Annotated in this window: 35 protein-coding genes (1 of these 35 running past the window's edge); 25 read left to right on the top strand and 10 right to left on the bottom strand. The window is 54.4% G+C overall.

The window, feature by feature from the left end:
* The first annotated feature begins 5 nt into the window (after positions 1 to 5).
* From AC2TF6_RS01880 to AC2TF6_RS01930, 11 genes are all read left to right on the top strand, one after another.
* Positions 6 to 1,373 carry a sodium-dependent transporter gene (locus AC2TF6_RS01880; protein ID WP_491309743.1) on the top strand — a complete coding sequence of 456 codons (1,368 nt, stop codon included), beginning with the start codon at positions 6 to 8 and terminating at the stop codon, positions 1,371 to 1,373.
* A 90-nt stretch (positions 1,374 to 1,463) separates the two neighbouring features.
* Positions 1,464 to 1,724: a hypothetical protein gene (locus AC2TF6_RS01885; protein ID WP_369998145.1), complete on the top strand. Its 261-nt coding sequence runs from the start codon at positions 1,464 to 1,466 to the stop codon at positions 1,722 to 1,724.
* A 219-nt stretch (positions 1,725 to 1,943) separates the two neighbouring features.
* Positions 1,944 to 2,774, top strand: a complete 831-nt coding sequence (locus AC2TF6_RS01890) for an aldo/keto reductase (protein ID WP_491309744.1) — start codon at positions 1,944 to 1,946, stop codon at positions 2,772 to 2,774.
* 210 nt (positions 2,775 to 2,984) lie between these two features.
* Positions 2,985 to 3,875 carry an ABC transporter substrate-binding protein gene (locus tag AC2TF6_RS01895; protein ID WP_491309745.1) on the top strand — a complete coding sequence of 297 codons (891 nt, stop codon included), beginning with the start codon at positions 2,985 to 2,987 and terminating at the stop codon, positions 3,873 to 3,875.
* A 21-nt stretch (positions 3,876 to 3,896) separates the two neighbouring features.
* Positions 3,897 to 4,403 carry a DUF7689 domain-containing protein gene (locus AC2TF6_RS01900; RefSeq protein WP_218230509.1) on the top strand — a complete coding sequence of 169 codons (507 nt, stop codon included), beginning with the start codon at positions 3,897 to 3,899 and terminating at the stop codon, positions 4,401 to 4,403.
* Positions 4,404 to 4,414: 11 nt separating this feature from the next.
* Positions 4,415 to 5,140 (top strand): hypothetical protein, encoded by a 726-nt coding sequence (locus AC2TF6_RS01905; RefSeq protein WP_491309746.1) that lies wholly within the window; start codon positions 4,415 to 4,417, stop codon positions 5,138 to 5,140.
* A 197-nt stretch (positions 5,141 to 5,337) separates the two neighbouring features.
* Positions 5,338 to 6,708 (top strand): cytochrome ubiquinol oxidase subunit I, encoded by a 1,371-nt coding sequence (locus AC2TF6_RS01910; protein ID WP_009676018.1) that lies wholly within the window; start codon positions 5,338 to 5,340, stop codon positions 6,706 to 6,708.
* Positions 6,705 to 7,730: a cytochrome d ubiquinol oxidase subunit II gene (locus AC2TF6_RS01915; RefSeq protein WP_491309747.1), complete on the top strand. Its 1,026-nt coding sequence runs from the start codon at positions 6,705 to 6,707 to the stop codon at positions 7,728 to 7,730. Before AC2TF6_RS01910 ends, AC2TF6_RS01915 begins: the two co-directional genes overlap by 4 nt.
* Positions 7,731 to 8,208: 478 nt before the next feature.
* Positions 8,209 to 9,960, top strand: coding sequence for an ABC transporter ATP-binding protein (locus tag AC2TF6_RS01920; protein WP_491309748.1), 1,752 nt, complete (start codon positions 8,209 to 8,211; stop codon positions 9,958 to 9,960).
* Positions 9,961 to 9,966: 6 nt separating this feature from the next.
* Complete coding sequence (locus AC2TF6_RS01925) at positions 9,967 to 12,054, top strand: ABC transporter ATP-binding protein (protein WP_491309749.1); 2,088 nt, start codon at positions 9,967 to 9,969, stop codon at positions 12,052 to 12,054.
* A gap of 422 nt (positions 12,055 to 12,476) precedes the next feature.
* Positions 12,477 to 12,782, top strand: coding sequence for a hypothetical protein (locus AC2TF6_RS01930; protein ID WP_009675810.1), 306 nt, complete (start codon positions 12,477 to 12,479; stop codon positions 12,780 to 12,782).
* Positions 12,783 to 12,916: 134 nt separating this feature from the next.
* Here the strand turns inward: AC2TF6_RS01930 and AC2TF6_RS01935 are convergent, their stop codons facing one another.
* Complete coding sequence (locus AC2TF6_RS01935; protein WP_491309750.1) at positions 12,917 to 13,552, bottom strand: FMN-dependent NADH-azoreductase; 636 nt, start codon at positions 13,550 to 13,552, stop codon at positions 12,917 to 12,919.
* A gap of 509 nt (positions 13,553 to 14,061) precedes the next feature.
* Between AC2TF6_RS01935 and AC2TF6_RS01940 the strand changes: the two genes are divergently transcribed.
* The 7 genes from AC2TF6_RS01940 (at position 14,062) to AC2TF6_RS01970 (ending at position 26,396) form a co-directional block, all read left to right on the top strand.
* On the top strand, positions 14,062 to 16,383 hold the full coding sequence (locus AC2TF6_RS01940; RefSeq protein ID WP_491309751.1) for a YcdB/YcdC domain-containing protein: 2,322 nt from the start codon (positions 14,062 to 14,064) through the stop codon (positions 16,381 to 16,383).
* 203 nt (positions 16,384 to 16,586) lie between these two features.
* Positions 16,587 to 19,946: an efflux RND transporter permease subunit gene (locus AC2TF6_RS01945; RefSeq protein ID WP_491309752.1), complete on the top strand. Its 3,360-nt coding sequence runs from the start codon at positions 16,587 to 16,589 to the stop codon at positions 19,944 to 19,946.
* Between the two features lie 181 nt (positions 19,947 to 20,127).
* The gene (gene ilvA, locus AC2TF6_RS01950) at positions 20,128 to 21,384 is read left to right on the top strand and encodes a threonine ammonia-lyase IlvA (protein WP_491309753.1); all 1,257 of its coding nucleotides are present in this window, start codon (positions 20,128 to 20,130) and stop codon (positions 21,382 to 21,384) included.
* A 250-nt stretch (positions 21,385 to 21,634) separates the two neighbouring features.
* Positions 21,635 to 22,675, top strand: coding sequence for a BMP family lipoprotein (locus tag AC2TF6_RS01955; RefSeq protein ID WP_009675828.1), 1,041 nt, complete (start codon positions 21,635 to 21,637; stop codon positions 22,673 to 22,675).
* A 150-nt stretch (positions 22,676 to 22,825) separates the two neighbouring features.
* Positions 22,826 to 24,364 (top strand): ABC transporter ATP-binding protein, encoded by a 1,539-nt coding sequence (locus tag AC2TF6_RS01960; protein WP_491309754.1) that lies wholly within the window; start codon positions 22,826 to 22,828, stop codon positions 24,362 to 24,364.
* A complete protein-coding gene (locus AC2TF6_RS01965) occupies positions 24,357 to 25,436 on the top strand; it encodes an ABC transporter permease (protein WP_491309755.1) in 1,080 nt (359 codons plus the stop codon). Before AC2TF6_RS01960 ends, AC2TF6_RS01965 begins: the two co-directional genes overlap by 8 nt.
* Entirely contained in the window at positions 25,437 to 26,396 is a 960-nt protein-coding gene (locus AC2TF6_RS01970) for an ABC transporter permease (protein ID WP_009675785.1), read from the top strand.
* Between the two features lie 137 nt (positions 26,397 to 26,533).
* Here the strand turns inward: AC2TF6_RS01970 and AC2TF6_RS01975 are convergent, their stop codons facing one another.
* From AC2TF6_RS01975 to AC2TF6_RS02000, 6 genes are all read right to left on the bottom strand, one after another.
* Positions 26,534 to 27,139 carry a hypothetical protein gene (locus AC2TF6_RS01975; RefSeq protein ID WP_491309756.1) on the bottom strand — a complete coding sequence of 202 codons (606 nt, stop codon included), beginning with the start codon at positions 27,137 to 27,139 and terminating at the stop codon, positions 26,534 to 26,536.
* Positions 27,140 to 28,042, bottom strand: a complete 903-nt coding sequence (locus AC2TF6_RS01980; protein WP_491309757.1) for a hypothetical protein — start codon at positions 28,040 to 28,042, stop codon at positions 27,140 to 27,142.
* Positions 28,043 to 28,093: 51 nt separating this feature from the next.
* Complete coding sequence (locus AC2TF6_RS01985; RefSeq protein WP_491309758.1) at positions 28,094 to 28,528, bottom strand: hypothetical protein; 435 nt, start codon at positions 28,526 to 28,528, stop codon at positions 28,094 to 28,096.
* The gene (locus AC2TF6_RS01990) at positions 28,525 to 29,937 is read right to left on the bottom strand and encodes a radical SAM protein (RefSeq protein ID WP_491309759.1); all 1,413 of its coding nucleotides are present in this window, start codon (positions 29,935 to 29,937) and stop codon (positions 28,525 to 28,527) included. The genes AC2TF6_RS01985 and AC2TF6_RS01990 overlap by 4 nt, the downstream gene beginning before the upstream one ends.
* 5 nt (positions 29,938 to 29,942) lie before the next feature.
* On the bottom strand, positions 29,943 to 30,719 hold the full coding sequence (locus AC2TF6_RS01995; protein ID WP_491309760.1) for a prolipoprotein diacylglyceryl transferase: 777 nt from the start codon (positions 30,717 to 30,719) through the stop codon (positions 29,943 to 29,945).
* 131 nt (positions 30,720 to 30,850) lie between these two features.
* The gene (locus AC2TF6_RS02000; RefSeq protein WP_491309761.1) at positions 30,851 to 31,711 is read right to left on the bottom strand and encodes a helix-turn-helix transcriptional regulator; all 861 of its coding nucleotides are present in this window, start codon (positions 31,709 to 31,711) and stop codon (positions 30,851 to 30,853) included.
* Positions 31,712 to 32,009: 298 nt separating this feature from the next.
* On the opposite strand from AC2TF6_RS02000, the gene AC2TF6_RS02005 reads away from it, so the two are divergent.
* Genes AC2TF6_RS02005 through AC2TF6_RS02015 form a run of 3 tightly spaced genes read left to right on the top strand, consistent with a single transcriptional unit; the run spans position 32,010 to position 35,875 of the window.
* Positions 32,010 to 33,185 carry a galactokinase gene (locus AC2TF6_RS02005; protein WP_491309762.1) on the top strand — a complete coding sequence of 392 codons (1,176 nt, stop codon included), beginning with the start codon at positions 32,010 to 32,012 and terminating at the stop codon, positions 33,183 to 33,185.
* A gap of 37 nt (positions 33,186 to 33,222) precedes the next feature.
* Complete coding sequence (gene galE, locus AC2TF6_RS02010) at positions 33,223 to 34,215, top strand: UDP-glucose 4-epimerase GalE (protein WP_009675919.1); 993 nt, start codon at positions 33,223 to 33,225, stop codon at positions 34,213 to 34,215.
* 46 nt (positions 34,216 to 34,261) lie between these two features.
* Complete coding sequence (locus AC2TF6_RS02015) at positions 34,262 to 35,875, top strand: UDP-glucose--hexose-1-phosphate uridylyltransferase (RefSeq protein ID WP_491309763.1); 1,614 nt, start codon at positions 34,262 to 34,264, stop codon at positions 35,873 to 35,875.
* A 133-nt stretch (positions 35,876 to 36,008) separates the two neighbouring features.
* Here AC2TF6_RS02015 and AC2TF6_RS02020 read toward each other — a convergent pair whose 3' ends face one another.
* The 3 genes from AC2TF6_RS02020 to AC2TF6_RS02030 form a co-directional block, all read right to left on the bottom strand.
* On the bottom strand, positions 36,009 to 37,187 hold the full coding sequence (locus tag AC2TF6_RS02020) for an MFS transporter (RefSeq protein WP_491309764.1): 1,179 nt from the start codon (positions 37,185 to 37,187) through the stop codon (positions 36,009 to 36,011).
* Between the two features lie 55 nt (positions 37,188 to 37,242).
* Positions 37,243 to 37,704 carry a MerR family transcriptional regulator gene (locus AC2TF6_RS02025; protein ID WP_369998209.1) on the bottom strand — a complete coding sequence of 154 codons (462 nt, stop codon included), beginning with the start codon at positions 37,702 to 37,704 and terminating at the stop codon, positions 37,243 to 37,245.
* 312 nt (positions 37,705 to 38,016) lie between these two features.
* Entirely contained in the window at positions 38,017 to 38,811 is a 795-nt protein-coding gene (locus tag AC2TF6_RS02030) for a class I SAM-dependent methyltransferase (RefSeq protein WP_491309765.1), read from the bottom strand.
* 114 nt (positions 38,812 to 38,925) lie between these two features.
* Between AC2TF6_RS02030 and AC2TF6_RS02035 the strand changes: the two genes are divergently transcribed.
* The 4 genes from AC2TF6_RS02035 to AC2TF6_RS02050 all read left to right on the top strand — a co-directional run.
* Positions 38,926 to 39,783 (top strand): carbon-nitrogen hydrolase family protein, encoded by an 858-nt coding sequence (locus AC2TF6_RS02035; protein ID WP_218230489.1) that lies wholly within the window; start codon positions 38,926 to 38,928, stop codon positions 39,781 to 39,783.
* 77 nt (positions 39,784 to 39,860) lie between these two features.
* On the top strand, positions 39,861 to 40,553 hold the full coding sequence (locus AC2TF6_RS02040; protein WP_491309766.1) for a GNAT family N-acetyltransferase: 693 nt from the start codon (positions 39,861 to 39,863) through the stop codon (positions 40,551 to 40,553).
* Positions 40,554 to 40,622: 69 nt separating this feature from the next.
* A complete protein-coding gene (locus AC2TF6_RS02045) occupies positions 40,623 to 41,294 on the top strand; it encodes a GNAT family N-acetyltransferase (protein ID WP_491309767.1) in 672 nt (223 codons plus the stop codon).
* 18 nt (positions 41,295 to 41,312) lie between these two features.
* Positions 41,313 to 42,237 carry the 5' portion of a GNAT family N-acetyltransferase gene (locus AC2TF6_RS02050; protein WP_491309768.1) on the top strand. 35 nt of this gene lie beyond the right edge of the window, so only the first 925 of its 960 coding nucleotides appear in the window; it begins with the start codon at positions 41,313 to 41,315; its stop codon lies beyond the right edge, outside the window.

The raw sequence follows: 42,237 nt of genomic DNA on the forward strand, positions 1-42,237 counted from the left end.
ACAGCATGAGCAAACAAGATTTAAACGGGGGAAATTCAGGCCCGGCAGCCGGTGAAAAGGGCGGGGAACGCTTCTCTTCCCTCGGCTTCATTATGTCGGCGATCGGGAGTGCGATCGGTCTCGGCAACCTTTGGAAATTTCCTTATATAACGGGGACATACGGCGGAGCGGCTTTTGTGCTGCTATTCATTATCTGTCTCATCATCGTCGGCATGCCGGTCTTGCTGGCCGAAATGGCCATAGGACGCGCGGGACGCGGGAACGCCTCCACCTCTTTTCTTAATTTGTCGGGTTCCAAACGCTGGAGCTTCTTCGGTTTTCTCGGGGTGTTCGGTTCCTTTATGATCACGTCTTTTTATTCCGTCATCGCGGGCTGGACGCTGCATTATGCGCTTAGCTCCTTTACGGGGGCTTTATACAAAGGAACGGATTACGCCGTTCAGTTTCAAACCTTTACCTCCGGGTACAGCCCGATAGCCTGGCAGTTCCTCATTCTGGCACTATCCGGCTGGGTAATTGCGAGAGGAGTATCCGGCGGTATCGAAAAATTCAACAAGGTGCTTATTCCCGCGCTTGCGGTCGTGCTGCTCATTCTGATGGCGCGTGCCTTGACGCTTCCGGGAGCCGGAGCGGGCATCGAATTTTTCCTGAAGCCGGATTTCAGCAAGCTGACGGGCGAGTCCGCGCTCGTTGCCCTGGGACAAGCTTTCTTCTCGATGTCGGTCGGGATGGGCGTCATGATTACGTACGGCTCCTATGTGCAGAAAGAGCAGTCTCTGGGAAAAGCGACCGTTGCGGTTACGGGCGGCAATCTGCTGTACGCCCTTATCGCGGGCCTCATCGTGTTCCCGACTACGTTCTCGTTCGGCCTGGAACCGGCTCAAGGGCCCGGACTTGTCTTCGTCGTGCTGCCTGCGGCTTTCTCTTCGATGCCTTTGGGCGCGGCCTTCGGCGGCCTGTTCTTCATCCTGCTGGCCATCGCCGCTTTCACGTCGATCCTGTCGCTGCTTGAAGTGCCGGTCGCCTTTGCGATGGACCGCTGGAAATGGTCGCGGCTTAAGGCGACGTCCTGGACGACCGCGGTTTGTTTTATCGTCGGGGTGCCTTCGGCCTTGTCGGTCGGGGGTGTTCTGAGCGATTTCAAAATCGGCGGCAAGACGGTGTTCGATTCCTTGGATTTCGTCACCTCCAACATTCTGCTTCCTATCGGTGGCCTGGTCGTTACGCTCTTTATCGCGTATGCCTCGAAACGCGCCATGGAAGAAGCCGGGCTCAAAGGTTCACTGCTGCGGGTATGGGTGTTCCTGCTCCGCATCGTGATTCCGCCGCTGATCGTTCTTATCTTCCTGTACTCGGTCGGAATCATTTCTTAGTCCGTAAAAAGCCCGTTAGCATAAACACCGCAGGGTTGCCTCATCCTATAGGAGTCTGAAATTCCTATCGAGATGAAGGAGGCTTCAATCATGACCGAACGCGATTCCAGTTTGCAGTCGCAAAACCCGATTTCCCAAGCGCAAAATTCGCTGGAAAAGGTCCACAACGCCGTCTCCCAAGCGCTATCTCATCCGACAGCCCAGCTTGAAGAGCAGGCGAATCAGGCTATCCGGCATGCCGAACGCGCCGTGGAGGACGCTTCGCTGAGCTTTAACCAGCCCGCATTCGAGGAAGTCGAAAACGGCCTGCGGCAGGAGATCGAAGACCTGCACAACGGCACGCGTTCCTGAGGTTTTCCTGCCCGGCAGGTTCAGGCGGCTCCTTTCCCTTCAGTCCAAACTGAGGGGAAAGGGGCTTTTTTTTGTGCCGTGACCGGGACTGTTAAACCTTTGCGGCCGCTCTTTCCATGCAAGATTTTAGTTCGTCCGTTCTTTTGTGCTATGATAAATAGGAAGCAAGCAGACGTTATATACCTTGTAAACCTATAAGAAAGCTGGAGGTTTGTGAAAATGCCGAAACAGTTAAGCGATGCAACCGTTCTGAATAACGATGTCCGGATGCCTTGGTTCGGGCTTGGGGTGTGGAAAGCCGCCGAAGGCGGAGATGTCGAGCGTGCTGTACGTACAGCCATCGAGCTGGGTTACCGCAGTATCGACACCGCGGCGGTTTACGGGAACGAAGCGGGCGTGGGCCAGGCGATCAAGGACAGCGGCGCCAAGCGCGAAGATCTTTTTATCACCACGAAGGTGTGGAACGCTAATCAGGGCTACGAAACGACCTTGCAAGCTTTCGAAGAAAGCCGAGGCAAGCTCGGCTTGGACTACATAGATTTGTACCTCATTCACTGGCCGGTTAAGGGCAAGTACAAGGAAACGTGGAAAGCGCTGGAGAAGCTGTACCGTGACGGAAACGTGCGCGCTATCGGCGTAAGCAACTTCCATGTTCATCATCTGGAGGATCTCCTGAAGGATAGCGAGATCGTTCCTGCCGTGAACCAGGTGGAATTCCACCCGCGCTTGACGCAGCAGCCCCTCCGGGATTTCTGCCGCAAGAACGGCATTCAACTGGAAGCCTGGAGCCCGCTTATGCAGGGCCAACTGTTGGATAACCCCGTGCTGACCGAGATCGGCGAGAAGTACGGCAAAAGCCCGGCACAGACCATTCTGCGCTGGGATGTGCAAAGCGGAATCGTCACCATTCCGAAGTCCATTACACCGGAGCGTATCGCGCAAAACGCCGATATTTTCGACTTCGAGCTTACCTCTGAGGAGATCGAGCGTATCGACGCTCTGAATCTGGATCAGCGAGTAGGTTCGGACCCGGACAATTTTAACTTTTAAAATGGCAATAACATTAAGCTGTCTTGGCTATCCGGCCGGGGCGGCTTTTTTCTATAAGAAAAAATGTTTACATAAAAGGAAAATTATTGAATTTATTTTTCGCTTGCGGTATTCTTTTCTTGTGCTATTAAAGCGGAGATTAATGCAGAAAGGAGAAAGGCCATTAAACATGAACACTGTTTAAGTATGCTTGTAATCGGATTGGCTCTGATGCTGTTTTCCGGTTGTTCATTTTCATCCCCATTACCGGGCACAACAACGTCCAAGACCTCGTATCCATTAAAACTTACGGATAGCTGTGGGCGTGATGTTTTTATTGGGCAAGAACCTCAAACGGTGACTGTACTTAATGCTTGGGAAAACGACTTTATGGAGACCATCGGGGCAGGTCATAAGAGTAAACCTTTTATGGGAGGGGCCGGACCTTCGATCGAGGCCATGTTAAACGAAATAAAGGCTGAAAAAACGGATATGGTTTTGGTCGATTGGAGGGTGGAAACCGAAGCGGAAACCTCCTGCTCCATCGCAGGTAAATTGATCCGTAACGGAGTTACGGTATACGCTGCCGATAAAACGACAATTCCTAAACTTATACGCGAAATGAAGCAAGTTGGCAAGCTGTTAAACCAAAGTCAAACAGCGGACAACGCTTCGGAGCGGCTCACCCAGGCGTTACAAAAAGCAAAGGAGACTTTAAACGCCAGCGGACCTAAAACGGTATATTGGGAGATCCAAGTTAATGAAGGAGACGATGGGGCTCCGGAGTATTCAACAATCGTTCCTCAAAGTCTGGAACAGAGTTTACTGACAGAAACAGGTGGGAGTAATATCGCGGCGAATGAGAAACCGTTTATACCTGGTCAAGTCCGGATCGATGATGATTTTATTCGATCGGCCGATCCTCAGTATATTCTCATATCCGGTTATGCAGCACTTAATAACAGGAACTATACGCCAGTTCCTGCAAGAGATCACTGGGGTAATATAAAGGCCGTCAGAGAAAAACATATTATATCGCTGCAGCCTTCATTCGGTTCCCCTAGTACGCTCCACAAAGATATCCTTACACTAGTAGACTTTTTATACCAGGAAACAAACTAGTCATTTTAATGGAGGGATCGCATGAAGCCAAATAACGAACAAAAGCTAAAAATTTATATTGCGGCAATATTTTCAGCTGCATTTGTTTTTTTCTCGGTAACGGCCTTTGCTGAACAAGGTGGGTATGCTCAGCCCGTGGAATTTTATCAATCCTATATTAGAAGCAATGTCAATTATGAGGTTAATAGGAATACCCATACAAGAAACTACAATTGTCTAGCCTATGTTCTTGGAGTTAGGGACTATACGATCTGGCCTTGGGGACAAAATAATCCAACATCTGGTGAGATGACAAATGTGTTGAATCAATTCGGATACAGTGCTTTAAATAATGGATCACCTACCAACCCTCCTAAATTAGTTACTTACGGGACACTAAATAATGTTGGACATATAGGGAAAGTAGTAGTAGGAAGCAACAACATAACAGACTCTAAATGGGGGATATACGAGCTGGTCAAGACATATTCACTAAGTCCCTATACTAGTTCTCCGGGATACGGACCCGCAGTCCAATATTACTATTAGGAGGCACATGTGTGAAAAAAACAATCACAGTCAGTGCGCTTGCGGGACTACTCTTGGGTTTGGGTTATATCCATCTATTCAGTCCCCCAACATCAGCATCATTGTCGACTAAAACCTATATAAATTTATCCGATATGGGGAAAGAAATAGACCGTTTAACAAAAGAAGACCCTACGTTAGGTCTTAGTTCGAACCCTTATGTATTTATTAAAAACAATAAAGAATATGAGCGAATCGTTAAAATGGGTTACCCGGCATTACCTGTTATTGAAGAGCGGATTATGGAAGGGAACAGTTTTGGACTGGATAAATATATTTTGGCGGCGGCAGCTGAAGAAATTGCCAGAGTTGATTTGAAGAAAAGTGAATTTAAATGGTCGGATCCGGAAGAATTTACACGTTCTTGGAAACTTCATTTGAAAGCTGTTCCCGGTAAGGTAGAGAAAATCGTGAATTCCAAAGAGTCTGTGGAATGGAAAAATGAAAAATTAACGGAGCTTGGTGCTCCTGCAATACCTTTTGTTCTGGAGAAAGTGGAAAAAGGAGCAAAAGAACTGGAGATATCGCTGCAAAAAATAGTCAATTCAAGCGATCTTCCATCTGTCTCCCTTTCAGATTTTAATGCGCCACAATGGAAAACCGACCATAAAGAAGATGCCAGACTTTTAAAAACAATGGTTGATAAAGCGGCAGAGCAAGATGTTTCTACACAATTCCGAATGAACAAAAATAAATAGTGTCCCTATTAAAGGAACTGTCTAAAGGTGGATTTCATCACCTTTCGGACAGTTCCTTTCCGTTATAACGGCTCCAACCAAAAGGCTAAGTCAGGAACTGTTGTACTCCGAGGTGCCCCCAACGCATACTTTCTTCCTTTTTGACCCATATTACAGGAAGCAATTGGGCCGGGTGGCTACAAAAGGAGTGTGGATCTATGGATACCGTCGTGATGGCGCGGGCCTTGTTCGGCACGTCAATGGCGTTTCATATTATTTTTGCGACGCTCGGGGTCGGGCTTCCGATGATGATCGTGTTTGCGGAAATTATGTATCATGTCAAAAAAGACCGCGACTACGTGGTGCTCGCCAGAAGGTGGACGAAAGCTTCGGGCATTCTGCTCGGTGTAGCCATCCCGTCGGGAACGATTGTCGGCGTGATGCTCTCTCTGCTCTGGCCGGGCTTCATGCGGATCGTCGGACAGGTGATCGCCCTGCCGTTTCAGATCGAAATGTGGGCCTTTTTCTTCGAGGCGCTCTTTATGTCGATCTACTTGTACGCGGCCGACCGGCTGCCTCCGATCGCCCGGATCATCAGCGTCATCTTCGTCGCGATCGGGGCGAGCGCCTCGGCGGTGATGATCACGGACGCACACGCGTTTATGAACACGCCGCGGGGATTCTCCATCAACGCGAACGGAGACTTCGTCGACATCCGCCCGTGGGAGGCCGTGTTCAACCCGAGCCTCTGGTCGACGGCGCTGCACGTCCTGTCCACCGCCTATATGACAGGCGCTTTCGCCGTCGCGTCCGTGGCGGCTTACAAGCTGCTGAAGGCGCGCAAAGCTCCGCGTGAAGCGGATTACCACCGCAAGGGCCTGTTTCTCGCGCTCATCTTCGGGGGCATCATGACCGCCTTCACGGCCGTCAACGGACATGCGACGGCCCAGATGCTGCATCATCACATCCCCGAAAAGCTCGCCGCCGCCGAAGGGCTGTTCGAGACGCAGTCTCACGCCCCGCTTGCCATTTTCGGCAAAGTCGATGAAGCGACGCAGTCCATCAAGGGAGCGATCGAGCTGCCGGGCTTCCTCAGCTTGCTTGCAGGCAACCGTTTCGACACCGTGGTCCGGGGCCTCAACGAATTCCCGCGGGAGAACTGGCCGCCGCTTTACATTCACACCCTCTTTAACCTGATGGTGTTCATCGGCATGTTCCTCCTCGCCTTGGCCTTCCTGGGCCTGCTCATCCGCATCTGGTTCAAAAAGCCCTACCCGCGCTGGCTGCTGACCGTCCTTGTCGCTTCGGGGCCTCTCTCCATGCTGGGGATCGAGATCGGCTGGATCTTCAGCTGCACGGGCCGGCAGCCCTGGACGGTTTACCACGTGCAGCGGACCAGCGAAGCCGCTCTGCAGTCCCAGGGCATCGGGACTCTGTTCGTCATGTTCGTGTCCGTCTACGTGTTTCTGCTTGTCGTGACGTCGATCGTCATGCACGTCTACTTCAAGCGGCATCCCGTCTCGGAAGCGCTTGGACTCGCCGCCGCTAACGGAGACCAGACCCGGGCTGCCGAGGGGGCGAGTACATGAGCGACGTAACCTTGGCAGTCAGCGTACTTTGGGTATTCCTGTTCACGTACTCGATTCTCGGCTCCATCGACTTCGGCGCCGGTTTCTGGTCGATGTACTTTAGCGGGCAGCATCATACGAAGGCGGGGGCCCTAGCGAACCGGTATTTGTCGCCGACCTGGGAAGTGACGAACGTGTTTCTCGTCCTGTTCGTCGTGGCTCTTGCGGGTTTCTTCCCGAAGGCGACCCATATGCTCGGCGCGGCCCTGCTCGTGCCGGTCTCGCTCGTTCTCCTGCTGCTGCTCGTCCGCAGCACGTTTATGGTCTACGCATACTCCGTGGCGAAGCATGGCCGCCTGCTGCGGGTCGTTTCCGGGATTACCGGACTCCTTATCCCGGGGCTTCTGGTCAGCGTGCTGCCGATCACGCTGGGGGGCTTCGTCACCGTTGAAGACGGAGTGCCGGTCCTTCACCTCGGTGAACTGTTCACCAGTTTGACGGAGTACGCGCATCTCGGCTTCGGGCTGTCGACCGAGCTGTTCATGTCCGCGCTCTTCCTGGCGGACTACTCCCGCGAAGCGGGGGACGAGGAGACGTACCGCGATTACCGCAGGCTCGCGATTATTTGGGGGCCCATCAACCTGCTGATGGCCCTGCTCACCGTCAGCACCTTTTCCGAGCATGCGCCGTGGATGGTGGAGGGTTTCAAGCGGTACGCCTTCTGGTTCGGTCTTTCCGTAGCGGCCTTCATCGCCGCCTATATTTTGCTGCTAAAAGGAAGGCCGGACGGCCGCAGCGGCTACCCGCGGGCTTCGATTATTACGGTCATCGTCCAGTACGGACTGGCGAGCTATGCGTATTTTTCCGCGCACATGCCTTACATGGTTTATCCTCACTTGACGTTCGACGAAGGGATTACGAATCCGACGATGTTCCGTTCGCTTTTCATCGGGTATATCGTGAGTTCGGCGATTCTGGTTCCCGTGTTTTATTTGTTTTGGAGGCTGTTTCTCAAAGATAAGCGCTATCTGCAAAAGGAATAAGCGGAGAAAAAAGGGCCGTTCGGGCGGCACTGCTCCATTTTGGTTATAACTATTTTTTCCGGCTTGTTCGGGTTGACATTCCTTTCCAACGGGTGATACAATCACACCAAGTTGACGCGAAAGCGCAGAAAAATGACCGGAGAAGAAAGGGTGGTATCGATGTTTAGAATGTTGCCTGTCCATGGACTACGTCCGTATGCAGTGAACAAGGGAACAGCTGAATATTCGGTACCCCCGTTAAACCGCACATCGGGATAGCGGCGTTCAGACGCCCGCATTTCCGTAATCATGGCTGCCCGCAGCCGGTTTAATGGGCGCAGGCTTTGCCGCGCTTTTGAGGACGTACCGTTTGTTAGTTGAACGGTGCGTCCTTTTTTCATGGTCCCGCAAGGAGACCGCTCTCATTTTTCTACAGAGACACGAGTACGGAAACAAAGAAAAAGAAGCTTTTCGTGTACAAAGAAAGAAGGTGACCTGTTTGTTCAGTATTTTACAGAAGCTCGGCTGGTTTTTTAAAAAGCACTGGATCCGCTACACGGTAGCGATTACGCTGCTGATCGTCGCCGGTATCGCGGAAATTATTCCGCCGAAGATTCTCGGTTACGCGGTCGACGAGATCCATATGGGCTCGATTACGGCGGACCGGCTGATTGCCATGATCACATGGACGCTGGGGATTACGGTTCTTATTTATTTGATGACCTATGTTTGGATGTACCAGCTGTTCGGAGGCGCTTTTCTGGTGGAACGCGTGCTGCGTTCCAGATTTATGCGGCATCTGCTCAAGATGACTCCGACTTTTTTCGAAAAGTACCGGACGGGCGATCTGATGGCCCGCGCCACGAATGATCTTCGGTCCGTTTCCGCTACGGCGGGCTTCGGTATTTTGACGCTGGTGGACTCCAGCGCGTTTATGCTCGTGATTCTTTTTACGATGGGCATCACGATCTCCTGGAAGCTTACGTTTGCGGCCCTGCTGCCGCTTCCGTTCATCGCGCTGGCCATGAAGTTTTACGGCAAAACGATTCATGAGCGGTACACGACCGCCCAGGATGCGTTCGGCCAGATGAACGATCAGGTGCTGGAAGCGACGGCGGGCGTCCGGGTTCTGCGGGCATATGTTCAGGAAGCCAACGAACAGGAGCGCTTCCGCGAGCTGACGGAGGATGTGTACAACAAGAACATTGCGGTTGCGAAAATCGACGCCCTGTTCGATCCGACGATCAAGCTGCTTGTCGGGGCGAGTTACCTGATCGGTCTGGGCTACGGCGCGTATCTCGTGTTTCAGACCGAGCTTACGCTGGGACAGCTCCTGTCCTTCAACATCTATCTCGGGATGCTGATCTGGCCGATGTTCGCGATCGGCGAGCTGATCAACATCATGCAGCGGGGCAACGCTTCTCTGGACCGGGTCAACGAAACGCTGGGGTACCGGCCCGATGTGCAAGACGTCCCGCAGCCGGCTGCGGATGCGAAGCCGGGTACCATCGGCTTCCGGGAAGCCGCGTTCAAATATCCCTCCTCGGGTACTCCCAATCTGGAGGACATCGGCTTCACGCTGCGTCAGGGGGAGACCCTCGGCGTGGTCGGCCGGACCGGCAGCGGGAAATCCACGCTGCTGAAGCAGCTGCTGCGGCAGTATCCGGCCGGCAGCGGCTCAATCACCATCGACGGCGTGCCTATCCAGCAGATTCCGCTGGAGCAGCTGCAGTCGTGGATCGGCTATGTGCCGCAGGAGCAGATTCTGTTCTCCAAGACCGTAAGGGAGAACATCAAGTTCGGCAAGTCCGACGCAAGCGAGGACGATGTGCTGCAGGCGATCGAACGGGCCGCCTTCACGCAGGACATCGGTACGCTGGCGAACGGGCTCGACACCCTTGTCGGCGAGAAGGGCGTAGCTTTGTCCGGGGGACAGAAGCAGCGTGTCTCGCTGGCGAGGGCCTTGATCGCCGACCCGGAAATTCTGCTGCTCGATGATGCGATGTCGGCCGTGGATGCGCGGACCGAAGCGAGAATCATCGAGAACATCCGGCGGGAGCGTGCCGGCAAAACGACGCTCATCTCCACGCATCGGCTGTCCGCCATCGAGCACGCGGACCGGATTCTCGTCCTCGACGAGGGCCGGATTGTCGAAGCGGGAACCCATGAAGAGCTGCTGGCGCTGGGCGGCTGGTACAAAGAACAGTACGAGCGCCAGCAGGTCGAATCCAATTTGACGGAAGCGGGGTGATCGGCCTTGCACACAGGCAAACGTTTGGTGCAGTACGCACTTCATCATAAAAAATTGTTTATTCTTGCACTTCTTATGCTTACGGTCGCGGTAGCGGCAGAGCTGTCGGGTCCTTTTATCGCCAAGCGGATGATCGATACGCATATTCTCGGAATCGAGCAGCCCTGGTACAAAGTCCCGCAGGAAACCGGCAACGCCGGGAATACCGTGGAAAACGGGGACACGGTGTCCTACGCGGGCGACGTTTACAAACGCGGGGACCGTTTCGCGGAAGGCGAAGCGCGCGGTGACGAGGCCAGGCTGCTTCAGGTCGGCACGCGGTTCGTCTTCGTTAACGGGCCGATCGCCTTTGACGGCCAGCGGTCCTGGCAGGACGGCAAGCTGACGGTTACGAGAGGCGGAGAGAGCGCCGCATACGAAGCGAAGTCGCTGACCAAAGGCGAGCTCTATGTGTTCTATCGGCCGGAGTTGGCCCAATTAATCCAGCTCGCCCTGCTTTATCTCGGACTGCTGGCCATAGCGGCTGTCTTCACTTTCGGAGAGCGGTATATGCTTCAGGTTTCCGCAAACCGCGTTATTCAGAAGCTGCGGCTGGATGTGTACAGGCAAATTCAGCGGCTGCCCATCCATTATTTCGACAATCTTCCGGCCGGAAAGGTCGTATCCAGGGTGACCAATGACACCGAGGCCGTCCGCGACTTGTTCGTGACGGTTCTGGCGAACTTTTTCACCGGCTTCGTGTATATCACGGGGATCTTTATCGCCCTCTTCCTTCTGGATCCGAAACTGGGCGCGATCTGTCTTCTGATCGTTCCGCTGCTGGTCGTCTGGGTCATCGTTTACCGCAAGTACGCTTCGCGGTACAACAAAATTATCCGTTCGCGCTTGAGCGACATTAACGGGATGATCAATGAAGCCATCCAGGGGATGACCATCATCCGTGCGTTTCGCCGTCAGAAAGAAACGATGGAGGAGTTCGAAACGCTCAACGAGGATTACCTCAAGCACCAGCAGAAGCTGCAAAGCTTGAACGCCCTCACCTCCCATAACCTGGTCGGAGTGCTGCGGAACATATCTTTCGCGCTGCTGCTCTGGCATTTCGGAGGCGCCGCAATGGGAACGGGAGCCGAATCCGTGATCTCCTTCGGGGTGCTGTACGCCTTCATCGACTACTTGAACCGGCTCTTCCAGCCGATCACCGGGATGGTGAATCAGCTTGCGACGCTCGATCAATCCATCATTTCGGCGGGACGCGTGTTCGAGCTGATGGATGAACCGGGCGAAGACGTTACCGAAGGCCGGCTGCCCCGCTACAAAGGCGATGTCAGCTTCGAGCAGGTGTCCTTCGCTTACAAGGAAGATTACGTGCTCAAGAACATCTCCTTCGATGCGAAGCAGGGGCAGACTGTGGCGCTCGTGGGCCATACCGGTTCAGGCAAAAGCTCCATTATGAACCTGCTGTTCCGGTTCTATGATCCGCAGAAAGGGACGATCCGGGTGGACGGCCGGGATATCACGGCCATGCCCAAGCAGCTTCTGCGTCAGCATATGGGCATCGTGCTGCAGGATCCGTTCCTCTTCACGGGCACGATTGCCAGTAACGTCAGCCTGGGGGACGGCACGATCTCCCGGGAGAAGGTGGATGCGGCGCTGCGAGATGTCGGCGGCGAGCGCATATTCGCCAACCTGCCGGGAGGCTTCGACGAGCCCGTGCTCGAAAAAGGAAGCACGCTCTCCGCGGGCCAGCGGCAGCTGATCTCGTTTGCGCGTGCGCTTGCTTTCGATCCGGCGATTCTGATCCTGGACGAAGCGACCGCGAACATCGATACGGAGACGGAGGCCGTGATTCAGGCCGCGCTCGATGTCGTCAAGAAAGGCCGGACCACTTTCATCATCGCGCACCGGCTGTCTACGATCCGCAGCGCGGATCTGATTCTGGTCCTGCATCGCGGCGAGATTGTGGAGCGGGGGAATCACGAAGAGCTGCTGGAGCTGGGCGGCCGGTACTCCCAGATGTACCGTCTGCAGCAGGGAGGCTCCGCTGCGGGCGCTGCGCCGGGCGGCGTCACAACCGGTATCGCGGCTTCTACGTAAAAGCCGCTAAGCTTCGGAGGGAACCCGGTCTGCTATTGCTGCCCGCCCTGGTTCACGAGGATGAACGTGCCGCGGCACTGTTCGAGACTCCGCGGGGCTTACCATGACCTTTGGGAGACGGTTTCCCTTCGTCTTTTTATATTTTCTATTGAGCCCGGAGAAGTCCGGGTCTTTTTTTATTAAATTTTTAAGGTATAATTAGGAAGGAAGAAGGCGGACGCATGAAACGCGAAGACGCCTCGGTACGTAAAATAAGCTTAAGGGCATAAAAATCCGGTGAAACGATCTGCATGATTCGCGGACTGCTCCCGCGTCTATGTAAGGTTGTCCGGATCGAGAGTTACACCCTGCTATGTGTAAAATTATATAGGACGGGGCGTTTTCATCTACACGCCGCCGCCCTGCGAAAAGAGGGATTTATCGTGAGTTCGGAAACGAAACGCGTTTTGAATGTGATTCAGCTTATTGTGGAAATCGGAATTATCATCGGCTACGTAGTCGGCCTTATCCCGTTCGGATTTCTATGGTCCGGCGGCTGGGTAGTGCCTCTCGTATTCGTGAGTGCCGTCATCGGCCTGATCAACAGCAACCGGACGCTGCTTCCGGCTGTCGTCAACATTGTGCTGGCCTTCCTCAGCTACATCCCGCTCGTCGGCTATGTCACGAGAATCGTCGGTCTGCTGGTGTCCGCGTACAACATTTCCCTGATCAGACGCGACCAGTACTAAGCTCAGCTCCCTGTCGGGACGCTGAGGCGCTTATGCACGAAAGAAAACCCGTAAATCTTAGGATTTACGGGTTTTTTCTGTCTGCGGACAAGGGAGGGGGCTTCATCCCTCCTATTTTTTAAAATCGTTTCGGATTAGAACGTCCGCGCTTTTTCCTGTGCGTTTTTAATGGCGTCTTGCTTAATCTGCTCGGCGCGGTCGGGGAACTGGGCCATCCCTTCCACATAAAGCGTTTCAAAAGACGGTATCCCGAAGAAGGACATGATCGTTTTCAGATACGGGCTTCCGAAGTCCGATCCGGCTGCAGGGCCTTTCGAATAAATGCCGCCGCATGCGTAGACGTGCAGCGCTTTTTTGCCGGTAAGCAGGCCGACCGGGCCGTTTTCCGTGTACTTGAACGTTTTACCCGCCGTGCAGATCGTATCGATATAGGCTTTCATAACGGGAGGGAACGAGAAGTTCCACATTGGAGTGACGAAAACATATTTGTCGCCCGCCACAAACTGATCCGTCAGTTCGCCGAAACGGGTCACTTTTTTCTTTTCTTCTTCCGAGAGCTGATCAAACGAACTGCCGGAGCGCAGCTTGCCCCAGCCGCTAAAGACGTCCGTGTCAATTTGCGGAATGTACGCTTTGTACAGGTCCAGTGTCACGATAGGGTCTCCGGGGTGATTTTCGCGGTAGGCATCGAGAAACGCTTTGCCGACGGCCATGCTGTAAGAAGCCCGGTCGTCATGCGGATGTGCCGTAATATAGAGAAGCGTAGACATGAAGGAACCCTCCTGAGAATGTGCGGTCAGATTTGTGGTTTATTGAGGTGTCCGGTTCCGGAAGGCTCCGGCTGACAACCATACGGGGATAATATCTGCCGCCATCGGAAGGGGTATGCCTGCCAAATTCGCACAACCTCTTTATTCAGAGATACAACCCGGAAGCGCCGGGGTAAAAAAAATTTTGGCACGGGAAACCTGAAGAAAAGGTGAAAAGCTTGGAAGTTCGCATCGGCTATGTAGCGCAGGCGTTGGCTATTTATCACAACACACCGAGCTCCACGTTTACGTATAAACGGTTCAAAGAAGGGCCTTGCGCTTGGACGGCGGCGTTCTATCGATGTGACAAGGGAGGAAAAGGCCCGTAAACCGCAGAGAAATGACAAAAAAGTAACAGGTTACAAAATGGGGAATTCTTCCGCAACCTTTGCCCGGATTTGTCCGTCTCAGATGGTGAGAACTGGAATCCAGTATGTTCCATTCCACCTATTCGAAGGAGGCAGGTCCGTTTGAAAATTATTCTGAAAGCTGGTACGGCAGTGGTCACTTCCGCACTGCTGTTTGGCACGGTTACGCCGGTAATGGCGAGCAAAGCGGTTACGGGGGCGTCCGCATCTGTTGCGAATCCGGTTACGGATCAAGGGAAAGAGCAGATCGACATTTCCCAGGAAGAGGTAAAAATCACCAAGGAGCAGGCCGTCGAGCTGGCTAAAAAATACGTTGCCCTGCCGGAAGGCTTCTCTCTCCAAGGGGCTAATTTAAGCGTATCCCGGGGATTCGGCGGCAAGCCTGCAAAAACCTGGAACTTGAATTTCAGCCACAAAGAAAAGAAAGACTACTATTCCTATTTGTCTTATACTCTGGATGCGGATTCCGGCGCTCTTCTCGGGTACAATTTCAGCAGCAAGAACCCGGACAGCAAGCCCGTTTATCCGCCTAAAACCAGCCTGGATCAAGCTAAAACGATCGCATCCGATTACATAGCGAAATTAAATCCAGATCTGCAAAAACAAGTGAAATACAACGACCTGCGCGAATCTTCACGCAAAACTCCGCTGAATGTCTACGAAGACTACCGGTTTTCTTTCGAAAGAGTGGTGGACGGTGTTCCGTTCCCTCAAAATAACATCTCGGTGGCCGTAGACAGCGAGGGACATCTTACCGATTACCGCGTGTACTGGGATAAAGATGCGACTTTCGATAAAAAAGAAGGAGTCATCACCTCGGAGCAGGCTGACAAAGCATTCCGCACGCAAGCGGAACCGGTGCTTCAATACCTCCTTCCTTACCAGTCGAAGGAGCTCAAACCGGCGCTTTCCTACAGCATGGCGGCGCTTCAGATTGACGCCAAAACAGGCAAGCCGCTGTATGAGAGCAAAGCACCCGTCGCCGTCAAGACACTGACCGAGCAGCCTCAAAGCGGCACAGGAACGGCAGTGACGACGAAGGATGCCGCGCTTAAACGGGCCCAGCAGCTGGTTAAAATCCCGGCGGATGCCAAGCTCGAAGAGGCGAACTACAGCGAATACGAGAACGAATCTACAAAACAGACGGAAGCTAACTGGAATTTCCAGTGGGCGCTCCCGGGTAAAGACGGAGCGAAGGATAACAGAGGTTACGTGTCTCTGGCTATCGACGCCAAAACCGGTGAACTGACGAACTTCTCCAATTATGACTATAGTTCCAGCCGTACGGTCAAGCCGGAGGAAGTTAAAGTTTCCTTTGAAGAAGCCAAAGGGAAGGCGGTTGATTTCGTAAAGAAAACGAACCCTTCCTATACGCATCAGCTTGTGCTGGAAACGACGGAAGCTCCCAAAACGGACAGCAAGATAGTCGGGGTCGACCAGGATAACGCGTATACCTTCCTGTTCTCTCGGTTCATTGACGGGGTCCGGGTAGAGAACGACAATATTCATGTAGGCGTGGATAAACGTACGGGCGATGTTCAGAACAGCTACGTGAATGTAAGCAAGCTGACGTACCCGGCTAAGAAGCCGGCCGTGCTGGATAAAGATAAGGCGAAAGAACTGCTGCTTTCCCAATACCAGCTTCGCCTGGTTTACCAGAGCGTCGGCATCGAAGGCCAAATTCCTCCGGGAATTCCTATTGAGCGCTACAATATTCTTGTCGCTTCCGGCAAATATCCGGCAGACAGCCAAAATCAAAAAAACCAGCTTGTTTACACGCTGGAGAACAAATACGAAAACATCGCTTATTTTCTCGATGCGGAGAGCGGCAAATGGCGCAATCGGAACAACGGCGAAGTGATCTCCCTGGAGCCGGTCAAAGTCGACGATATCGCGGGCCACTGGGCGCAAAACGAGCTGCAGTTGATGCTCGATTACCAGGCCCTCGAAGTGAAAGACGGCAAAGTTAAGCCGGATCAGTCCATTAAGCGCGGGGAGCTTATCAAGATGCTCGTCATCGCAGACAGCGGAGGCGGGTATTATCCGGCTGGAGCGATGGACAGCCGCAAGAACTCGTTCAAAGACGTGGAGAAAAGCAATGCGTATTTCTCTTACGTGGAAACGGCTCTGGACCGCAAATGGATCGACCGGACGTCCGACGAGTTCAATCCGGAGCAGCCGATTACCCGCGAGGAAATGGCTTCGCTGATCGTCCGTGCGCTGAACTACAAGAAGCTGACGGAGTTCGATAACGTCTTTAACCGTAATTTTACGGATGCTTCCGAACTTAAAAACATCGGAAACGCAGCTATTGTGACCGGAATGGGCATCATGAGTGCGGACGGGGGCAAGTTCAGTCCGAAACTTGAGGTGACGCGCGCCCAGGCGGCAACAGCCTTCTACCGGTATTTGCAGAAGCGTTAACCTCCGTTGTACACAACTCCATAAAAAAATTAAGAGACTGCCGGGTTCGGCAGTCTTTTTTTTGGGAAAAAAGGAGAATAGGCAGGAGACCTCCGTAACGGACCGGAATTGAATCGGGCACCATTTGCTCAGGGAGATTCCCTTATTTGAGGAGTCACTGTTTTTACCGCACACATTCAGACGAACAGACAGGAGTGAAAATAGTGAGAGGGATTATCCGGTATTCTCTGAACAATAAGCTGGTTATCTGGCTGCTTACGATTCTTGTGACGGCCGCGGGTATTTACGCCGGTCTCAGCATGAAGCAGGAGACGCTTCCGAATCTGGAAGTGCCTGTCCTTACCGTCACAACGGTATATCCCGGCGCCGCACCGGAAGAAGTGGCCGACCGGATCACGGGCCCTCTCGAGCAGAAGGTCCGGAGCCTGGCCGGTGTAGACGTTGTAAGCTCGACCTCCATGGAAAACGTATCTTCCATAGTGATGGAATATTCGTACAAGAAGGACATGGACAAGGCCGCTTCCGAAGTGAAAGAAGCAGTCGCCGATTTTGTGCTTCCCAGCGGGGCGCAGGAAACGAAAGTATCCAAAATCAACATAAACGCATTTCCCGTCGTATCGCTGAGCGTAGCGGGGGACAAACAGTCGCTCGACGAGCTGACCCGGCAGATCGAGAGCGATCTGCTCCCTGCGCTCGAAGGGGTTCCGGGCGCGGCAAGCGTGGAGATCTCGGGCCAGCACCAGCAGGAAGTCCGCCTGACCTTTGACCGGGACAAGCTGAAAACCTACGGGCTGAGCGAGGATACGGTCAAAGGGATCATTCAGGGGGCGGCTGTCCAAGTCCCCCTGGGCCTCTACGAAGTCGGGCGGACCGAGAAAACCCTCGTCGTCGACGGCAACGTGAAGAGCCTGGACGACCTGCGGAACCTGGAGATTCCGCTCGTTCCCGGCGGAGCCGGTTCGGCGGGCGCAGCAGGCCCGGGAGGCTCCGGCTCAGGAGCGGCAGCCAGGGGCGCCGCAGGGGGAGCACCCGGTGCCCCCGGCGGAGCGGCGTCGGGCGCAGCGCCCGGTGCGGGTTCGGCAGCGACCCCGGGCAGTGCCGCAGGCGCCGGCAGGGCGGGTGGCGCAGTGCCGGCGCCTGCGGGGGCAGCCGGTCTGCCGACCGTGAAGCTTGCCGAGCTGGCGGCAATCGAGCTGGCCGACCGGGCCGACTCGATCTCCCGTACGAACGGCAAGGAGTCCATCGGCATCCAGGTCGTGAAGGCGCCGGACGCGAACACGGTGGACGTCGTGAACGCCGTCAAGGCGAAGGCCGACGAGTTCCGGCAGGCGAACAGCGGCGTGGAGACCGTGATCATGCTCGACCAGGGCAAGCCGATCGAGGATTCGGTCAACACGATGCTGAGCAAGGCCGTATTCGGCGCTTTGTTCGCCGTACTGATCATCATGCTGTTCCTGCGCAACTGGCGGACGACGCTGATTTCCATCGTCTCGATTCCGCTGTCGCTGCTCATCGGCATTCTGCTGCTGCAGCAGATGGACATCACGCTGAACATCATGACGCTGGGAGCGATGACAGTCGCCATCGGCCGCGTGGTGGACGACTCGATTGTCGTCATCGAGAACATCTACCGGCGGATGTCCAGTCCGTCCGAGCCTCTGCGGGGCAAAGCCCTTATCCGCGAAGCGACGCGGGAGATGTTTATGCCCATCCTCTCGTCGACCATCGTGACGATTGCGGTCTTTCTCCCGCTCGGCTTCGTGAGCGGTCCCGTCGGGCAGCTGTTCCTGCCCTTCGCCCTGACGATGGTATTCGCGCTGCTTGCCTCGCTGCTCGTCGCGATCACCATCGTGCCGATGCTCGGGCATTCCATGTTCCGCCGCAGGCTGGAGCGCATGGGCCCGGCTCCGGCTCCCGCCTATGCGGAAGGAGGCTCACCCGCTGCCCTTCCGTTTGGCACGGACCCGGCCGGATCGGTCCGGGTACCCGCCCGCGGCAAAGGCCAAAACCGGCGCGGCCATGACGAAACCGGCCGTCTGGGGCGTTTTTACAGGCGGGTCCTGGACAGGACGTTGAATCATAAACTTATCGCTTTCGGCACGGCTATTCTCCTTCTGGCGGGCAGCCTTCTGCTGGCTACAAGGGTCGGCGTCAGTTTTCTTCCGGAGGAAGAGCAGAAATACGCGATGGTGACGTACACCCCTTCTCCGGGCGAGACGCTGGACGATGTAAAGCGGAAGGCGCTGGAAGCGGAGAAATATGTACTTGGACGCAGCGGGGTCCGAAATCTGCAGTACTCCGTGGGCGGCCAGAATCCGATGTCGCCCGGGCCGTCCAAGTCCGCGCTTTTTTATGTGGAATACAATCCCGGATTTGCCGATTTCACGGCTGAGAAGAAGAGGCTGGTTCAAGGGTTGACGGACACCGTTCAAGGAAGCTGGAAGCCGATGGATATGGGCGGCGGCATAGGGGGCAGCAAGCTGAGTCTCTACGTATACGGAGAGAAGCTCGACGAGATCCGAACCGCTGCGGATAAGATTCAGGCTCTGATGAAGAATCGGCCGGAATTCGATAAGGTAGCCTCCAGCCTGTCTGAATCGTACGGCCAGTATACGATTGTCGCGGACCCGGCCAAGCTCAGCAAGCTCGGTTTGACGGCCGGTCAGATCGCCATGGCTTTCAGCCGGGATCGCGAGCGTCCCGTTCTGACCAAAGTTGGCGTCGAGGGCAAAGAGGTCGAGGTTTACGTACAAGCCGACAAAAAAACGTACGCGGATCTTTCCGCGATCGAAAACAGCACCATCACGTCCCCGCTTGGTATGGAGGTCCCTCTTAAGGACGTGGCCAAGGTAGAGGAGGGCCAGTCGCCCAATGCGGTTACCCACCGGGACACGAAGCTGTACGCCGAGGTATCGGCAGATATTACGTCCAAGGATGTGGGTGCGGCCTCCACAGGACTGAAGAGCGAGATCGACAAGCTCGGCCTCCCTTCGTCCGTACGGGTCGATTTCGGAGGTGTAACGGAACAGATCAATGAGACCTTCTCTCAGCTCGGTCTCGCCATGATCGCGGCCGTCGCGATTGTATATCTGGTGCTCGTAATGTTCTTCGGAGGAGCGCTGACTCCGTTTGCGATCCTGTTTTCGCTGCCTTTCACGATCATCGGCGCCATTGTGGCCCTTCTTGTGACAGGGGAGACCTTGAGCGTGTCGGCCATGATGGGGGCGCTCATGCTGATCGGCATTGTCGTCACGAATGCCATCGTCCTGCTGGACAGGGTGATTCATAACGAAAAAGCCGGCATGAGAACGCGCGAGGCGCTCCTCGAAGCGGCCGCCACCCGTCTGCGGCCTATTCTGATGACGGCTCTCGCTACCGTCGGCGCGCTTCTGCCGCTGGCTTTCGGATTCGAAAGCGGCGGTCTGATCTCCAAGGGACTCGCCGTTACCGTGATCGGCGGGCTGATCTCTTCGACGCTGCTGACGCTCATCATCGTACCCGTCGTGTACGAATTTCTGGCGAAATTCCGGCGCAGACGCCCGGCTTCCGAACTGGAGGACTAACGCTCAGGCTTAAGCTTCCGCAGGCAGGCAGTCATCACTTTCCGAAAAAAGAAACCCTGTTCCCGGCCCGTTAAGCGGGGGAACGGGGTTCTTATATTTTTCGGCGGAGACAAGCGCTAAAAGCCCGACTTGTGCTACAATAATCGGAATACCATTACCACACCGGAAAGGAAGTCCTGTCGTGAGCAATCCGAGCACTGTCACAGTTGAAGAAATCATACGCGCCAACCATGCGCTAAGCCGGGTGATTGAGCCTTCGCCGCTTCAGCGCAGCGAGCTTCTGTCCAGGCAGTACGACTGCAATATTTATTTGAAAAGGGAGGACCTTCAGGTCGTCCGATCTTTTAAAATACGGGGTGCCTACAACGTCATTCAAAGTTTGACGGAGGAGGAACGGAGCCGGGGCGTCGTATGCGCCAGCGCAGGCAATCATGCCCAGGGAGTCGCCTATTCCTGCAACCATCTGGGGATCGAGGGCAAGATCTTTATGCCGACCACTACCCCGCGCCAGAAAATCTCGCAGGTCAAAATGTTCGGAGGCCCCTACGTGGAAGTGGTCCTGATCGGCGATACTTTCGACGATTCGTCCACCCAGGCCCGTATTTACTGCGAACGTGAGAATAAAGTCTTCATCCACCCGTTTGACGATGCTCGGACGATTGCCGGGCAGGGAACGGTCGGCCTGGAAGTGCTGAATCAGATGCCGGTGTCTCCTGACTTCATCTTCACCTCCATCGGAGGCGGAGGACTTTCGGCAGGAGTCGGCGCTTACGTCAAGGCAGTCTCCCCGGAAACCGCCGTGATCGGCGTGGAGCCGGAAGGAGCGGCTGGTATGCAGCGCTCCATGGAAGCGGGCCGGGTCGTGACTCTGGAGACGGTGGACAAGTTCGTCGACGGAGCGGCGGTCAAGCAGGTCGGTGAGATGACGTTCGAGATCTGCCGGCACGTGCTGGATGACATCGTGCTGGTGCCGGAGGGCAAGGAATGCACGACGATTCTGGATCTGTACAACAATAATGCCATTGTCATCGAACCGGCCGGAGCCCTCCCCGTAGCGGCGCTGGACGCTTACCGCAGCCAAATTGCGGGTAAAAACGTAGTATGTGTGATCAGCGGAGGCAACAACGATATCGACCGGATGCAGGAGATCAAGGAGCGGTCTCTCATTTATGAAGGCCTCAAGCATTACTTCCTGGTCAACTTTCCCCAGAGGGCCGGAGCGCTCCGCGAGTTTCTGGAAGAAGTGCTGGGACCGACCGACGACATCACGCGTTTTGAGTATATGAAAAAAACGAACCGGGACAATGCGCCCGCCCTGGTCGGCATCGAGCTGAAAAACAAAGACGATTACGAAGGCCTCATCTCGAGATTATCCAAAAAAGATATCAATTATGTCGAAATTAATAACGACCCTACCCTGTTTAATCTGCTGATTTGACCGCTGAAAAGAGCCGTCCCCCATGGGGTGCGGGACTCTTTTGCCGCCTGGCTTGGCAGCGTTTTCTCAGTGACAAAAAAAATTAATTAACCATAGTATATTTAGTTGTGGATTTTGGATTACCCAACATGTATAATCGGTTACGCAGTATAATTAAAACCTAGTCCTCTCGACATATTTTTACAATTCGTATCCAATACTATGATGCAGGGATTAGGCTTACAAAAACCAAACAGGGGGTTTTACTTTTATGAAGAATTTTTTCAAGCTGTCGCTGGTCATGATGCTGGCATTCACGCTTGTATTGGCGGGCTGCGGCAAGAAGGCTGACAATGGCGGCGCGGCGCCAAGCGGCAATGCGGCCGGCGGCGAGAAGAAGTCCGATGTGAAAATCGGCATGGTAACAGACGTTGGCGGCGTAAACGACAAGTCCTTCAACCAATCCGCTTGGGAAGCGCTTGAGAAGCTGAAGAAAGATACAGGCATTTCCACAAAGTATCTGCAAAGTAAAGCGGATTCCGACTATGTTCCGAACCTGAACCAGTTTGTACAAGGTAAATACAACCTGACTTGGGGGATCGGCTTCGTTATCGCGGACGCTATGAAAACCGTAGCTCAGCAAAACCCGACGGCTAACTTCGCCATCATCGATAACGTGGTGGAAGCTCCGAACGTTCAGTCCATCACTTTTGCCGAAAACGAAGGTTCCTTCCTGGTCGGCGTAGTAGCGGCGAAAATGACGAAATCCAATAAAATCGGTTTTGTCGGCGGTATGGACATTCCGGTTATCAAACGTTTCGAAGCCGGCTTCAAAGCAGGCGTTGCGGCTGTAAATCCGGACGCTAAAGTCCTGATCAACTACACGGGCGCATTCGATAAGCCTGACCTTGGCAAAGCGGCAGCCGCCACTATGTACAACGACGGCGCGGACATCATTTTCCACTCCTCCGGAGCAACAGGAAACGGTGTATTCAACGAAGCGAACGACCGCATCAAGCAAGGCAAAAAAGTATGGGTTATCGGCGTTGACAAAGACCAATCCCTGGAATTCGGTGATCAAGTAACTCTGACTTCCATGGTTAAAGGCGTTGAAGAAGCGGTAACGAAGTACTCCAAAATGGTCGTTGACGGCAACTTCAAACCGGGCGCTCCTGTAACGCTGGGTCTGAAAGACAACGGCGTAGGCCTTGCTTCCACTTCCAGCAAGAACGTTCCTGCGGATGTGCTGAAGCTTGCTGACGAATATAAAGAGAAAATCATCAAAGGCGAAATCAAAGTACCTGAGCAATAAGATTTCGTTAAGCTGCACCCTTTTCACCATGTACCATGACGCATGTTTATGTACGTTTTTATGATGGAGCATACAACAAGGCTGGTTGCATAACTGGCCTTGTTCTTACTTTCCAGACCTTCTACCAATAACCTTAGTAAGGGTGATTTCATGAGTGCAGCGACCCCTGTCGTTGAGTTGAAGCAAATCACAAAGCGTTTTCCCGGAATTGTCGCAAACGATTCCATCTCTCTTAAGCTGCAAAAAGGGGAGATTCACGCCCTCCTCGGAGAGAACGGCGCGGGTAAATCGACCTTGATGAATATTGTTTTTGGCTTGTACCAGCCGGATGAAGGCGGTATCGAAGTCAATGGCCAGCCGGTTCTGATCGACAGCCCCAATAAGGCGATCGAGCTGGGAATCGGGATGGTGCATCAGCATTTTAAACTGGTTCAGCCGTTTACCGTCACAGAGAACATCATCTTGGGGATGGAACCGAAGAAAGGCATGAACATTGATTACAAATCCGCATCCGAGCAGGTCAAAAAGCTTTCCGAGCAGTACGGCCTTCAAGTAAACCCCCATGCTAAAATACAGGATATTTCCGTCGGCATGCAGCAGCGTGTCGAAATCGTGAAGACGCTTTATCGTGGTGCTGACATCCTTATTTTCGATGAACCGACAGCGGTTCTGACTCCCCAGGAAATCACTGAGCTGATGGATATCATGAAACGTCTCGTTGCCGAAGGCAAGTCTATCATCCTCATTACGCATAAGCTCAAGGAAATTATGCAAATTTCCGACACGGTTACGATCATCCGCAGAGGTAAAGTGATTGATACCGTCAAAACGTCCGAGACGACGACCCGCGAACTGGCCGAGAAAATGGTAGGACGCAGCGTCTCCTTCAAAGTCGACAAGAAGCCGGCGCAGCCGAAAGGCCCTGTTCTTCAGGTCCGTGACGTCAAGGCGAAATCGCATGACGGGCTGCCGGTTCTGAACGGATTGTCCTTCGACGTGAAAGCCGGGGAAATCCTCGGAATCGCCGGTGTGGACGGCAACGGACAGAGCGAGCTGATCGAAGCGCTGACCGGTCTGCGCAAAGTGGACGGTGGATCGATCAAGCTGCTGGATAAAGAAATCGTCAACCGGTCGCCGCGTCATATTTCGGAAGCGGGCGTGTCCCATATTCCGGAAGACCGGCATAAACACGGGCTAGTTCTTGATTTTTCCATGAGTGAGAACATGGTGCTCCAGACGTACCATCGTCCCGCTTTTAACCGCGGCGGTTTCCTGAATTACGAGGCGATCGATAAACAAGCCGAACGGCTCATCGAAGCGTTCGACGTCCGTACGCCGAGCATTCATACGAAAGCGCGTTCTCTCTCCGGGGGGAACCAGCAGAAGGCGATTATCGCCCGGGAGATCGACCGTAATCCGGATCTGCTTATCGCGGCGCAGCCGACCCGCGGACTCGATGTAGGCGCTATCGAATTCGTGCACAAGCAGCTCATCGCCCAGCGCGACCAGGGTAAAGCGGTACTGCTTATCTCCTTCGAGCTGGATGAGATTTTGAACGTATCGGACCGGATTGCGGTCATTTACGAAGGGGAAATAGTCGGGGAAGTCCTGCCGGAAGAAACGAACGATCAGGAACTTGGTCTGATGATGGCCGGCAGCATGAAGCGGGAAGGTGTGACCCATGAATAAAGTAATGAAGTTTTTTATGCGGGATTCCGCTGTCATTCCTCTCGCGGCTATCGTGCTCGGGTTTGTATTCGGTGCCATCGTTATGCTGGCGGGCGGGTACAATCCCATAACCGCATACTCCTCGCTGTTTTCGCGGGTGTTCGGGAATATGTACGATTTCGGCGAGACGATCCGCGAGATTACCCCGCTCATTTTGACGGGACTTGCGGTCGCTTTCGCTTTCCGCGCGGGTCTGTTTAACATCGGCGGAGAGGGCCAGTTTATCGTCGGGATGACAGGCGCTTCCTTCGTCGGCATCAAGCTGGGCGGACTGCCCGCAATCATTCACGCGCCGCTTGCGATTATCGTAGGCGCCGTTCTCGGCGGCCTTTGGGCAGCTATTGCGGGCTATCTGAAAGCAAAGCGGGGCGTAAACGAAGTTATCACCACGATCATGCTCAACTGGATCGCTCTTTATTTGGCGAACTACACGGTCAACCATTTCCTGCTCCTGAAAGGGCAGCAGCGTTCCGTTGACATTGAGCCGACGGCTTCGGTCAGCTTAGGCTGGCTGTCCGCTATGTTTGATAACGCCCGTCTGCACTGGGGAACGCTTTTTGCCATCCTTGCCGCCGTATTCTTCTACTTCTTCCTGTGGAAGACGAAGCAGGGGTACGAGCTCCGTGCCGTAGGCCACAACACGAATGCCGCTGAATATGCGGGGATGAATGTGAACAAGAACATCATCAAAGCCATGTTTATCAGCGGAATGTTTGCCGGTCTGGCCGGCGTGTTCGAGGTGCTGGGCGTGTTCCACTACCAGACCGTTATGCCGGCGTCGCCGGGTTACGGATTCGACGGGATCGCGGTTGCCCTTCTGGGACTGACGAATCCGTTCGGCGTACTTCTTGCCGCTTCTCTGTTCGGTATCTTGACTTACGGATCCGCGGGAATGAGCTTTGGCGCCGATGTGCCGCCGGAGTTGATCCGGATCGTTATCGGTTCGATCATTTTCTTCGTAGCCGCACAAGGCATCGTGCGCTGGGTGATTGCCCCTCTCTATTTCAAGCGTAAGAAAGAGAAGGTGGTCTAGATGAGTTTGGATATTTTGGGTCAGCTGATCAATACAACGCTGGTATTTTCCACGGCGCTCATTTTTGCGGCCCTTGGCGGTATTTTCTCGGAGCGTTCCGGGGTCACCAACATCGGACTGGAAGGCCTGATGGTATCCGGCGCGTTCGCCGCGGCGGTCAGTACGTTTTACGCACAGGAAGCCGGTATGGGAAGCATGTCTCCGTGGATCGGACTTCTGGCGGCGCTTGTATTCGGGGTTCTGTTTTCGCTTATCCATGCCGTTGCGACCATCACGTTCAAATCGGACCAGGTCATCAGCGGTGTGGTCATCAACTTCCTGGCGGCGGGCGTAACGGTCTACCTCGTCAAGCTCCTCTTCGAGGGTGCCGGACAAACGGAAACGCTGACGGAAGTATTCAGCAAATGGGCGATCCCGGGTCTCTCGCAAATCCCGGTACTCGGTTACGGTATTTTCACGGCCTACCCGACCACCTATATCGCGCTGATTCTTGTGGCCGTATCCTATTATGTGTTGTTCAAAACGCCGTTCGGTCTGCGTCTCCGTTCCGTCGGGGAGCACCCGAGTGCGGCTGACACCGTCGGTGTCAACGTCCGTCGCATGCGTTATATCGGCGTTATGCTGAGCGGCGCTTTCGCCGGACTGGGTGGAGCGACGATCGCCCTGACGACGACAAGCAACTTCTCGCATAACACCATCTCGGGACAGGGCTACATTGCCCTGGCGGCCATGATCTTCGGTAAATGGCACCCGGTAGGAGCGCTCGGAGCGGCCGTCTTCTTCGGTCTTTCCCAGGCGATCCGGAACTATGTGCAATTGTTCGAATGGTCGCAGAGCATCCCGCAGGAGTTTATCTTTATGCTCCCGTATGTCTTGACCATTCTGGTGCTTGCGGGTGCGGTCGGCCGTGCTTATCCGCCTGCCGCCCTCGGCGAGCCTTACGATCCGGGCAAGCGTTAAGCCGCACGGGATCAACGACGCAAAAAGCTGCTTTCCTTTTAAAGGAAAGCAGCTTTTTTAGTTTCCTGCGGGTAAGAGCAGCAGGAGCAGTTGTGCTCAGTTAACTTGGCTGGGCTAATGGGGAAGAGGTCCCCGTTTTACGTATTTTTGTCTTCGCCGCTAAGTATACTTTCTCGTAAAACAGGGTCTGGTTTCAGTGGTCCCAACAGTTGGCCTGCCCTGCGCAGCAGCAGAATAATAGAGATCCCCGACAAAAATCCGATTATACCTAATGCAATCAGGAGATATTGCCAGGCTTCCGGCATATTTAATGCCAGAGGACTTAGTATAAGCGTGGCGCCTGTAACCGCTAAAAAGACGGACCTGCGGATATGGGCGCTTTGTGCCAGCTCGGGAAGGCTGCTGCGGGCAGCGGCAGAAATAATGCCGGTACAAAGATAATAGATGAAGGCGAGCAAAAGCGCCGTGTTGACCAGTCCAAGGGAGAACCAGAAGAAAGAAAATGGTTGGTCTGCAACCGGAGCCCCGCCGAGGTTGATTTCGCTAGGCAGCGATAAAAAAATAAGCGGAATAGCGAACCGGCGCGCTATCCGGAACGCTTGCTCCTGCTTTCCCAGCTCGCCGAGTGCGGAAGCGGCCATCCAAAATCCGATGAAATCCGGAAGCAGATCCACGGATTGAATGCGAAAATGAAGGAAAACCAGGGTCAATCCCCACGAGATCCGAAAATATAGGCGGCTCAACTAAGGCAGCTCCCTTCTGGCTTGAACGATCTCTTGGATGTCTGAAGCGCGTAGATCGGACTCAAAGCGTATATGTACGGCCATGTCGTCTTTAAAGCCGTCGGGAGCCTGCGCTTTGAGCCGTACGGCTTCTTCGATCTGATTAAATTCTTTTGTGCCTTTATGTTCCGATGTATCTGTGTTTGCGTCTTCGAAACGGTAAGATAAGCGCACGTAGCTTCCCTTTTTTATGGTTAAAGGAAATGAAATGTTCTCGGCGGGCAGCCCCTCCACCTTATCTCCGGATCGGAGAGAGGTCAAATAACCAGGTTCCTGTTCCAAAGAGAGAGTATCGATATACAAATTCATTCGCGGGGAGCTCTGAACCGGATAAGGGTTTTCAATCCCTGTCAGTATCAGATCTTCCTTGGTCGCCGCAAGAGCATACCCGGCGTTCTGATTTGATGAGCCGCCGCTTGAAAAATCGAACAAGGAGCGTTTGTCGGGATTTTCACCTGTTGGCGTGAGGGTAACGTGACCGATATCCAACATTCGCGAGCTTCCGTTACTCAGCCAGGCGCGAACCTGCTTGATTTGCAAAGGGGCCGCAGACGGGTCTGTTTCCTGGACCTGCTGTTCTAGAGCGATCAGAACTGATTGATAATTTTGATAAGTATACCGGTTTTTATTTAGAAAATTGATGGAAGCATGGGGCAGTTCCGGAACCTCTACGTTTACAATGTGAAGACCTCTGTGATTCTCCAGATAGGAGAGTTTAAAGCTGGTTCCCCGTTCAAGGGGGAGATCAATAAAATGCGAAAGAAAAACAGGCTCCGGCAGCTGATTTTTTTCGTAAACCCATAGGTTTCCGGCCCAGCTGACCAAAGCCAGAAGAAAGACGATCACCAACGGACTTTTTTTCACCTAGCGGCCTCCATTCCGGCAGTTTCTCTATTCCTCACTTCTATTAGAGGATCAGCCCAAACTAAACATGACATAACCGAAGCAAGCGGCATTCAAAAGAAACGTTATTCCCGCTCCTATAAGAATCCCCTGAACGACGGCTGTCCGTTTGCCGAAAATAAGGAGAAGCGGCAACACATAGATCATTTGAACGATGCCGATCCCCAGGTACATCGGAATGGCAAAGAGCCATAAGAGATGGCCGAGCGCCACCCAGCCGATTCCTTTCCACACATCGAGTCCTTTCCACGGACGACGGGGCCGGTCGGACCCGCCATGTTCATGAGAAGGTGGAGAGGAAGTTGGTTCGAAGCCAGTATCCGCTGCGCGATCCCCAGGTTCGGAATTCGTTGTTGATTCCGTTTCTTTTTCCGTTCCGGATTTGGGCGAAGTTCCCGCCTCCGATGGCGTACCGTTCTTGGCCGGATCGTTTTTATAATCGCTCATGCGAGCCCTCCTGTCTCCGCGCGCAGCTCCTCCAACAGTGCTTCACGGCCGTCACGGTAAAATAAATTATACGTATCGAAGGGAATGATTCTTCCATCGGGATGGGCGATATGCACACATGATTTTTTTACGGAACGGACATCGAAATTGTAAGGGTCCAGGAACTGCATAATCAGCACGCGGAACACATTGTCATACCCGATATGCTCCGGTACGGCGACGGATGGCAGGCAGCAGAGCAGATTTTTCAGCGAAAGCGCCGACGACTCGGGAGAATGGGCGGTCGAGAAAAGGTCGAAGACTTGATCCTTTAACGTCTGATCCTGCTCGAATACGATCGTATTGCGCCCGCCTTCCAGCAAAATTTGAGGGTCGATCATCCCGGTTAGCGGTATGGCCTGTCCTCCCAGCTTCAAAGCATAACCCATCGCTAAGCAATCCGGGTGACAAGGAACCGGTATAATATCTTCCGGCTGAAAAATACCGGATTGTTCGATAATCATCCGGCGCACTTCGCTGAGTGTCAGCCGGTCTTTGGCCGGATCGAACGCCTCGGTGCGGCCGGCCACTTGAACCGGCTGGAACGTTACGCCCCGGACCGCGCGCTGCTGTAACCCGTAACGGATAATATCGCCGACCTCGGAGTCGTTGAGTCCTTTTTTCAGAGTGACTACGAGGGTGGTCGAGATATTAAATTCATTGAGATGTTCGATCGCACGCCGGCGCACATCACGCAGATCTACCCCGCGGAGTTCGCGGAGAGCCTCTTCCTCAAAGCTGTCAAACTGGAGGTACAGCTCGAATCCCGGCATATACTGGGCCAGCTTCCGCACGAACTCCCGGTCCTGGGCGATTCTCAGTCCGTTGGTGTTTACCATAAGGTGTTTAATGGGTTTCGTTTTGGCCAGATCGAGAATTTCGAAAAATTGGGGATGGATCGTCGGTTCGCCGCCGCTAATCTGCACGATATCCGGTTCTTCTTCGTTGCGTACGATAGCGTTAAGCATGGTTTCGATCTGTTCCAGAGAACGCCAAGTCTCCCGTTTCGGAGAAGATTCGGCGTAGCAGATCGGACACTGCAAGTTGCATTTGTCCGTAATTTCAAGGAGCGTCAGGCAGCTGTGCTGTTCATGATCCGGGCAAAGCCCGCAATCGTACGGACATCCGTAACGGATCGGAGTGTTCCAGTGCTGGGGCATTTCAGCGGGTTTCAAAAATTCGCGGCACCGTTTGTAATACTCCGCGTCATCCGAGATCAGAACCTTTTCCCGGCCGTGCCGGCCGCAGTATTTAAGCAGATAAACGTTCTCATCTTCAATAATGACCTTCGCCTCCACTTTACGGAGACACTGGGAGCATATGCTGTTGGTGAGTTCGTAGAACAAATAAGGACGGTTTTTGGTAGGCATGGAAGTCAGGTTCCTTTCCCGATTAAGGTAGGTTTCGCGGAAAGCTTGCGCCACAGAAGCAGGGTGTAATAGATCAGGCCCACTATGCAGGCGAGCTGAATGTTATTCAGTCCGGCATACGGGTGGGGAGTCGGTTTGATAAAATCGATCAGCAGGCGGAAAAGAAGGTAGCCCCCCATGAAAATAATGAACGACATCCCGTCCGGCAGGGGAACGGATCCGTGACTGGCACGGTTTTTCATCGCCAAGATCGTGATGCTCAGAAGAAGCAGGAAGGCGATCTCGTAAAGCTGAGTCGGATGACGGAGAATTCCATCGCCAAAGTCGACACCTGTTACCCAGCCTGTCGGGGTTCCGTAGGTATGATCATCGAGACCGGTCAGAAAGCAGCCGATCCTTCCAATCATCATCCCTGCCAGGAGCGGCAGCGCCATATCATCTCCCGTGGAACGGGTGTGCCTGATTCTTTTTTTGGTCCATTCCACGCCGATTAGCCCTCCCAGGAGCCCTCCGACAATGGTTTTACCTTCCATTAGATACGACACGTCGTTCCAGCGCTGCAGGGTCAAGGCGGGGTCTTCCAGCCAGTAAAGCACCTTCGATCCGGCAGCGGCACCTAGCGTGGCGCCGACGAGGACCCAGAGGGCCTGACTTGCCTGGAGTTTTTCCTTGCTCCGGGTATAGAGATAAAGCCGGAATCCGATAAAATAAGCAAGCGCTTCAAAAACCAAATGGGGATGCAGCCGGATAAAACCGAGGTTAATATAAACTGGAAAAGTCATAGATTCCTCCTCGATAAAGTTAAGGTAAATTATACCACACGAATATTAAGAGAGGGGGTCGGATCGAATCGGGAGCCGATTCTAGCGGGGGCCAACCCGGAACTTCCGCGGAAAGGCCCAATTTCGCACCACTACATACGTATCATATCGCTGCGGTAGTCCGTCGGGGAAAGGCCGTACCATCTCCGGAACTGTTTGGAGAAGTAAAGCGGGTCACGGAATCCCACGGAAAAAGCAATCTGCTCGATCGTCAGCTCCAGCCGCTCCCGCAGAAGCTGCCGGGCTTTATCGACACGGAGCTTGGACAAGAAAGACACCGGCGTCTGACCTGTGTGCTCCTTGAACAGCCGGGACAGGTAAGCCCGGTTGTAGCCGAGCGTCTCCGCCATGGACTCGATCGAGATGTCCTCGGCATACTGCGCGGACAAATAATGCAGCATTTGCTGCACCGTCACTTCCGTGCGGGAATGCGCCTTACCCGGTTCGGGTAAGGGCGGCCGTGCCGCATCGGCATATTCGGCAAGCAGCAGATGAAGATAGCCGAGCGCACGAAGCGAAGCCGTGCCGCTCTTATGCCTCAGCGCGCGCTGCATGCGCCGGAAAAGCGCCGGAACACGGCTGCCCGCATGCGCCGTGTGAATAACCGGCTGCTCCGGCGTGAAGCCGGCCTTGCGCATGTGGGCCGCCGCTTCCGCACCGGTGACGGCGAGCCAGCAGTAGCGCCAAGGATCGGCTTCGTCGGCTTCATAGCCGACGAGATGCTCCGGCGCGATGCAGAAGCTGTCGCCGGGGCTCAGAAGCCGCTCCCGGCCTGCTGCCGTGAACCGCCCTCTTCCGGAGATAACCGTATGGATGAGGAAATAATCGTACACCTTCGGGCCCAGGCGGTGGAGCGGTTTGGTCTGGCTTTCCCCGGAGAAGAGTATATGCAGGGCCGTATCTTCCGGCGGCTCCGGGTTGGACACGACATAGTAAGTGGGTTCTCGCTTCATTGGACTTCGCATCCTCCTGTTTGCGATAATGAGTTAAGGAAAAACGGCTCCGGACAAGCAATTCATTTCTCGTACTCCTTCTGACAAGAAGCTTGCCTTCGCCGGAACTTGTACAGACTCCGCTTTTCCTTTATCCTATCATCTCCTGCGCGCTTTCGACATCACATTTTTCCATATGATCCTTACATCATTCCATAGGACTTCAAATGGTTCGCGCTTATACTGGAGGTAGAAGAACGAAACAAGAATCCGTTAACAATTCAAGAATAGTATGACTCTACTTAAAGGCGGTGCCGAGATGGCTGATCTTAATCTCCTTAAAACACAATTTACCGAACTGTACGGAGGTGCTGAGAAGGATATCACAGTTTTCCATGCTCCCGGCCGTGTTAATCTGATAGGCGAACATACCGATTACAACGGGGGCTATGTTTTTCCGGCTGCCCTGACTTTCGGCACTACCCTTCTTTTGCGCAAAAATAAGGAAGGCCTGCTTCGCATGGCTTCCACTAATTTCACCCATAAAGGATCTTGTTCCCTGGACGATGTCGTTTACCGGGAAGAAGACGACTGGATGAACTACCCGAAGGGCGTCGTCGCCCAGCTTCAGCAGAAAGGCCAAGGTCCCCGGTCCGGCTACGATATGCTGTATCACGGTGAAATTCCGAACGGGGCGGGGCTTTCGTCCTCAGCTTCTATTGAGGTGGTCACAGGGTACGGATTGCTGGAAGCGGAGGGATATCCGGCAGACCGGGTGGAACTGGCGCTGCTTGCCCAAAAAGCGGAAAACGAGTTTATGGGCGTAAATTGCGGCATCATGGACCAGTTTGCCGTTGCCAACGGACGCAAAGATCATGCGATTCTGCTCATGTGCGATACCTTGGAGTATGAACTCGTGCCTTTTCAAAGCGGAAGCTACAAGCTTGTGATCGGCAATACGAACAAGCGCCGCGGACTCGTAGATTCGGCATACAACGAACGAAGAAGCCAGTGCGAGCAGGCCGTGCGGGACCTGCAAACCCGCTTTCCGGACTTGACGCTTCTGGGCCAAATCAGTCTGGAGCAGTTCGAGGCGAACAAAGATGCCATTAAGGATGACATCGTCCGGCGCAGAGCGCAGCATGTTGTGGAGGAAATCGACCGCGTGCTGAAATCCATAGATGTGCTGAAAGCCAATGATCTGGAAGCCTTCGGACGGCTGATGACCGGATCTCACGAATCTTTGCGCGATCTTTACGAAGTTACGTGCCGGGAACTCGATGTGATGGTGGAAGCCGCACTGTCCGTGCCGGGCGTCCTCGGATCACGGATGACGGGAGCCGGATTCGGCGGCTGTACCGTCTCTCTCGTGCATGAGGACAGCATTGAGGCATTTCGTGAGAAGGTCGGATCGAGCTACAAAGAACAAACGGGACTCACGGCGGATTTCTACGTTTGCAGCATTGGGGACGGCGTGAGCAGCGTACAAGACTAGGCAGCGGCGGGAAAACAATTATCGGGAGGCGGAAAAAATGGCGATTATGGTGACAGGCGGGGCCGGATACATCGGTTCTCACGCCGTAGCGGAACTGCTGGCTAGAGGAGAAGAGGTTGTGATTGTCGACAATCTCCAGCAAGGTCATCGCGATGCGGTATTGGGCGGCAAGCTTTACGAAGGCGATCTGCGGGACGAAGCGTTTCTGGACACGGTATTCCGGGAAAATGAGATCGACGCGGTTATCCATTTTGCAGCGAACTCGCTAGTCGGAGAAAGCATGACGGACCCGGCGAAATATTATCACAATAACGTTTACGGGACTCTCTGCCTGCTGGAAAAAATGAAAAAATTCGACGTGAAACGAATCGTGTTCTCTTCGACGGCGGCAACATACGGCGAGCCCGAAAACACGCCGATTCTGGAAACCGACCGGACCGAGCCGACGAACGCTTACGGGGAAACGAAATTGTCCATGGAGAAAATGATCAAATGGTTCGATCACGCTCACGGGATCAAATCCGTTTCACTGCGCTATTTCAACGCGGCGGGTGCGCATGAAAGCGGCCGTATCGGGGAAGACCACCATCCGGAAACGCATCTGGTTCCGCTCATCCTTCAAGTGGCGCTCGGACAACGGAGCCATATCTCCGTCTTCGGAGAAGACTATGCGACGCCGGACGGGACCTGCATCCGCGATTACATCCATGTCAGCGACCTGGCCGACGCTCACGTGCTTGCCGTAGAGAAGCTGCGCCAGGGCGGGGAGAGCGGCGTGTACAATCTCGGTAGCGGCAACGGATTCTCCGTAAAAGAAGTGATCGATATCGCCCGCGAGGTGACGGGTCATCCGATTCCGGCCGTTGTGGAAGCACGCCGTTCCGGAGACCCCGCGGTTCTTATCGCCTCTTCCGACCGCGCCCGTCAAGATTTGGGCTGGAAGCCCAAACGGGACAATCTCCAGGCGATTATCGCCAGTGCCTGGGCATGGCATCAAGCGCATCCGGAGGGATACGCGGACAAGAAGTAGCATCTGGAGATTACCTGCCTGCCGGGCGTAAGGAGTGAGTGAAGGAATGAATACGGACTTGGAACGGGAGAAAGCACAAAATCAGGCTGATCAGGCGGCGCTTGCCGTCGAACGCCTGGTGTCGTTTGCCCTTGCGAAGGGAATGATCGGAGCCTTGGATGTATGTGCGGCGAGGAACGCGCTTTTGGACGCGCTGGGTCTGCCTGACCCGTATCAAGGCGCGAACGGAAACGCGGAAGACGAAACGGTGGCCGCGGAGCCTGGAGAAATGCTCGAAGTTTTACTCGACTTCGCTTATATCCGTGGACGTTTTGAAGAGGATACGACCACTTACCGGGATCTTTTTGATGCCCGTTTGATGGGGCTGCTGATGCCGAGACCGTCCGAGGTCGTCCGGCAGTTCGGGGAAATCACAAAGGAACACGGAGTGCGGAAGGCGGCGGACTGGTTTTACGAACTTTGCATAAATAGCAATTACATTCGTATGGACCGGATACGCAAAAACGGGTATTGGTTGGCCCCGACGGAATACGGGAATCTCGAAATTACCGTCAATCTGTCCAGACCGGAGAAAGATCCGAAGGAGATCGCCCTTTTGCGGACGCTCAAACAAAGCGGATATCCCCAGTGTCTCCTGTGCGTGGACAATGTCGGCTATGCGGGCAGGCTGGATCATCCGGCCAGGCAGAACCTGCGCATTCTTCCGCTTACGATTGATGGGGAGGCTTGGTGTTTTCAATATTCCCCTTACGTCTACTATAACGAACACTGCATCGTTTTGAACGAAAAGCATGTCCCGATGAAAATATCAGAGCGGACTTTCCGCAGGCTGTTTGATTTTATCGAACAGATTCCGCATTATTTTGTGGGCTCAAATGCGGACCTGCCGATCGTCGGGGGTTCGATTCTGAGCCACGACCATTTTCAGGGCGGGAATCATAAATTTCCGATGGAGCTCGCTCCCGTTGAGCGGAAATTCGCTTCGGATACTTACCCCGGCGTCTCGGTCGGCATCGTCCGGTGGCCGATGTCGGTCCTGCGGCTCGAGGGAAGCAGCCGCGAGGACGTCCTCCGCGCCGCCGACATGCTGCTCGCCGCATGGCGTGCCTACAGCGATCCGTCCGCGGACATCGCGGCGTTCACGCAAACAGCGGACGGTGTACGGGTTCCCCATAACACCGTCACGCCGATCGCCCGGTTCAACGCGTCCGGGCAGTACGAACTGGACCTCGTGCTCCGCAACAACCGCACGAGCGAAGAACACCCGGATGGCATCTTCCATCCGCACCGCAACCTTCACCACATCAAGAAGGAGAACATCGGCTTGATCGAGGTGATGGGTCTGGCCGTCCTTCCTGGCCGTCTCCAGGAAGAAATCAGCGGAATCGCCGGGTTCCTTACCGGAGACTCCGCATGGAACGGCGCGGACGGCCTGGAGGCGGGCCATCCGCTGGAGAAGCATGCCGCCTGGATCGGCGAGCTTGTCGCCGCCGGCGGCACGGCCCTTTCGCTGCAGGAGGCGCACGAACTCCTGCAGCGTGAAATCGGCGGCAAATTCAAGCGGGTGCTTGAAGATGCCGGCGTGTTCAAGCGGACCGATGCCGGTCAGGCGGCATTCGGCCGCTTCCTGGGCAGCCTCGGCTTCGTACCCGCCGAATAGGCCAAAAAAGCCTTTCGTCCTCCCGCAGCGGGGAGAACGAAAGGTTTTTTATACGCCGCGGGCACCAATACGCCGCGGGCACCAATACGCCGCGGGCACCAATACGCCGCGGGCACCAATACGCCGCGGGCACTTACCCGGCCTGCGGCCCGGTTGCGCCTGCCTTGGCCGGACGGCTGCGCCAGACGGACATCGCGATGACCGCGATGAGCGCCAGGCCGGCCGCGACGGCGAAAGGCAGCTGGGCCGACAGGTGGTGAGCGATGTAGCCCGACAATACCGGAGCGATGGCCGCACCCAACCAGCGCACGAAATTGTAGGCGCCGGACGTTACGCTCCGTTCGAACGGAGAAACCTCCATCACGTGGCTTGTGAACAAAGCATTGTTCAATCCGCAGAACAAGCCGATGACGATAATCAGCAGAATCTGCAGCCACAAGGTGTGAACCAGGAACAACAGCAGCAGAATGAGGCAGAACGCTCCCAAGCTCCACGGAATGATTTGGGAAGGCTTGAAGCGTTCCTCCAGATTGTGAGCCAGCTTCGCGGAGCCGTAAGCAAGCATGAGGCCCCAGCCGAAGAAAACGAGGCCGAGCTGGATGGCCGACATATGAAGCATCAGCGGCGAATAAGCCAACACGACGAAGAAGCCGTAATAATAGAACATCGAGGAACCTGCGACACGCAGGAACGGCTTATGGGTCGCCAGATGCAGAAGCTCCTTGAACCCGGCCGCTTTGCGGGCGGATTTTTTCTCCGGCTCCTGAATCATGAACAGCACCAGCAGGAACGCGATAAGCACAAAACAGCCTGTCGCGATGAAAGGCAGCCGCCAGGAAATTCCGCCGAGCAGTCCGCCGACAAGCGGGCCGCCCGCCATTCCGAGGCCGATCGCCGCTTCATACATGCCGACGGCGGTATTGGCCGAGGGTGTCAAGGCAATAAGCAGGGTCATGGCGGTGGCGAAGAACATCGAATTCCCGAAGCCCCAGCCCGCCCGGAACAAGGCTAGCTCGGTAATGCCGCCGGATGCGCCGCACAGAAAGGCGAAGACGGTCACGACGGCGAGGCCGGCAACCATCATTTTTTTGTCGCCGAAGCGGGTCGCCGCAAGCCCGGACGGAATCATCATAATCGCCATGGTGAGGATGTAGGCGGTAAAAAGCAGCTCGATCTGCGCCGGATTCGCGCCGATTTTCTCGGCTATAATCGGAAGAATCGGATCGACGACCCCGATTCCCATAAAAGCAAGAAAAGTTGCAAACACCGTGACGTAACGTGCGCGTGTTTGCTTTTTTATTCCCTGATCCATACAAATATGCACCCCTCGCACAAGTCTGGCCGGGAAATGGGTGTCACGAGCACGGCTATTGTCCGGAAGACGAGGTCTTGCCGGAGGACGCCGCCGTTTGAGGCTGGCCGATCGCTTCACGCACCTTGGAGAGCAGCTCTTCCATATCTTTTCGGAACGCCTCCATCTTATGAATCTTGAGATCAAGCATATCCACCTGTTCGGCGAGTCCGTCGGCTACGCGCTTGAGCTCCTCCTGCTTCTTCAGCTCGACGGCGTAGCCGTCGGAACCTTCGCGGTAGGAAGCAAGCAGCGTATCGATTGCCAGGAAATGCTGCAGCTCCTGCAAAGAAAAGCCGAGCACTTCGCGAGCCAGCAGCACTTTCTTCAGACGATCTACGTTTTCCTGGGTGTACAGCCTTACGCCTCCCTCGCTGCGCGTAGGCGGCTCCAGAAGGCCGATCTCTTCATAATATCGGATCGTACGCTTGGTCAATCCCGTCTCCTTGGCGACATCATCAATTTTTAACCGTGTCATGTTTACCACTCCCAGTCGCTAATATCAAGATTACTCTTAATTAACGTTAACGTCAACGTTAACTATTTCCCCGTAGATGAAAATCTCCTTGCACTTTCTGAATCCCCTCCTGAATAACGGGGGCTCATGTCCATTAACTTTTCTCTATAAGTATATCGTTTCCCGGCTCTTCTAACCAAATCGGCGCGGCTTTACGAAACAGCTAAAAACCGCCACAACCCTTGTTGTGACGGTTCTGATTTTATAGAAAGCGCGTTATCCGATCCTGCAATGAACCCTGGATACCGCAGCCACCGTGGGAACTAAAGCCGACTAGAGCTTTTTAGCCACCAAAGTGAACGATTTCGGAATGCCTTTATCGTAAACATCCGAAGACCGGTTAGGCTCTTCCTCCAGAATCTCGATGAACAATCCCGAAGAAGCGGCGGCCGTAACGATTTCCCCGAGCGTCCATTTGCGGTGCCGTACTTTGATTAAGGTCGATTCGTCCTGCCCCGGCAGGAATTTGGAGTAGGCTACATCCGTCTCTTCTATAGAGGTATCGAAATAATCGCCGGTTACTTTGTGTTTCCGGACCTTGGCGGTAGAACCGCGGGAGGAGATCAATTTAGTCGTCACGGGATGAAAATCCTGCAGGATCAACCGTCCGCCGGAAGCCAGCAGTTTGACCACCACGTCGAATAGCGGCTTCAGCTCCAAGAAATAATGAAGAATGCCGAATTCCATAAGCGCGAGACTATAGTCGCCGGTCAGCTCTTCTTCGGGAAGCTCCAGCACATCGGAGACGACGTAACGGACGTGTACTCCGGCGGCTTCCGCCAGTTCCGTTCCGTATTTGGCGTTTTCCGCCGCGATATCTACAACCGTGACTTCGCTTGCTCCCAACAGGGCGAGAGCTGAGGCTTTACTGCCGTGGGAGCCGAGCAGATTAACGGCTTTAATTCCGCTGAGGTCCCCGAGAAAACGGCTGAAAGACCGCACGGTCCCCTCCGGATTCCGGCCGATAAGCGCAGCTGCTTCCTCCGGGGTTCCAAATCGGTTCAGCCAGGCCTCGTAAGCGTGCTGGTTCCAGGCCGTCTGATTGTGTTCGCTGAATTGTTTTTGCACGGGGGATTCCTCCTTTTGTTCCACAATCATTCATCATATAATAAAATCATCGGCAAATCCATCCGGTTCATACGGGTTTGCGGACAAGTTTTTCCGCCTAAGGAGGAGTTCGTTTTGAAATTCAGAGTTTCCGCAGTCCAGCATCATCTGCATACCATTTCGAGCTTTCAGGAGTTTGCGGATCAGGTCGAGCATTACGTCAAAACGGCGCAGGAATTCGATTCCGATTTCGTGCTCTTTCCGGAGCTTTTTACCACCCAGCTGTTGTCCATTCGCAATCCTGGGGAGGGAGCGCTGACGATCAACGATCTGCCCTCCTTTACCGACTCATATATGGAGCTGTTCAAGGGACTCGCCAAGTCGACCGGTATGCATCTCATCGGCGGCACTCATATCATTGAAGACGGCGGACGCTTGTACAACTCCGCGTTTTTATTTTATCCGGATGGCAGGGTGGGGGAGCAGAGGAAGCTGCACATCACCCCGACGGAAGTGAAAGAGTGGAACATGGGAGCCGGTGACGCTCTTCAAGTATTCGATACGGATAAGGGCCGCATTGCTATTCTCGTCTGCTACGACATGGAGTTTCCCGAAATCGTCCGTATGGCCAAAGCCCGCGGCGCCGACGTTATTTTCTGCCCTTCCTGCACGGACGATCGTCACGGCTTCCACCGCGTTCGCTACTCCTGCCATGCCCGTACCATCGAGAATCAGATCTATGTGGTCGTGACCGGAACGATAGGGTCGCTTCCAACCGTTGACTTTATGAGAGGGAATTTCGGACAAGCCGCCGTGCTTACCCCAAACGATGTGCCCTTTCCACCGCGCGGCATACTGGCCGAAGGAGAAATCAACGACGATATGATCATTACCGCCGATCTGGATCTGGCTCTTTTGGAAGAAGTCCGGGAGAAAGGTTCCGTTACCACGTGGCGCGACCGCAGAACCGATTTGTACACCGATTGGAAATAAAGATGAGTGGTTTGAATCCGGCAGCGGATTGTTGAAGCGGGTACTAGAATTTTGACGGAAGCGGGGCCCGAAACGAGATGAATGCGACACCAGAATCCGAATCACCCAAGTATATGAAGAAAATGTACGTTTTCGACGGCGAGAAACCGGTTCCCGCCCTGATCAGAAGCTACTCGGAAGCGGATGTCGAAGCTCTGATCGAAGTGCAGCGTCTAAGCTTTCCGCCTCCGTTTCCCGAGGAACTGTGGTGGAACGAAGAACAGCTCCGCAGCCACGTCCGGTTATTTCCCGAGGGGGCTCTCTGCGTGGAGGTCGGAGGCAAAATCGTCGGCTCCATGACGGCGCTCCGCATCCGGTTCGATCCCCTCCGTCCGGAGCATACCTGGGAAGAAGTCACGGACGGAGGGTACGTCCGCAACCACGATCCTGAGGGGGATTCCCTCTATGTAGTGGATGTTTGCGTGATGCCGGCGTACAGAAAGCTGGGGCTGGGCAAATGGCTCATGTTCTCTATGTACGAGACAGTCGTCCATCTGGGGCTTGGCCGTCTTTTGGGCGGGGGAAGAATGCCCGGTTACGGGGTCCAGGCCGGCAAAATGACCGCCGATCAATATGTCGATGCGGTCGTAGCGGGACTGCTCCGCGACCCGGTTCTGAACTTCCTGCTCCGGTGCGGGCGGATGCCGGTCGCCGTGCTGCCCAATTACCTGGAAGACGAGGAGTCCCTTAATCACGCTCTGCTGATGGAGTGGAGGAACCCCTTTCTATAGAGGACGCTTCCTTCTTTCTGGAGATGGCCGTCACGCTTTAAGCAACAACACTTTGAGAGGATGAGGCCCATGGAATACATACGTATTATCGATATCAACAACCCTTTATTTGCGAAAATGCATCAGCTCATGCAAACCGTTTTTCCCGCTGAAGAGGTGCTTGACTATGACCTGTGGAAGGAACCGCTCGAAGATCCGGGCATCCGGGTGTTCGTCGCCGTTCACGAAGGGGAAGTTGTAGGAGCGACCGAGTACCGCTATTACACCGATCTGGGAATCGCGATGACCGACTTTACCATTATCGGCCGGCCTGGCCTTGGCATCGGCAGATTCCTGAGCCGCAAACGTCAGCGTGACCTGGCTGATCTGGCCGCTCAAAGCGGGAAGCCTATGATCGGCATGTTTGCCGAGATCTACGATCCCTACCGGGTAGAAGATCATTCGTTTGGCGGCGTTAAGCCGATGGATCCTTTCGTACGCCGCGAGGTTCTGTCTCATTTAGGCTACCGCCGTCTGGACTTTCCTTACGTTCACCCCTCCTGGCAGAACGACGGAGAAGCCGTAAGCGAACTGGATCTGTGCTTCATGCCTTCGGATGAGAATGCGGAATACGTGCCGTCTTCTCTTATCGCCGATTTTCTGACCCGATACTACTCTGTGCTTGAAAACAAACCGCCGACGTGGCAGGAGATGATCTCGCGTCTCCGTAAATCGGAGCGTACGGCGCTTCTTCCCCTGTAAGCGGGAAACGAGGACGAAATGACTCTTAATCAGGAACAAGCCCAACCGGGCGGTGTAAAATCAAGCAATTCCCTTCACAGCGGCGGAAGTTTGCGTATAGCGGCTGTTAGAGGCGGTCTTTCGCAAGATGATCTGAACCAGCTGGATTCACTGGCCGATACTTGCCTAAGCCACGACCGGTTCACTGTGAAGCTCAATAGAAATATGCTGAAAGAGCGGGCAGCGGACGAGATCAACGATTTTGCGGCCTTTGACGGCCCCCGCCTCGTCGGTTATTTAGGCCTGTACAGCTTTCAGACGTCAGAAGTCGAGATAAGCGGGCTGGTCCATCCAGATTACCGCAGGAGCGGCCTATTTACGCATCTTCTTCAACTTGCCGCGGGCGAAGCCGAAACTCGCGGAATTCCCAAGCTCGTCTTTATTGCGCCAAGATCGTCGTCCGGTGCGGGCCCTTTTGTAAAAAAGATCGCGGGTTACGCGTATTCCGAATATGTGATGGAACTGCTTCATGAAGGACGGCCTCAACCCGCCACCGGAGCGGATAAAGTCGGAATCAGACCCGCTGGTCCTGCCGACAAAGAACTTTTGATCCGTCTGAATCAGGACGGATTTCAAATGACGCGGGAAGACGCCGCCTACTACGTGGAGTCTACGCTTGCGAAAAATAATGACAATCATACCTTTATAGCCGAAGCGGGAGGAGAACCTATTGGTAAAATCGGTTTGATCTTACTGGGAGATACGGCGATGATCATCGGTTTCGTCATTGCTCCCGAACTGAGGGGACGGGGCTATGGCAGAGCCGTACTGTTCAGGACGATCCGTCATATTCGGCAAAGCCCGGGCTGCAAGAACATCAAGCTGGAGGTCGCCGCCGCTAACGATCATGCGTTGGGACTTTACCGGTCCTGCGGTTTTGAAGTAACGGATGCGAATGATTATT

Source organism: Paenibacillus sp. JNUCC 35 (assembly GCF_058269095.1).

What these genes read in the sequence shown, in the direction of transcription:
- AC2TF6_RS01880 (WP_491309743.1), top strand. Translation starts at nt 6, where the DNA reads ATGAGCAAACAAGATTTAAACGGGGGAAATTCAGGCCCGGCAGCCGGT.
- AC2TF6_RS01885 (WP_369998145.1), top strand. Translation starts at nt 1,464, where the DNA reads ATGACCGAACGCGATTCCAGTTTGCAGTCGCAAAACCCGATTTCCCAA.
- AC2TF6_RS01890 (WP_491309744.1), top strand. Translation starts at nt 1,944, where the DNA reads ATGCCGAAACAGTTAAGCGATGCAACCGTTCTGAATAACGATGTCCGG.
- AC2TF6_RS01895 (WP_491309745.1), top strand. Translation starts at nt 2,985, where the DNA reads ATGCTGTTTTCCGGTTGTTCATTTTCATCCCCATTACCGGGCACAACA.
- AC2TF6_RS01900 (WP_218230509.1), top strand. Translation starts at nt 3,897, where the DNA reads ATGAAGCCAAATAACGAACAAAAGCTAAAAATTTATATTGCGGCAATA.
- AC2TF6_RS01910 (WP_009676018.1), top strand. Translation starts at nt 5,338, where the DNA reads ATGGATACCGTCGTGATGGCGCGGGCCTTGTTCGGCACGTCAATGGCG.
- AC2TF6_RS01915 (WP_491309747.1), top strand. Translation starts at nt 6,705, where the DNA reads ATGAGCGACGTAACCTTGGCAGTCAGCGTACTTTGGGTATTCCTGTTC.
- AC2TF6_RS01935 (WP_491309750.1), bottom strand. Translation starts at nt 13,552, where the DNA reads ATGTCTACGCTTCTCTATATTACGGCACATCCGCATGACGACCGGGCT.
- AC2TF6_RS01955 (WP_009675828.1), top strand. Translation starts at nt 21,635, where the DNA reads ATGAAGAATTTTTTCAAGCTGTCGCTGGTCATGATGCTGGCATTCACG.
- AC2TF6_RS01960 (WP_491309754.1), top strand. Translation starts at nt 22,826, where the DNA reads ATGAGTGCAGCGACCCCTGTCGTTGAGTTGAAGCAAATCACAAAGCGT.
- AC2TF6_RS01965 (WP_491309755.1), top strand. Translation starts at nt 24,357, where the DNA reads ATGAATAAAGTAATGAAGTTTTTTATGCGGGATTCCGCTGTCATTCCT.
- AC2TF6_RS01970 (WP_009675785.1), top strand. Translation starts at nt 25,437, where the DNA reads ATGAGTTTGGATATTTTGGGTCAGCTGATCAATACAACGCTGGTATTT.
- AC2TF6_RS01985 (WP_491309758.1), bottom strand. Translation starts at nt 28,528, where the DNA reads ATGAGCGATTATAAAAACGATCCGGCCAAGAACGGTACGCCATCGGAG.
- AC2TF6_RS01990 (WP_491309759.1), bottom strand. Translation starts at nt 29,937, where the DNA reads ATGCCTACCAAAAACCGTCCTTATTTGTTCTACGAACTCACCAACAGC.
- AC2TF6_RS01995 (WP_491309760.1), bottom strand. Translation starts at nt 30,719, where the DNA reads ATGACTTTTCCAGTTTATATTAACCTCGGTTTTATCCGGCTGCATCCC.
- AC2TF6_RS02000 (WP_491309761.1), bottom strand. Translation starts at nt 31,711, where the DNA reads ATGAAGCGAGAACCCACTTACTATGTCGTGTCCAACCCGGAGCCGCCG.
- AC2TF6_RS02005 (WP_491309762.1), top strand. Translation starts at nt 32,010, where the DNA reads ATGGCTGATCTTAATCTCCTTAAAACACAATTTACCGAACTGTACGGA.
- galE (WP_009675919.1), top strand. Translation starts at nt 33,223, where the DNA reads ATGGCGATTATGGTGACAGGCGGGGCCGGATACATCGGTTCTCACGCC.
- AC2TF6_RS02015 (WP_491309763.1), top strand. Translation starts at nt 34,262, where the DNA reads ATGAATACGGACTTGGAACGGGAGAAAGCACAAAATCAGGCTGATCAG.
- AC2TF6_RS02020 (WP_491309764.1), bottom strand. Translation starts at nt 37,187, where the DNA reads ATGGATCAGGGAATAAAAAAGCAAACACGCGCACGTTACGTCACGGTG.
- AC2TF6_RS02025 (WP_369998209.1), bottom strand. Translation starts at nt 37,704, where the DNA reads ATGACACGGTTAAAAATTGATGATGTCGCCAAGGAGACGGGATTGACC.
- AC2TF6_RS02040 (WP_491309766.1), top strand. Translation starts at nt 39,861, where the DNA reads ATGAATGCGACACCAGAATCCGAATCACCCAAGTATATGAAGAAAATG.
- AC2TF6_RS02045 (WP_491309767.1), top strand. Translation starts at nt 40,623, where the DNA reads ATGGAATACATACGTATTATCGATATCAACAACCCTTTATTTGCGAAA.